The 57,671-nt window shown below is 36.4% G+C and carries 57 protein-coding genes (2 of these 57 running past the window's edge); 35 read left to right on the forward strand and 22 right to left on the reverse strand.

Features of this window, described 5'->3' with window-relative positions; genetic code table 11:
- A protein-coding gene (locus tag SJY44_RS11725) for a hypothetical protein (protein WP_396589858.1) crosses the window boundary here: on the forward strand, positions 1 to 171 show its 3' portion. Its footprint begins 480 nt before the window's first position; the window shows 171 of its 651 coding nt (coding positions 481-651); its start codon lies off the left edge, out of view; it ends in the stop codon at positions 169 to 171.
- Positions 152 to 1,228 (forward strand): alpha/beta fold hydrolase, encoded by a 1,077-nt coding sequence (locus SJY44_RS11730; protein WP_396589859.1) that lies wholly within the window; start codon positions 152 to 154, stop codon positions 1,226 to 1,228. Before SJY44_RS11725 ends, SJY44_RS11730 begins: the two co-directional genes overlap by 20 nt.
- 32 nt (positions 1,229 to 1,260) lie before the next feature.
- Here the strand turns inward: SJY44_RS11730 and SJY44_RS11735 are convergent, their stop codons facing one another.
- Positions 1,261 to 1,959 (reverse strand): LytTR family DNA-binding domain-containing protein, encoded by a 699-nt coding sequence (locus tag SJY44_RS11735; RefSeq protein WP_299167441.1) that lies wholly within the window; start codon positions 1,957 to 1,959, stop codon positions 1,261 to 1,263.
- Positions 1,949 to 3,016 carry a histidine kinase gene (locus SJY44_RS11740; RefSeq protein ID WP_299167443.1) on the reverse strand — a complete coding sequence of 356 codons (1,068 nt, stop codon included), beginning with the start codon at positions 3,014 to 3,016 and terminating at the stop codon, positions 1,949 to 1,951. The genes SJY44_RS11735 and SJY44_RS11740 overlap by 11 nt, the downstream gene beginning before the upstream one ends.
- 230 nt (positions 3,017 to 3,246) lie before the next feature.
- Here SJY44_RS11740 and SJY44_RS11745 point away from each other — a divergent pair, with 230 nt between their 5' ends.
- The 14 genes from SJY44_RS11745 to SJY44_RS11810 all read left to right on the forward strand — a co-directional run bounded on the left by SJY44_RS11745 (position 3,247) and on the right by SJY44_RS11810 (position 17,116).
- Positions 3,247 to 5,661, forward strand: a complete 2,415-nt coding sequence (locus SJY44_RS11745; RefSeq protein ID WP_396589860.1) for a TonB-dependent receptor domain-containing protein — start codon at positions 3,247 to 3,249, stop codon at positions 5,659 to 5,661.
- A 188-nt stretch (positions 5,662 to 5,849) separates the two neighbouring features.
- Positions 5,850 to 6,284 (forward strand): DUF4242 domain-containing protein, encoded by a 435-nt coding sequence (locus SJY44_RS11750; protein ID WP_396589861.1) that lies wholly within the window; start codon positions 5,850 to 5,852, stop codon positions 6,282 to 6,284.
- 89 nt (positions 6,285 to 6,373) lie between these two features.
- Positions 6,374 to 7,465: a nickel-binding protein gene (locus tag SJY44_RS11755; protein WP_396589862.1), complete on the forward strand. Its 1,092-nt coding sequence runs from the start codon at positions 6,374 to 6,376 to the stop codon at positions 7,463 to 7,465.
- Between the two features lie 316 nt (positions 7,466 to 7,781).
- A complete protein-coding gene (locus SJY44_RS11760) occupies positions 7,782 to 8,141 on the forward strand; it encodes a hypothetical protein (protein ID WP_298926433.1) in 360 nt (119 codons plus the stop codon).
- An 11-nt stretch (positions 8,142 to 8,152) separates the two neighbouring features.
- A complete protein-coding gene (locus tag SJY44_RS11765) occupies positions 8,153 to 9,760 on the forward strand; it encodes an FAD-binding protein (RefSeq protein ID WP_396589863.1) in 1,608 nt (535 codons plus the stop codon).
- A gap of 28 nt (positions 9,761 to 9,788) precedes the next feature.
- Positions 9,789 to 9,983: a hypothetical protein gene (locus SJY44_RS11770; RefSeq protein ID WP_163422314.1), complete on the forward strand. Its 195-nt coding sequence runs from the start codon at positions 9,789 to 9,791 to the stop codon at positions 9,981 to 9,983.
- 4 nt (positions 9,984 to 9,987) lie between these two features.
- Positions 9,988 to 10,290 (forward strand): hypothetical protein, encoded by a 303-nt coding sequence (locus tag SJY44_RS11775; RefSeq protein ID WP_163422313.1) that lies wholly within the window; start codon positions 9,988 to 9,990, stop codon positions 10,288 to 10,290.
- Positions 10,291 to 10,337: 47 nt separating this feature from the next.
- Complete coding sequence (locus tag SJY44_RS11780; RefSeq protein WP_163422312.1) at positions 10,338 to 10,757, forward strand: hypothetical protein; 420 nt, start codon at positions 10,338 to 10,340, stop codon at positions 10,755 to 10,757.
- A gap of 26 nt (positions 10,758 to 10,783) precedes the next feature.
- Positions 10,784 to 12,475: a patatin-like phospholipase family protein gene (locus SJY44_RS11785; protein ID WP_396589864.1), complete on the forward strand. Its 1,692-nt coding sequence runs from the start codon at positions 10,784 to 10,786 to the stop codon at positions 12,473 to 12,475.
- Positions 12,476 to 12,530: 55 nt separating this feature from the next.
- Positions 12,531 to 12,935, forward strand: a complete 405-nt coding sequence (locus SJY44_RS11790) for a D-Ala-D-Ala carboxypeptidase family metallohydrolase (RefSeq protein WP_298926449.1) — start codon at positions 12,531 to 12,533, stop codon at positions 12,933 to 12,935.
- Positions 12,936 to 12,946: 11 nt separating this feature from the next.
- The gene (locus SJY44_RS11795; RefSeq protein ID WP_298926452.1) at positions 12,947 to 13,369 is read left to right on the forward strand and encodes a hypothetical protein; all 423 of its coding nucleotides are present in this window, start codon (positions 12,947 to 12,949) and stop codon (positions 13,367 to 13,369) included.
- A gap of 46 nt (positions 13,370 to 13,415) precedes the next feature.
- Positions 13,416 to 14,333: a hypothetical protein gene (locus SJY44_RS11800; protein WP_396589865.1), complete on the forward strand. Its 918-nt coding sequence runs from the start codon at positions 13,416 to 13,418 to the stop codon at positions 14,331 to 14,333.
- 132 nt (positions 14,334 to 14,465) lie between these two features.
- A complete protein-coding gene (locus tag SJY44_RS11805; protein WP_299167465.1) occupies positions 14,466 to 15,797 on the forward strand; it encodes a DEAD/DEAH box helicase in 1,332 nt (443 codons plus the stop codon).
- A gap of 5 nt (positions 15,798 to 15,802) precedes the next feature.
- Positions 15,803 to 17,116 (forward strand): DEAD/DEAH box helicase, encoded by a 1,314-nt coding sequence (locus tag SJY44_RS11810; protein WP_396589866.1) that lies wholly within the window; start codon positions 15,803 to 15,805, stop codon positions 17,114 to 17,116.
- Positions 17,117 to 17,118: 2 nt separating this feature from the next.
- On the opposite strand, the gene SJY44_RS11815 is transcribed toward SJY44_RS11810, so the two are convergent.
- A complete protein-coding gene (locus SJY44_RS11815; protein ID WP_298926464.1) occupies positions 17,119 to 17,742 on the reverse strand; it encodes a DEAD/DEAH box helicase in 624 nt (207 codons plus the stop codon).
- A 76-nt stretch (positions 17,743 to 17,818) separates the two neighbouring features.
- On the reverse strand, positions 17,819 to 18,166 hold the full coding sequence (locus SJY44_RS11820) for a helix-turn-helix domain-containing protein (protein ID WP_299167471.1): 348 nt from the start codon (positions 18,164 to 18,166) through the stop codon (positions 17,819 to 17,821).
- 105 nt (positions 18,167 to 18,271) lie between these two features.
- Between SJY44_RS11820 and SJY44_RS11825 the strand changes: the two genes are divergently transcribed.
- On the forward strand, positions 18,272 to 19,339 hold the full coding sequence (locus SJY44_RS11825; protein ID WP_396589867.1) for an alkene reductase: 1,068 nt from the start codon (positions 18,272 to 18,274) through the stop codon (positions 19,337 to 19,339).
- A 21-nt stretch (positions 19,340 to 19,360) separates the two neighbouring features.
- Positions 19,361 to 19,816, forward strand: a complete 456-nt coding sequence (locus SJY44_RS11830) for a RidA family protein (protein ID WP_396589868.1) — start codon at positions 19,361 to 19,363, stop codon at positions 19,814 to 19,816.
- Here the strand turns inward: SJY44_RS11830 and SJY44_RS11835 are convergent, their stop codons facing one another.
- Positions 19,817 to 20,701 carry a TolB family protein gene (locus SJY44_RS11835; RefSeq protein ID WP_396589869.1) on the reverse strand — a complete coding sequence of 295 codons (885 nt, stop codon included), beginning with the start codon at positions 20,699 to 20,701 and terminating at the stop codon, positions 19,817 to 19,819.
- A 194-nt stretch (positions 20,702 to 20,895) separates the two neighbouring features.
- A complete protein-coding gene (locus tag SJY44_RS11840) occupies positions 20,896 to 21,264 on the reverse strand; it encodes a helix-turn-helix domain-containing protein (protein WP_298926479.1) in 369 nt (122 codons plus the stop codon).
- A gap of 237 nt (positions 21,265 to 21,501) precedes the next feature.
- On the opposite strand from SJY44_RS11840, the gene SJY44_RS11845 reads away from it, so the two are divergent.
- The 3 genes from SJY44_RS11845 (at position 21,502) to SJY44_RS11855 (ending at position 24,925) form a co-directional block, all read left to right on the forward strand.
- Positions 21,502 to 22,176 carry an NAD(P)H-dependent oxidoreductase gene (locus SJY44_RS11845; RefSeq protein ID WP_396589870.1) on the forward strand — a complete coding sequence of 225 codons (675 nt, stop codon included), beginning with the start codon at positions 21,502 to 21,504 and terminating at the stop codon, positions 22,174 to 22,176.
- Positions 22,177 to 22,443: 267 nt separating this feature from the next.
- Positions 22,444 to 23,064 carry a hypothetical protein gene (locus SJY44_RS11850; protein WP_396589871.1) on the forward strand — a complete coding sequence of 207 codons (621 nt, stop codon included), beginning with the start codon at positions 22,444 to 22,446 and terminating at the stop codon, positions 23,062 to 23,064.
- Between the two features lie 256 nt (positions 23,065 to 23,320).
- Positions 23,321 to 24,925 carry a hypothetical protein gene (locus SJY44_RS11855; protein WP_396589872.1) on the forward strand — a complete coding sequence of 535 codons (1,605 nt, stop codon included), beginning with the start codon at positions 23,321 to 23,323 and terminating at the stop codon, positions 24,923 to 24,925.
- 77 nt (positions 24,926 to 25,002) lie between these two features.
- On the opposite strand, the gene SJY44_RS11860 is transcribed toward SJY44_RS11855, so the two are convergent.
- Both SJY44_RS11860 and SJY44_RS11865 read right to left on the reverse strand, forming a co-directional pair.
- The gene (locus tag SJY44_RS11860; RefSeq protein WP_396589873.1) at positions 25,003 to 25,701 is read right to left on the reverse strand and encodes a LytR/AlgR family response regulator transcription factor; all 699 of its coding nucleotides are present in this window, start codon (positions 25,699 to 25,701) and stop codon (positions 25,003 to 25,005) included.
- 4 nt (positions 25,702 to 25,705) lie between these two features.
- Positions 25,706 to 27,391 carry a histidine kinase gene (locus SJY44_RS11865; protein ID WP_396589874.1) on the reverse strand — a complete coding sequence of 562 codons (1,686 nt, stop codon included), beginning with the start codon at positions 27,389 to 27,391 and terminating at the stop codon, positions 25,706 to 25,708.
- Positions 27,392 to 27,572: 181 nt separating this feature from the next.
- On the opposite strand from SJY44_RS11865, the gene SJY44_RS11870 reads away from it, so the two are divergent.
- The 4 genes from SJY44_RS11870 (at position 27,573) to SJY44_RS11885 (ending at position 33,859) form a co-directional block, all read left to right on the forward strand.
- Complete coding sequence (locus tag SJY44_RS11870; RefSeq protein ID WP_396589875.1) at positions 27,573 to 28,757, forward strand: serine hydrolase domain-containing protein; 1,185 nt, start codon at positions 27,573 to 27,575, stop codon at positions 28,755 to 28,757.
- Between the two features lie 23 nt (positions 28,758 to 28,780).
- On the forward strand, positions 28,781 to 30,499 hold the full coding sequence (locus tag SJY44_RS11875) for a hypothetical protein (protein ID WP_396589876.1): 1,719 nt from the start codon (positions 28,781 to 28,783) through the stop codon (positions 30,497 to 30,499).
- A 22-nt stretch (positions 30,500 to 30,521) separates the two neighbouring features.
- A complete protein-coding gene (locus SJY44_RS11880) occupies positions 30,522 to 32,201 on the forward strand; it encodes an alpha/beta hydrolase-fold protein (RefSeq protein WP_396589877.1) in 1,680 nt (559 codons plus the stop codon).
- A 146-nt stretch (positions 32,202 to 32,347) separates the two neighbouring features.
- Complete coding sequence (locus tag SJY44_RS11885; protein WP_396589878.1) at positions 32,348 to 33,859, forward strand: PQQ-dependent sugar dehydrogenase; 1,512 nt, start codon at positions 32,348 to 32,350, stop codon at positions 33,857 to 33,859.
- Positions 33,860 to 33,971: 112 nt separating this feature from the next.
- Here the strand turns inward: SJY44_RS11885 and SJY44_RS11890 are convergent, their stop codons facing one another.
- From SJY44_RS11890 to SJY44_RS11905, 4 genes are all read right to left on the reverse strand, one after another.
- Positions 33,972 to 34,727 carry a GNAT family N-acetyltransferase gene (locus SJY44_RS11890; RefSeq protein WP_396589879.1) on the reverse strand — a complete coding sequence of 252 codons (756 nt, stop codon included), beginning with the start codon at positions 34,725 to 34,727 and terminating at the stop codon, positions 33,972 to 33,974.
- A 25-nt stretch (positions 34,728 to 34,752) separates the two neighbouring features.
- Positions 34,753 to 35,304 (reverse strand): hypothetical protein, encoded by a 552-nt coding sequence (locus tag SJY44_RS11895; protein ID WP_396589880.1) that lies wholly within the window; start codon positions 35,302 to 35,304, stop codon positions 34,753 to 34,755.
- A 105-nt stretch (positions 35,305 to 35,409) separates the two neighbouring features.
- Complete coding sequence (locus SJY44_RS11900; protein WP_396589881.1) at positions 35,410 to 35,916, reverse strand: hypothetical protein; 507 nt, start codon at positions 35,914 to 35,916, stop codon at positions 35,410 to 35,412.
- An 11-nt stretch (positions 35,917 to 35,927) separates the two neighbouring features.
- Positions 35,928 to 36,881 (reverse strand): TolB family protein, encoded by a 954-nt coding sequence (locus tag SJY44_RS11905; protein WP_396589882.1) that lies wholly within the window; start codon positions 36,879 to 36,881, stop codon positions 35,928 to 35,930.
- A 187-nt stretch (positions 36,882 to 37,068) separates the two neighbouring features.
- Between SJY44_RS11905 and SJY44_RS11910 the strand changes: the two genes are divergently transcribed.
- Positions 37,069 to 37,587, forward strand: coding sequence for a DinB family protein (locus tag SJY44_RS11910; RefSeq protein ID WP_396589883.1), 519 nt, complete (start codon positions 37,069 to 37,071; stop codon positions 37,585 to 37,587).
- 6 nt (positions 37,588 to 37,593) lie between these two features.
- Here SJY44_RS11910 and SJY44_RS11915 read toward each other — a convergent pair whose 3' ends face one another.
- Positions 37,594 to 38,073 carry a hypothetical protein gene (locus tag SJY44_RS11915; RefSeq protein ID WP_396589884.1) on the reverse strand — a complete coding sequence of 160 codons (480 nt, stop codon included), beginning with the start codon at positions 38,071 to 38,073 and terminating at the stop codon, positions 37,594 to 37,596.
- A 60-nt stretch (positions 38,074 to 38,133) separates the two neighbouring features.
- On the opposite strand from SJY44_RS11915, the gene SJY44_RS11920 reads away from it, so the two are divergent.
- The 5 genes from SJY44_RS11920 (at position 38,134) to SJY44_RS11940 (ending at position 44,022) form a co-directional block, all read left to right on the forward strand.
- The gene (locus SJY44_RS11920; RefSeq protein ID WP_396589885.1) at positions 38,134 to 39,240 is read left to right on the forward strand and encodes a sensor histidine kinase; all 1,107 of its coding nucleotides are present in this window, start codon (positions 38,134 to 38,136) and stop codon (positions 39,238 to 39,240) included.
- The gene (locus tag SJY44_RS11925; protein WP_396589886.1) at positions 39,241 to 40,011 is read left to right on the forward strand and encodes a LytR/AlgR family response regulator transcription factor; all 771 of its coding nucleotides are present in this window, start codon (positions 39,241 to 39,243) and stop codon (positions 40,009 to 40,011) included.
- Positions 40,012 to 40,128: 117 nt separating this feature from the next.
- The gene (locus SJY44_RS11930) at positions 40,129 to 41,151 is read left to right on the forward strand and encodes a TolB family protein (protein ID WP_396589887.1); all 1,023 of its coding nucleotides are present in this window, start codon (positions 40,129 to 40,131) and stop codon (positions 41,149 to 41,151) included.
- Between the two features lie 752 nt (positions 41,152 to 41,903).
- Positions 41,904 to 42,461, forward strand: a complete 558-nt coding sequence (locus SJY44_RS11935) for a trypco2 family protein (protein WP_396589888.1) — start codon at positions 41,904 to 41,906, stop codon at positions 42,459 to 42,461.
- Positions 42,462 to 42,543: 82 nt separating this feature from the next.
- Complete coding sequence (locus tag SJY44_RS11940; RefSeq protein ID WP_396589889.1) at positions 42,544 to 44,022, forward strand: hypothetical protein; 1,479 nt, start codon at positions 42,544 to 42,546, stop codon at positions 44,020 to 44,022.
- On the opposite strand, the gene SJY44_RS11945 is transcribed toward SJY44_RS11940, so the two are convergent.
- Entirely contained in the window at positions 44,012 to 44,326 is a 315-nt protein-coding gene (locus SJY44_RS11945) for a hypothetical protein (RefSeq protein WP_396589890.1), read from the reverse strand. The two genes, SJY44_RS11940 and SJY44_RS11945, sit on opposite strands and share 11 nt — an antisense overlap.
- 230 nt (positions 44,327 to 44,556) lie before the next feature.
- On the opposite strand from SJY44_RS11945, the gene SJY44_RS11950 reads away from it, so the two are divergent.
- A complete protein-coding gene (locus SJY44_RS11950; RefSeq protein ID WP_396589891.1) occupies positions 44,557 to 46,884 on the forward strand; it encodes a hypothetical protein in 2,328 nt (775 codons plus the stop codon).
- A gap of 811 nt (positions 46,885 to 47,695) precedes the next feature.
- Here SJY44_RS11950 and SJY44_RS11955 read toward each other — a convergent pair.
- Positions 47,696 to 48,088 (reverse strand): DUF983 domain-containing protein, encoded by a 393-nt coding sequence (locus SJY44_RS11955; protein ID WP_396589892.1) that lies wholly within the window; start codon positions 48,086 to 48,088, stop codon positions 47,696 to 47,698.
- Positions 48,089 to 48,240: 152 nt separating this feature from the next.
- Here SJY44_RS11955 and SJY44_RS11960 point away from each other — a divergent pair, with 152 nt between their 5' ends.
- Complete coding sequence (locus SJY44_RS11960; RefSeq protein ID WP_396589893.1) at positions 48,241 to 49,116, forward strand: helix-turn-helix domain-containing protein; 876 nt, start codon at positions 48,241 to 48,243, stop codon at positions 49,114 to 49,116.
- Between the two features lie 19 nt (positions 49,117 to 49,135).
- Here the strand turns inward: SJY44_RS11960 and SJY44_RS11965 are convergent, their stop codons facing one another.
- From SJY44_RS11965 to SJY44_RS11985, 5 genes are all read right to left on the reverse strand, one after another.
- Entirely contained in the window at positions 49,136 to 49,942 is an 807-nt protein-coding gene (locus SJY44_RS11965) for a universal stress protein (RefSeq protein ID WP_396589894.1), read from the reverse strand.
- 235 nt (positions 49,943 to 50,177) lie between these two features.
- Complete coding sequence (locus SJY44_RS11970; protein WP_396589895.1) at positions 50,178 to 51,548, reverse strand: aldehyde dehydrogenase; 1,371 nt, start codon at positions 51,546 to 51,548, stop codon at positions 50,178 to 50,180.
- Positions 51,549 to 51,740: 192 nt separating this feature from the next.
- Positions 51,741 to 52,535: a hypothetical protein gene (locus SJY44_RS11975; RefSeq protein ID WP_396589896.1), complete on the reverse strand. Its 795-nt coding sequence runs from the start codon at positions 52,533 to 52,535 to the stop codon at positions 51,741 to 51,743.
- A gap of 122 nt (positions 52,536 to 52,657) precedes the next feature.
- On the reverse strand, positions 52,658 to 53,851 hold the full coding sequence (locus SJY44_RS11980) for a Gfo/Idh/MocA family protein (RefSeq protein ID WP_396589897.1): 1,194 nt from the start codon (positions 53,849 to 53,851) through the stop codon (positions 52,658 to 52,660).
- 16 nt (positions 53,852 to 53,867) lie between these two features.
- Positions 53,868 to 55,166, reverse strand: a complete 1,299-nt coding sequence (locus SJY44_RS11985) for a dienelactone hydrolase (protein WP_298926580.1) — start codon at positions 55,164 to 55,166, stop codon at positions 53,868 to 53,870.
- A gap of 153 nt (positions 55,167 to 55,319) precedes the next feature.
- Here SJY44_RS11985 and SJY44_RS11990 point away from each other — a divergent pair, with 153 nt between their 5' ends.
- Together SJY44_RS11990 and SJY44_RS11995 are read left to right on the forward strand one after the other, a co-directional pair.
- Positions 55,320 to 55,802: a hypothetical protein gene (locus tag SJY44_RS11990; protein ID WP_396589898.1), complete on the forward strand. Its 483-nt coding sequence runs from the start codon at positions 55,320 to 55,322 to the stop codon at positions 55,800 to 55,802.
- A 57-nt stretch (positions 55,803 to 55,859) separates the two neighbouring features.
- Positions 55,860 to 56,489 (forward strand): hypothetical protein, encoded by a 630-nt coding sequence (locus tag SJY44_RS11995; protein WP_298926587.1) that lies wholly within the window; start codon positions 55,860 to 55,862, stop codon positions 56,487 to 56,489.
- 7 nt (positions 56,490 to 56,496) lie between these two features.
- On the opposite strand, the gene SJY44_RS12000 is transcribed toward SJY44_RS11995, so the two are convergent.
- Both SJY44_RS12000 and SJY44_RS12005 read right to left on the reverse strand, forming a co-directional pair.
- A complete protein-coding gene (locus SJY44_RS12000) occupies positions 56,497 to 57,150 on the reverse strand; it encodes a class I SAM-dependent methyltransferase (RefSeq protein ID WP_396589899.1) in 654 nt (217 codons plus the stop codon).
- 8 nt (positions 57,151 to 57,158) lie between these two features.
- On the reverse strand, positions 57,159 to 57,671 hold the final stretch of the coding sequence (locus tag SJY44_RS12005; protein ID WP_396589900.1) for a glycosyl hydrolase. The gene runs 2,739 nt beyond the window's last position; the window shows 513 of its 3,252 coding nt (coding positions 2,740-3,252); its start codon lies beyond the right edge, outside the window; the stop codon is at positions 57,159 to 57,161.

The raw sequence follows: 57,671 nt of genomic DNA on the forward strand, positions 1-57,671 counted from the left end.
TTCGGTTTTGGAAAATCACGAAAGGGCAAGAAACTAACCGGTAGGTATCTCAACTTTACCTATATGCTCCGAACTCCTTACAATGCCAATTCTCTGCCTTCATTCGCTATTGAATATGGTTATCGTTTTAACTTCAAAAAGAAAAAGAAAAATGCAAAAGATGGTTTATAATCAAGGAAAAAGGGTGTTGTTTTTACTTTCATTTTTCATTGTTCTCTCTTGCGCGAAAGAGGATATTGATGATTTGAGTGATACACTATATGTGCGCCACAAGGGTGCGGATATGCCCGCGCATATTTATGGTGACGCTTCAGAAAAAGTATTTCTTATCATTCTGCATGGAGGCCCTGGAGGAGATGGATTGACCTATCGTTCTGGAACCATTAAAAGTGAGATTGAAAAAACTTGTGCTGTTGTTTATTTTGATCAACGCGGTTCAGGGATGTCGCAAGGGAGATATTCAAAAGATGAAATTAGTGTGGATATAATGGCTGAAGATGTTCTGGCGTTGGTGAAAGTAATACGACATAAATATGGAGATGATTCCCAGTTCTTTTTGATGGGACATAGCTGGGGAGGAACTCTTGGAACAGCTGTTATGCTAAAAGATCAAGATGCTTTTAGAGGATGGATAGAAGTTGATGGTGCTCATGATGCGAAAGGAATATACTTTGAATACCCTGATAATTTCAGAAGGGTAGCTAATGAGCAGATTGCCGCAAATAGAAGCGTTTTTTTTTGGGAAGGTGTGAAAGATAAAATTGACGGGTTGGATACGACCACCTATACGGATGGTGACTTTTATTCCATGAATCGTGAGGCTTATAAAGCTGAAGAAAAATTGGCCAATGATAGGATTATCAATAAAATTAAAAGCAGTATTCAAGGGGAGCTGGCCGTCACAGCTTTTTTTAAAAATAATTTTTTAACCGTTGGGTGGAGCGGTTCACGAACACAATCTATTTTAGTTGAAGATCAAGGTATTTTTGAAAACTTGTCATATGCGAATAGACTCAATGAAATTACGATACCTTCTTTAATACTCTGGGGCAGGTATGATATGGTGGTACCGACCAAGTTTGCACAAGATGCCTTTGAAGGTCTTGGTTCCACCTCAAAAGAATTGGTCATTTTTGAAGACTCAGGACACTCACCAATGCTCGTTGAACCTGATTTGTTTGCTGAAGAAGTAATTGATTTTATCAATGAACATAAGGATTCAAACTAGTTCAATAGTACAAGTGAAAGAATCGCTCTAATTCATTTGAAAAACTGCATATTATGCTTGTAGCCATTACCAATAGGAATTTCTATTCTACCGATCTCTACATCGTTTTTGGTATATGCTGTGATTTTTTCACTATTTACGATATAGGAACGGTGTAAGCGAATAAAACGACTGTCAACACGTTTTTCAAAATTGGAAATACTTTCTTTTATGACAAGTGTTTCCTTTTCCAGATGAATTTTTATATAGTCCTTTAAGCTTTCCGTATAGAGGATATCATTTAGAACCACCTTGATTTGTTTTTTGGCCTTATTAACAAATATGTATTCACTTTTGTGATTGTCAATGGTTGGTTCCGTACTATTTTCAACTGTGTTTTGTTGCTTCAAAAACTTTTGAATGGATGAGAAAAAACGTTCAAAAAATATTGGTTTCAATAGATAATCCACTGCGTTTAACTCAAAACCATCCAGCGCATAATCCCTATAGGCAGTGGTGAAAATCACTTTTGGTTTATATACTAGGTTTTTAAAAAAATCAGTCCCTTTTAGAGCTGGCATTTCAATATCTAAAAACAGTAAATCTACTTTTTTAGAACTTAGAATGGAACTCGCATGTATAGCACTCGAACAGGAATCCAATAATTCAAAATTGGGAATTTTCTCCAGATAAGTTTCAAGGAGTTCCCTGGCCAAAGGCTCATCATCAATTATCAGACATTTATACATCATACATGTCCAATTTTAAATTGGCAGTAAAAGAATTCGACTTGTTTTCAATAATTAAATCATAAGCTTTGGGATATAACAATTCCAGTTGTTTTTTAATATTTTGAAGACCAATAGATTCCTTTTCCACCAAAGACTTAGTATTAATTGGTTTACTGTTTTGAACTTTAAAAACAAGTTGCTCCCTTATTTTTGATATGTTGATATTGATGTTAGCCTGATTCACCTCATTAGCGACACCATGTTTAAAAGCATTTTCTACAAATGTGAGCAACAATAAGGGCGCTACTTTTTCTTGACCAGTAACGTTTTTACTAAATGATATTTTAACCCTATTGGCATACCGTATCTTTTCCAGGGACAAATAGTTTTCAATAAGTGCTATTTCCTTATCCAGTGACACATATTCATCATTGCACCTGTAGAGGATATAATCCAAAATTTCTGATAGTTTTTGAATGACCTTAGGAGCGTTGTCTGATTTTTTTAATGTTAGCGCATACAGATTATTTAATGTATTGAACAAAAAATGGGGATTTAATTGATTTTTCAGGGCTAAAAGTTCTGCGGTTTTCTTTTGTTCATTAAGCCTTAACAAACGCTGTTTCTCTGTATACAATTTCAATACTGATAACAAAAAAGTTGGATATAAAAGATACAGGGATTTTGATATGAACTCACTAACATTTGTTGATCTACCCCAAAAGGAGGCATCTTCAAATCGTTTTAAATAGTTAACATAGGTGGCAGGGAAAGTAGGTTCAAAATAGGCCATACTAATCAACGTACAAATAAGATAAAAAGCCAATAATGTAATGACAATTAAAAGTACAAAGGCCAATGTTTTTCCCTTATTTAAAAGGTTTGGAATCAAATACTCTAGAATTACATATGCCATTGCAATCTGAATTGATGCTCGAACACCGTAAGTGATAATTAACTCGTTGGTTGTGGTATAGTACCAGCTAGAGGCAGAAGCGGAAAAAGCAAAAATCAACAGCCCAAACACAAGGTATTTGAACTTTGAAACTTCCAAAAAGTTTTGAACCTGATGTAACATAACATGTTCTATTGAATATAAAGGTACAAATCTAAAAAGGCCATTTCCAAAAAAGCCTTTCAACTACAGGTAAGTGATGCCAAAGAAGGGCTAACTGTAGACAAAAGCATTAAACATTAGCTATCAATCATTTGGCGCCGTTAGCAGTTTCTCTAGCCATCTTTTTTAGAGCGTGCACGACCTCCTTATAGTTTAGTCTTCAAATTGAAATTTTTATTCAAATGAATTGTATGCAAAAACCAATGGTTACAAAGGAGCAAAATTCACTTAATCAAAGAAAAATAATGATGAACCAGTTTATATTGATAGTTTGTAGTTTCTTCATTTCTATATCCTTTTATGGACAAAAGGGAACTATAACGGGAACAGTATTGGACAAAGATTCGCAAGAACCAATTCCCTATGCCAATGTAGTTGTAAAATCCAATAATGAAATTACTACTGGAGGTATTACTAATGAACAGGGAGGTTTTTCAATAAATGAAATATCCTATGGTAGTTATGATATTGAAGTTCAATTCATAGGGTATAAAACCTTAGTCCTCCCTATTTCAGTTAATAAGTCAATCAGAAAAGTCAATTTGGGAAGTCTGTTTATTGAAGAGGACGCCGTAGCTCTTGAGGCAGTAGAAGTATCTGCGGAGCGTTCTACAATCGAACAGAAAATTGATAGAAAAGTCATCAATGTAGGTAAAGATTTAACCACGGTTGGGGCCTCAGCTAGTGATATTATGGGAAACATTCCTTCAGTAAGCATTAATCAAGATGGGGATATTTCGCTTCGCGGTAATGAAAACGTTCGTGTTCTAATAGATGGTAAGCCTACCAACATTAGTGCCCGAGAGCTCTTACAACAGATACCATCAACATCAATTAAAACTATTGAATTAATTACAAACCCCACTGCCAAATATAACCCTGAAGGTATGAGCGGGATCATCAACATCACCTTAAAAAAGAATACCAATTTAGGGTTTAATGGATCTATAAATTCCGGGTTCACCTATGGGGAACGTGCTAGATATAACAATTCACTTAGTTTAAACTATAGGGCTGGAAAAACTAATTTTTACGGGAGTTATGGTAATAGACTGGGTAAAAGTACAACCGATGGAAGTGTAACCAGAACGGTGGAAAACACCAATCAGCTTACAAAGAGTTATACAGAAAATAACTCACATCTATTCAAATTAGGGTTGGATTACTTCATCAATGATAAGAATACGTTATCTATCTATACCAATCAAAACCTATTTGAAACTATAATAGACGGCAGTATAGCACTTAGTTTTTTTGATAATCCTTCTACAAATTTTATACGAATGGATATCACAAATAATGATAATGTCAATACGACCTATAATGCTGATTTTAAACACACTTTTGCCAAAGAAGGGCATACTATCGAACTGGAAATGGATTACAATGCCCTGGAAAGTGATAAGATGTATAGTTTTAGTTTTACCGGGAATAGCCCTATAACCAATTATGAGGAATTTATTGAAGACACTAGGACCAATACCACAATAAATTTGGATTATGTAAATCCTCTTTCACCAAATGCCACTTTAGAAGTGGGTCTGGAAACCCGCTTGCGCCGCACGGACAATTCCTATGATACGGGCAACCCAAATTTTAATAACTCCATCTTTTCATATGATAGAAACATCTATTCTTTGTATACCACTTTTAGTCAAAAATTAAATAAGTGGCAATATAACCTAGGATTACGATTAGAGGATTATAGTGTTGATTCCCAATTTAATGAAGTTGGGGAAGCTGAATTTAACTTTACAGATAACCTGTTCAATATATATCCGTCAGGGTTTTTAAAGTATGCTCCAGATGAAGAACAGAAAAACACTTACCAATTAAGTTTTAGTAGACGTATAGATCGTCCCTCCTTGAATCAAATCAATCCTATACGACAGATAAATACACCACAAATCATAATTACTGGGAATCCCACGCTTGTTCCCCAATTTACCAACTCCATAGAGTTAAATTATAGTAGAAAACTGAACAAAGGTAGTTTTACGGTAGGTGGTTTTTATCGAAGAATCAATGATGAAATTAACAGAAGGGGCTTTTTTGATGAAACTGATCCAAATCTATTGATCGTTGATTACGACAATTTCGACAGCAACAATGCATACGGGTTTGAGTTTTCGTCCAACTATCGTCCAACCAATTGGTGGAGCATCAATGGTAGTTTTGACGTCTACTCAAGAACGCAAAAAGGTTTTATTGAAAATGAAAGCGTACAGGTAAGCAATACCTTATTGAACGCCAAATTGAACAATAGCTTTAAAGCTACGAAAGACCTTACTTTTCAACTATTTACATTTTTCAGTGGCAAGCAAAAAATATTACAATATGAGCTTAAAGAAAATTTCTTCATGAATGCTGGTGCGCGCTACAATATTGCAAAGGGCAAGGGAACTCTTAGCCTTAACTTCAATGATATTTTTAAAACACAGCGTTTTGCCTTTGAAACCTACAGAACAATAATCCAAGAAGGAGAGTTTAAAAGAGATACACGTTCTATTTATATAGGGCTTGCATATCGTTTTGGTAGCGGTAAAAACAAAGGTCTAAAACGTAAAAAACGTGAGAAAAACGTAAAAGCAGATAAGTTTTTGTAGTTGGTGTTCTTTGCCCTAGCTATCCTTTTAAGAAAAGTATATAAGTCACTACTGGTATATGGAAAGCAAGGAAGTTGAGATACTTATACAAGACCTTGAACCAAAAGTAGAGTTATTTGAACCAAATGAATACATTCTTGATTTAACGTTACGGTAGTTTTGAAGGATTAATATTTAAAATGTATATCATGAATTCTTCAAAGAAAAATCAAAAACCCAGAACAACAGATAAAAGAATTATCTGTAAAACAATTCAAATGGCCTTAATCCTAATGGTGGTTATGACAAATTATGCTTTGGGGCAACAACAAAAAGAAAATCAAGAAATAGCTAAAACCGAAACTACTATGAAAACATTTGTGATTGAACGAATCATTCCCGGTGCAGGAAACCTGACCGCAGAACAATTAAAAGGTATATCACAGACATCATGTACCGTATTAGAAGAAATGGGACCAAAAATTAAATGGCAACATAGTTACGTAACAGGGGATAAGGTGTATTGTGTGTATAATGCCAAAAATAAAGAATTAGTTGAAGAGCATGCACAAAAGGGAGGTTTCCCTGCAAATTCAATAAATGAAGTTGCAACAGTAATAAGTCCCGCTACAGCTAATGAATAGTAACCTCAGAGAGGCTGTTCTAACCAATTATGGCCTCTCTAAATTATTATTAATATCTTAAAAGAAAATTACCAACCATGCCTATTTATATGGATTTTCATGACGTGCCAAAAGGTATTACTGCAAAACACGTTGCTGAGATGCATCAGGCAGATTTAAAAATTGAGCATAAGTATAATTGCCGAGGCTTAACTTATTGGTGCGACGAAAGAAGGCAAACCGCATTTTGTTTAATTGAAGCGCCAAACAAAAAAGCTATTATAGAATTGCACAAGCAGGCGCATGGCGATGTTCCACAACGAATTATAGAAGTAAACGATACAATAGTAGAGTCCTTTCTGGGCCGAATAGTTGATCCAGAAAAATCACAAAATACAAAACTGAACATCATTAATGACCCCGCATTTCGCACTTTAATGGTAGTCAAGTTGAGAAAAAACGCATTAAGAAAATCAGGTATAAATACTCTCAATGCAGCACTCCGCGGCTATAGGAAATCTATTGTCAATTTGGCCAGTACTCACGAAGGGCGGGTGGTTAAGCAAGAAACAGGTTATTTTCTAATGTCTTTTGCTTGTGTAACAAATGCTGTTTCATGTGCTATAAGCATTCAAGAATTGCATAACGTTGTTATTACGCCAGACATAGATTTTAAGATTGGAATAAGTGCGGGTATTCCGGTCACTAAAAAAGAAAACATATTTGAAGACACCATACAAATGGCCGAATATTTATGTGATATTGTCAAAGGAAATTTGACAATATCATCTGAGGTACGCGATTTATACGAAAGCGAAAACCAGAATACAATTCATAGCAATTTATCAATTAATGCATTGGGTAAGACCGATGCCGATTTTATCATTCGACTAATGGAATATACAGAAACAACATGGGTGGATTCAAATACCAGTGCAATGGATTTTGTTCAAAGCCTAGGCTATAGTAAGTCCAAACTGTATAGAACAATGATGAACTTAATTGGGAAGTCCCCAAACAATTATTTAAAAGATTATAGATTAAAAAAGGCACTCCTACTCATGGATGAACAGACTTCAAACATTTCCGAAATTGCCTATAAAACTGGATTTACTAGTCCTACCTACTTTTCAAAATGCTTTCAAGAAGTTTACGGTATGCTACCGTCAAATTATATTAAGCAAATTGTAGTTAAATCATAAGAGTTTAGTTCAAAGAATAGACTGTCCAAACAAGGATTCATTACTTTGCCTTCTTGATTTTTTATATAAAAATTTGTTTATCAGGAGGTTATTGAACTATTTTATTTCAAAAAAAACCAATATTGTAAGAAAAAGTATGTAAAACTGCAGGAAACCCCCAGTTTTTTTAAGGATTACCTTTAATGGATTCTAAAGTTGAATTACTACATTTAATACTCCAAAATTCCCCCATAATTTACTTTCCCCCGAAATACCTTGAGTAGGGTATTTACAATAGTTCTCCCATATATAGTTTTAATCTTATTAAACAAACTCTATGAAAACTAAGAACTATTTAATTCTCGGCCTATTCATGCTGTTCATCGTCATGCTTCTCATGCAATCCTGCTATTCGGTGCGTTTAAGAAGTGTTGAAGGAACCTACGAACCCGCTGCACCACTTGTGCGGAATGATTACTACCGTAATATGGAAGTTATTGAAATTGACACCGTGATTACCCTTGGTGCTATTGACAAAGATTTTACTTATCTCATTAAAAAGTCGGATAGATGCCCAAGCGGTAAACTACATACTGTGGAGTATAGAAATACTTTGGGAGCAGTTCTATTGAGTGGGATTACTTTCGGTCGCAAGCGAAAAGTAAAAATCAAATATGTATGCATGAAATCTAATTAAAACAATGAGTCATGGCTAGAACAACAAAACTTTCACTAAGCGAATGGGACACATTGCATAATAATGGTCCATGGAAACTAAAGACCCTTTATAAGACAAAACTGGAAGCATCCAGTTTAATGCCTTCAGATATTGATAGATACAACGACGCAGCGCAGGAAATCCAGCGGTTATTAACAGAAACTAAAAACAAAAATGAAGGTTTTAGGGCGTATGGTTCGGCGTGGTCCATGTCAAATATAGCCCATCAAAAAGACCGAATGCACTTTAATGCCCACATGAACACCTATTTCTCCTTTAAAGATCAAGACTTACATGCGTTATCCCGGTATGCAGCTGAGAATTTGTTTTTATTTCAATGCGGGAACATTATTAAGGAGATATCCGAAAAGTTGGAAGGTCATGGTAAATCCCTTAAGACCACTGGGGCAAGTAATGGACAGACCATTGCTGGATGTATTTCCACAGGAGTTCACGGGTCGGCGGTCAATGTGGGTTCTGTTCAAGATTATGTTGTTGGACTTAATCTCATTATAGGACCAAACCCAGGTGATATTGTGTATTTGGAAAGACACACAAAGCCAGCGCTCAATGATGTTTTTGCTCAAAAACTACGTTCAAGAGTTATTCGCAATGATGGATTGTTCAACGCAGCACTGGTTGGTCTGGGTTCCTTTGGTTTTATCCACGGGGTGGTAATTGAGGCTCAAAACCTTTTTCTTCTTAAGCGTTATGTAAAAAAAATCAAGAAAGAAACCGCTTTAGAATTGGCAGAAAAACTCAATTTTAAAAATTTTAAAGGAATACCTGAAGAGATAAAGAGTAGTGGTGAAGCCAACATCCCATATCATTATAAGGTATTTATCAATCAATATAGGGAGGATAAGGATAAAGATTATGTGGTGGAATTCATGTATAAAAAACCATTTAAATTGAATTATCCAGATCCCTTTCCGGTCATTAAAAAATCGATTTACCGCGACCTTGTTAATGTGGCTGTCGAAATCGGCTCAAGAGTACCTTCGACCATCCCTTTGTTTATCAATGCACTTAAAAAATCTATTCTTCCAAAAGTGGATGAAATCTCCATAGGAACCTTAGCAGAAACCTTTTGGGATGCACCTTATCAGGGTCCAGCTTTTGCGATCTCTTTTGGTGTAGATCATACCGATTCCAAGGAAACGTTAAAAATACTTTCCAAGGTAAGTATAGATGAAGGCCCTATGCCTGGAATTTTTGCAATGCGCTTTATAAAAAAATCGGATGCCACATTATCTTTTGCCCGTTTCCCAATCACCTGTATGATAGAAATTGATGGGGTACTTTGGAACGAAAAGAAAAAGTTGGGAACTCTAAAGGATTTATCACGAAAAATGATTGAAGCTCTACAACTGCATGGCATAGCATTCACCTTGCATTGGGGTAAAAATGCGGATTGGAACTTTCCAGGATTGGTGGACCATATGTATGGACAAGATGCTGTAAACTGGCGAAAGTACCGTTGCGCGCTACTTTCAGAAGATATGCAAAAACTCTTTTTGAACGATTTTCTAAAAGAGACCATGCTAAGCAAGAAGGAAACCGTCTTGGATCCAGACCTTATAAAATCACTTTTATAAAACTCATTTAAAACTTTAAATCATACAAATGAAAAGTAAAAAACCATTGGTGGAAATAGAATACGAGCTTAGGTTGACAAAAAAAATCTTGGAAAAAATCTTGGAGCTCAACAAGGACAAAGAACTTATCTCACCCAGCAACGAAGAGATGGATAAGATAGAGGAAGAGTTGCGTAGCGATTTACGGTTGGAATTCCCCAAGTATAAAATTCAAAAAAAGTAAAAAAATGGAAGCAAATATTTTGAACGAATTGGGCAATCGCATCCAAAACATTGTGATCAAGCCCAAAGTACAGGACAAAAGGGAAAAGAACCGTGGCATCTTGGCCATGGTATTTGTCATTCTTTTCTTCTGTGTCATTTTTGTGACCTTCGTAATTGGTTTTAACACCGCGAATTTTGGCACGGATGATTATAAAGATCTATTAACCACAGTTTCGTCCATTCTTTCTGGGCCTTTAGGGTTTATCATAGGATTCTACTTTAAAGAAAAGCAATCTCAAGAGCAGAATGTCCAGGAAGATGAATAGACCAGACAAGAAGTCATCATTTAAGTGTAAACAATAAATAGTTTGTAATGCAAATAAAAGATATTATAGTTACCGTAAGAGAGGCGCTTATAGTGCTCCTGTTTGTATTGTTATTGACAACCCCATCATGGGTCAAAAACCGTTTAGAAACTGCAGGATTTCAGAAAATTGATATGGGCTTTGCCGAATGGGAGTCCAGAATAGAAGCGTCAAAAAAGGAAGTGGAAGATGTTAAAAGTACGACCGAAGCTGCCCAATTAAGATTAAACCAAGTTGCGAACAGGTTGGAAAGTCTGGCCACAAGCCCTTCATACTCCAATCCGGCCGTAATAAAGCGACAGGTGAGTGAATTAAAAATGGAGGTTGATGCATCTGCAATTAATTTAAAGCGTTCTAATGAAGAGCTGGAAAAAAGCTTGGAAAACCATAAAATATTACTGAGAGAAGTACAAACTAGGCAACATTAGCATTAAAATAAAGGTTTACAATAAACATGGAAGAAGACCAAAAAGTAAAAATTGATCCTTTTAAGGGAATAGGGCTTTGTTTTAGTGGAGGAGGATATAGAGCAACCTTTTATTCATTGGGAATTGTGTCGTATCTAAACGAAGTTCAATTTGAAGACAAACCCTTATTGGAAGAAGTCCAAGCAATGAGTTCTGTAAGTGGAGGGACCTTATTGGCTGTAGCATACGCCAAAATGGCACAAGAACTAAAAACCGATTTCAAAACATTCTTTAAAACGTTCTATGACACTTTTACCCCTGAAAATGATACACTGCTAGAGACCGCTATCAACAAATTAGAAGATGATACAGTTTGGAAAGCAAATGAACATAAAACGAGGTCATTGATCAATGCTTTTGCCCTTGTCTATGCAGAAATGGATGTGTTCAAAGGAGATTTTTCGCTTTTTGAGACCCCTACATCAAAGCACCTAAAACAAGTATGTTTTAATGCTACGGATTTTTCATTTGGGCTTACATATAGGTTTCAAAATGATGGGGATTTTGGTAGCGCCCCATTGGATAACGCATTTGTTAAAGCTTTGCGACCCAAGATCAAGCTAGGTGATGTTATTGCTTCTTCCTCCTGTTTTCCATTAGGGTTTGAACCACTCTTGTTTCCTGATGATTATTTCAAAGACCAAAAAGATGAAAATTATCAAAAATTGAAAAGCTTAAAGCGTTTTGAGAATGGTGTGGGTATAATGGATGGGGGCATTGCGGATAACCAAGGAATTGGCAGCATGATGCTAATCAATGGTAGAATGAAAGGAGCTCTGAATCTTATTATTGTAAACGATGTAGGCAGTTTTAAGATGAAACCTTGGCAACAAGACGACAGTTACACTAAAAAAGGACCTTCAATTAAGCAATTTTTGGCCAAGGCCTTATCGTATTTTAAAATTAAGGCATTGTATATTATTTTGATTTTGATAGGACTTGCATTGATTATCCTTAACTCCATGCATGTTTTTAATACCTGCAATGAATGTGCTTTGCCAGTATTCTATATTATAGGTAGTATATTGATGGGTATAAGTCTAACGCTAACCTTTTTGGGAGGCCTTGCAACGATTGCCACAAAATTGGTGAAAGCAAAAATCGCTTCCCTTTTCAGAAAAAACGTCCCTGAAGTATTGTTGGACGATATAATCACCTTTAAAAAACTGGACATCGGCCTTGTACAGCAGATGCTTACAAATAGATTGACTTCCACAGTAAAAATGGTCAATGATGTTTTTTTGAAACAACTACGTCGCTTAAACTACGATTTGTTCTATTCCAAAAGCTCGCTAATACATAAGCGAATCACCACAACGGTATATAAACTTAATGGACAGGAAACCGCTTACTCAGGCGGTACTCCAAAATACAATGAACTAATTAAACCCGCTCCAAGTTCACTTTTAAAAGACGTGTGCCTAACAGCTTCAGAGACCCCAACAACACTTTGGTGGGACAAGGAGGATATTTTGAAAAACCGTATGGATACCCTTATTGCCTGCGGACAATTTATATTATGTTATGAGTTGATGGAATACATTATTGAACTTAGGAATTCTAAGCACGATTTAGATCTTGATTTTGATGCTTTGGATGAGGTGGACAACCAATTGAAAAAACATTGGATTGCCTTTAATAAGGACCCATTTTTTTTAGTTAAAGCAATGAAGAAATGAGTATTTTATAGTTAAGCATACTTCATAAAGTTGAAAATAATTAAAAGTAGGAACAATGCAACTTACCAAGAACTTTTATAAGATTGAATTTGAAAGTCGTGATGGGGCCAAGATGCCGGATCATGTACTCCAGAATATAAAGGAACTGGCCGATAACCTTCAAAAGGTAAGGGATATATTGGCAGAAGCCATAAACATAAACAGTGGCTATAGAAGCGAAGCACATAACAAGATTGTTGGTGGGGTGAAGAACTCGCAGCATTTGTTAGGAAAAGCCGCTGATGTTTCCATGAAGAACTATACTTCTAAAGAACTTGCGGTTATTTTTGAAGATTTAATTTTAAATGGCGTTATAAAGGAAGGTGGACTGGGGCTTTATAATGGTTTTGTCCATTATGATATTAGAGGCACACGTGCCCGTTGGAATCTTTCAACCAAGTATAAGGACTTCTATAAGTAAACAAAAACAATATGGCAGAAATTGATATAAGCTTCAAATTAGAAGAAGAGAAAGCAAAGGTTTTTTTAAAAGTATTGAGCAATGTGGGACAGAACACCACGAATGCTACTGTTAGACAGGTTATGAAGCATTTGCATCAAAACATTAAGAAAGATGTATGGGCAGAAGATTATACAGAATCATTGCTCATCGCCAAACTTACTAAAGAGACAGGCGTAATAGGAATACATAAAAATTCTAGCCTAAAAAACTATGTAAGACTCAGTAATCATGCAATGATTCATTATGTGCCTAATTGGTGCAACATGGTTTTAAAAAAAGTTGCTGTCGCAGGGAATTTAGGCAAGCCTCCTAAAAAGATAACCCCTCAACAGACCGTAAAAACCAAAAAAGTATCAGACCTTATTAAATTGATTGTCAATGCACTTCCATAGGTTTCAACTTCAGATTTTATTAGTGTTCGCATTTTTATTTTCGAATATGGGTCAAGCACAAGACCTTAAGTTTCAGGTAGGTCAATCTATTGATAATGAAACTACGAAAAACAAGGCGGCAACTATCATCGCTAGTTTTCCTAGGGACTCTGTTAGCAATTCCCATAGCATTCAAGGGTTTCTAGAACTTGGGTTAAATTTTCCGGATAATACCATAAAAAGCTATTCGATAAGTGCTTTCGTAGAAAAGCACAGTAATACATTAATAAGTAAAAGGCAGGATGTAACCCAATTTGGGGGGCAACTTACTTTTCATTTATGGGAAAAATCCCAATTCTTTTTATTAAAAAAATATAAAGTTAGATTTCTAGGAACTGCCAGATATTCTCATGACCATATTGCGGAAACAGATGGCGGTCAGTATCTTTTGCATTTTAACCTTGCTCCAAAACTAGGGGGAGGAAACTTTGGAGATGCTTTTCTCAATATTGAAAACATTTACCCCGGTGATGAATATAAAAATTATCAGAACGACCCAAATAATGAAAATCCTGATCCAAAGAAAAGATTCCCTTCTGATTTTATTCAATTTTCTAGTTCACATACCTTCGGTGTTGAATACATTTCTAATGAAGAATTGCTTTTAGGAAATCTTGCTTATACAGTCAATATATATCCATTAAGTGGATTGTTATACCGTACATTCGAGCAATATCGTATGTTACAATTCTCTTTTGGAATTGATAATCGATTTAATATTAATTCTCAAAATACAGAACTCTTTATAGGTAGCTTGTTGACAGCATCTGCAGGAGTTAATTTTTTAATTAACGCAGAAAAAGGGTATCAACTTGGCTTGGCGTATTCTTATCAGGAAGGAGGTCATGCTTTGCAAGGTCTCTCTGACCAAGTATTCTCACAGTTGGTATTAACTGCCAGGCTGGTACTGGATAATTCAAAATAAGCAATACAGATTTTAATTAAGAGCGGTTAGAAACTGCCGCCTTTTAAATTGTAATTCTTTTAAAAAGGAATTCCTACTATTATTTACACGCTTCTCGGATTTCGTGTGCCTATCTTTGCTCAAATTTATTTTATGTCAAAAGAGTTTTCCGACTTAGGAATTAACGAACAACTACAACAGACTTTAGTTGAATTAAACATTTCTATTCCCACAGATATTCAAAAGAAAACAATTCCAATACTATTAAATCAAAAAGAGGATGTAGTTGCTTTGGCAAAAACGGGAACGGGTAAGACCGCAGCATTCGGCTTGCCCTTAATACAATTGATTGATTCAAAAAATACCGAAGTACAAGCAGTAATATTAGCTCCCACGCGAGAATTAGGGCAACAAATCTATACCAACCTAGTTTCTTTTACCACACATAGCCCATCAATTTCTATTGCGGCTGTCTGTGGTGGTATTCCCATTAAACCTCAAATAGAACGCTTAAAAACAACAACACATATTGTTGTGGCTACTCCAGGGCGACTAATTGATTTGGTGCAGCGTAAGGCCGTCAACGTTCAAAATTTAAAGTATTTGGTCTTAGATGAAGCTGACGAAATGGTAAGCGCATTAAAGAAAGATCTGGATGTTATTGCAAAGGAAATTCCCAAATCTAGAAGAACACTTTTGTTTACGGCGACCATGCCAGGCACGGTAAAACAGTTGGTGCAGAACTATATGTCCAAACAGGTGGTGCACCTAGAAGCAGATATGGCAAAGGTTGGCCATCAAGGTATAGATCATCAATACGTGGTGGTAGAACCCATAGAGAAGTTGGAAGTATTGCTTCACTTTCTAAATACTAAAGAAGGGGAGCGCGGTATTATTTTCTGTAAAACCAAGGCTGCCGTTAATAAATTGGCAAAGAAACTGGCCATTAACAAATTCTCATCTGGTGCTATTCATGGGAGTTTGACCCAAGGGATACGCGACCGAATCATGGGACAATTTAGAGAAGGGTATATTGATATTCTAGTGGCTACGGATTTAGCAGCGCGTGGTATTGATGTTAAAGAAACTTCATACGTTGTTAATTACCATCTACCAGATACATATGAAGCCTATGTACACAGAAGTGGTAGAACGGCTAGGGCGGGGGCAAAGGGACTCTCTTTAAGCATTATACAACAAGAAGAAGTCATAGATATTCCTGATTTGGAAGAAGAGTTAGGTATTGTTTTTAGTGAATTCAAAAAGCAAAATGCTGAAAGCAGGGAAGAAACCAATTTGGTTTTGTGGGCTAAAAAAATATTTAAGACCAAGCCCAACCGTACCATTTCTAATGAGGCCAAGGAAAAAATAAAAACCATATTTCATCATTTGACGAAAGAAGAACTGATAGAAAAAGTACTGGCAGATTCTTTAACACAGAACACTAGTGTAAATTCAAAAACTGAGACTTCTAAAAAGAAGTAAAATCTATGGCCAATAGCATTCGAGAACAACAAGATATTTTGGAAAAAATAAAAATATATGCACTGAATCCAATGCAGGAAGAAGCTATTGCTGTCATTGAAAAAACTACGAATACCGTTTTGCTGTCTCCGACGGGTACAGGCAAGACTTTGGCTTTTCTATTGCCTCTTATGAAAGCATTGGATCCAGAATGCGCTCAAGTGCAGGCGTTGATTCTAGTGCCTTCTCGGGAGCTGGCCATACAAATAGAACAAGTAGTTCGCAATATGGGTTCAGGTTTTAAGGTAAATGCGGTATATGGTGGCAGACCCATAGCTAAAGATAAAATTGAATTAAAACATGTTCCAGCCATTTTAATAGGAACGCCGGGCAGAATTGTAGATCATTTTAGCAATGACCGTTTTTCAAAAACAAGTATTAAAACACTCATATTGGATGAGTTTGATAAGTCGTTGGAAACAGGTTTTGAGAATGAGATGAGGGCAATCATAAATCAATTGCCCCATTTGAACAAACGCATTTTAACCTCGGCAACGCAGGGTGTTAAGATTCCTGGTTTTGTGCGATTGGAAACTCCTACGACCATCAATTATTTAAAAGACAGAAAAGTATCCAAACTAGCCATTAAAACAGTGATTGCTGCTGATAAGAATAAGTTACAGACCCTAGTGGACCTGTTGCTTCATATTGGCAATGAACCCGGAATCATTTTTTGCAATTTCAAGGATAGTATTGACCGTGTGAGTGCTTATTTGGATAAAAACCGTATTAATTACGCCTGTTTTTCTGGCGGCATGGAGCAAAGAGACAGAGAACGTTCTTTGATCAAGTTTAGAAACGGCACATGCCAAGTACTGATCGCTACCGATTTGGCGGCAAGGGGTATAGACATTCCAGAAATGAAATATATCGTTCATTATGAGCTTCCTAGGACTGTAGAAGAGTTTACCCACAGAAATGGTAGAACAGCGCGGGTAAATGCAAAAGGAACGGCATATGTCTTGCAATGGAAAAAGGAGCACTTGCCTCAGTTTATTAAAAGAGATAAACCAGCAGATATTTCTAAAAAAGCACCTCATAAACCTCAATTTTGGGAAACCCTGTTTATTTCAGGGGGAAGAAAAGATAAAATCTCAAAAGGAGATATCGCTGGCTTATTTTTTAAACAAGGTGCTATCAACAAGGACCAATTGGGCATTATTGAGCTAAAGCTAGATTGTGCATTTGTTGCCGTTCCACTATCCAAGGCGCATGAATTGGTTGAAAAATTGAATAATACGCGATTAAAAAAGAAAAAAGTTCGTGTAACGGTAGTATAAGATTACTCTTTCGCTTCTATTTTAACATACCGAGCACCTTCCATAAAAAATTCCTTCAAGCGTTTTAATTTTGGATGCAGGTTTTCTGAATACATAACATACTGGCATTTTCTTATGCTTTCTGCAGTTGTGGTCAAAGCTGTATATTCACTTTTATGCGTTAAAAAATCGGCATCCTCTATGCTGCATATTTTTAATTCTGAAATGCTTACCCCATTGTTTAAAAATAATTTTTGAAGTGTCTTAGGAGTGGTAATAAGAATATCAATGCCCATATAAATTTCTGACTTTTGGACATCTATATGTAATTCTTCATAGCTGGCATAGATCCTTAGTGAACTGTACTTGGCGTAGTTAAAAAAAGCATCATACAATTCCAAAACTTTACTTTTGTTTTCAGCAATTACAAGAGCTCTTGGCGCGTTTCCCAAAGCCTCACACTTTAACTTATGCAAGGTTGTGAGTATTAAGGCAGTAGTCTTTCCGCTATCTTTTGGAGCAGTGCAGAAAACATTGGCGCCACTTTTTATAATAGGTATGCTTTTTTTTTGAAAAGCAGTAGGGCTTTCTATGGAAAAACGTTCTAAAGCTTCAAGCAAATGGGAGTGTAATTTTTTAAATGGCATACCTTTTATATAATGAAATTGTACTGGGGAACCTTATTGTTTTGATAATGCAAATATACTATCAAAGAATAGGAAGTCAGTTTGTCTTTTCAGCTGTCATATCGAGCTCAATGTCTTTGCTCCATGCACATAACTGATTTAGTATAGGCAACAGTCTTTCCCCTTTTTCTGTTAAGGAATATTCCACTCTAGGCGGAATTTCGGCATAAGATTCCCTAATCACAATTCCCCTGAGTTCCATTTCCTTTAATTGGTTGGCAAGAACTTTTCTGCTTATTTTATCTATTCTGATAGCCAGTTCTCCAAATCTCAGTTTTCGATTCGCCAACATGTATACGATTATTGAGGTCCACTTGTTTCCAATAATATTCATGGAATGTGTAATGGGACATTCGTTGGGGTTCTCTATTAATTTTCTTGCCATATTAGTTACCTTTTGGTTACTACTTTCTTGCGACAAATTTATAATAATATCTTTTATAAACCAATAATAGTTACTTTTGGAAACTAATAAGATAAATAAATTTAAATGAGTGTATTTGAATCACAGATTTTAGGTGAAATAAGCCTAAATAATAAGATAGTAATGGCTCCCTTGACCAGGTCCAGAGCCATTGACAATGTCCCAAACGAATTAATGGCAAAATATTACCGACAAAGAGCAAGTGCTGGACTAATTATTACCGAGGGAACTTCTCCATCCCCTAACGGTATAGGATATCCTCGCATTCCAGGTGCTTATTCCAATGCACAAATAGAGGGTTGGAAAAAAATAGCCGATGCAGTACATTCTGAAGGAGGTAAAATATTTGTGCAATTGATGCATACCGGTAGAATTACGGCTAAGGCAAATATGCCGGAAGGTAGCATTACACTGGCACCATCGGCCATTCAGGCTGCAGGTGAAATGTTTACAGAGAATGGATTAGTTGCCCATGAAGTGCCCAAGGCCATGACACTTCAAGAAATACAAACCACACAAGATGAGTATGTATTGGCCGCAAAACGTCTTGTAAATGAAGCGGGTGCAGATGGCATAGAGCTGCATGCGGCTAATGGGTATTTGCTGAACCAGTTTATAAACCCCAAATCCAACCAAAGAGAAGACGAATATGGAGGCAGTATAGAGAACAGAAGTAGATTTGTGTTGGAAACCGCTGAAAAAGTGGTAAAAGAAATAGGGGAGGACAAAGTTGGTATTCGTCTTTCACCTTATGGCGCTTTCAATGATATGCAGTCAGATTACGAGGCACTGGAAGATACCTTTGTTTACCTATCCCAAGAGTTATCAAAAATTAACCTGGCCTATATTCATGTTGTAGATCAAAGAGTAGCATTTGGAGCTCCTGATTTTACTATAAACATTAAAAAAATTATTAAAGAGAACTTTAAAGGAATTATAATCTCTGGTGGTGATGTTAATACTTTGGAAAAGGCGGAAGCCGTTTTGGAAAGTGGGTTGGATTTGGTCTATGTAGGCAGGCCTTTTATATCAAATCCCAATCTAGTAGAAAAACTGCAAAAAGAATTGGAATTGGTGGCTCCTGATTTTGATACATTCTATACCCCAGGTGAAAAAGGATATACCGATTATTAATTGAAAACAAAAGAATAGGATATGAATGCGATTGAAAATCTATCTAAACTTAAATTGGAATTGCCCGAGGCATCAACTCCGGGTGGTTCCTATGTTTCGGTAAACATTAGGGGAAACATAGCCTATATTGCTATCCAATTCCCAATAAAGAATGGCGATTTTTTTTACCAAGGAAGATTAGGAAAAGAATTATCAACGGAAGAGGGTTATAAAGCCATGGAAATGTGTGCTTTAAATGTTTTGGCGCAAATCGATAAAAAGGTTGGCTTTGAGAAGGTGGTGGGCTTAAATCATATGGATGTTTATTTTCAAGCAGGTGAAAATTGGGACGAGGCACCAAAGGTGGTAGATGGTGCCTCTGATTTGTTTTTAAAGGTTTTGGGAGAGCAGGGGAGGCACTCACGAGCTATTTTTGGAGTACAAAAATTGCCCTTCAATTTTAGTGTAGGACTAACTACATCCTTTACCATACAATAATCATTTTTGAAAAGCTTTGGTACTTACCCAATAAATATCCTGATTACTAGTATAAAGAAAATATTTTCCATCATTGGTAACCCATGGACATAATTCGTGCTTTTCGGTATTTATGGGATTTTTTAGACTCTTTGCATTGGACCATTCCCCATTTTCTTGTTTATGGCTTATGTACAGATCACCTCTGCCCAATCCTTCAGGTCTTACCGAACAGAAAATGATATAGGATTTATCTGGTGCTATAAAAACATCAGCTTCATAGGCATTTGTATTTATGGCGCCACTAAGTCTTTTGGATTTCTGGAATATTCCGTTTTTTTCTTCAGACGAATAAATGTCATAATCACGTTGATTCCCTTCTTTAGCATTTTTGTTTGAAGAATAATACATGGTACCATCGGAAGCAAAAGAAATATAATATTCGTTTTTGGATGAGTTGATCATGTTTCCTGCATTTATTGGTTCAGACCAATCGTTGGCACGTTTTTCTGAGTACCATATATCGTAATCATCTGTCTTTTCTCCATTCTTAGGTCTATCGGAAATGTAATATAGTCTCTTTTCATCTGGAGAAAGCATAGGGTCATTATAACCATATGTTGCATCTCCTATAATGATTTTGGGAGTGGTCCAAGAACCATTATCCAATTTTGAGTATCGTATTTCTGCCTTTCCATTTACTTCTACAGCAAAGAAAAACTCAGAGCCATTCGCGGAAAAAATAGAACCAAACTCGGATCTGTTCTCTTTGGAAACTACTCCTGGAGCAAATATTCTTGGTGTATTGGTTGGCAACTCTCCGCCAAGATGGTAAAGATATGTTTGAGCGCTCAAAGCGCTGCAACAAAAGTAAAAGAAGGATACTATCAGTGTGATTCTTTTCATTTTATGGGTTTTTAGATTGACATTCAATGACTACTTAATATTAAGTAGTCATAAAATTGCGAAATGTTACGCTTGCTTTACATTTTTCCTATAAAAAACTCTGCAAAAAAAGATAATGGAATATTTTTTCTGAAAGTGCCCTGTATTGTGGGAAAAAATGTATGAAATGAAACCCTAGAACGGATATTAATTACTTATTCAATAATTACCCCTTTTTCATCGGCCACAGTCTTTCCCCAATTGGCAATGGACGTGAGTACGGGCACTAAGCTTTCACCGAAAGGCGTTAAAGCATATTCTACTTTTAAAGGTGGTTTTTTAGTATAAACTTTACGGGTTATTAATCCATCTTGTTCCAACTGTTTTAATTGTAAACTTAATGTACGCTCTGTGATTGTAGAAATTAATTTATAGAGTTCGTTATAGCGTTTTTTACCATCAATAAGATAAATTAATATCACACTCTTCCATTTGCCGCCAATGAATTCCATTGCAATACTTGTTGTACATGAAAACAATTTATCATTATACTTTATAAGTCGTTTTTTATGCTCTATTCCCATAGCGACAATTTTGTTTTTAACAAAGATATTGCACTATAATTAGTTATACAACTATACTTTTTATAGGTTAATAAAATTATTATAAGATATTAATAATCAATAATATAAATGATTTTTCATGTAAAAACATCTTACTATCATTTTTGACCGTTATTGCGAGAAACATAAACTAACTATACTTTTGTCGCTATACTTTTGATAGTATTGTTCTCTATTAAATATTAAGAATATATAACTATGAATACACCCAACATTGCAAAAGAAGATATTTTAAACGCGTTTCAATATAGACATGCAACCAAAGAATTTGATAACACTAAGAAAATAGCTGATGAGGATATAAATTTCATACTTAAAACGGCTAATCTATCGCCTAGTTCTTTTGGTTTTGAACCTTGGCATTTTATAGTAGTTCAGGATGCGGAATTGAGAGAATTACTAAAACCTGTAGCATGGGGAGCCCCTTTAAAATTGGATACTGCAAGTCACTTTGTTTTAGGGCTAAGTATGAAAGCACCGATGACCAAATGGGATTCGGATTATATTATGTCCATGATGAAAGATGTAAAACAATTTCCTGAAGATGTAATTGAAATGTACTCTAAATTTTATAGAGAATTTCAAGAACATGATTTTAGTTTGGACAACGATAAAAAGCTATTCGATTGGGCTTCAAAACAAACCTATATCGCTTTGGGAAATATGATGACTTCAGCAGCTTTAACGGGTATTGACAGTTGTCCTATTGAAGGGTTTCATGAAGAAAAAGCAGAAGCATTGTTAAAAGAAAAATTTGATGTTGATACCAATAAATATGGTCTATCGTTTATGGTAGCATTTGGATACAGGAAAGAAGAGCCAGCAAGAGCAAAATCAAGAAGAGATTTTGAGGATATTATTACTTGGAAATAATTAGTATAAATGAGGAAAATCTACAGGACATTACTCACGCAATGCTTTAAACGATATAATGTAAAACCACTTTTCATTAAAGATTTGAAGTGTTTAACTATACATTCGGGTGAAACTCTATTCTAATAGTGGGAACACCACAATAAAAGCCATTGGGAGGTTATGAAATAACCTATATTTTTGGATTAAGTTGGCATTTTAGCGAAAATTAAACAAGTTTTAGGAATATGGTACGCTATTTGGTTTTATTAACTCCTAAACTTTTTTATGGAATCTATTGGTTTTTTTTACAGAGGTAAGGGGTTTAGCTTAATGCTGTTCGTACTAATTCTTTGCTGCTCTTTTCAAATTTGCAGGGCCCAAGCTTTTGAACCAGGGTATGTAGTTCTCAATAGTAATGATACGCTCTATGGATCTGTTAAAGACCGGAATGATGGAGCTCTTTTCAAAAAGATTAGATTCAAGGATGAACGTGGCAAGGTCAGGCGTTATAACGCAGAACATCTTTTGGGATATAAAAAAGGTATTCATATCTATGAATCTCTTTGGTATGCTGAGGAAAGCCAGTTTTTCAGGCTTGATTATTATAGCAGGACTGGATATGGCAAAAAAACTTTCTTAAAAGTATTGGCCAAAGGACCTCTAAGTTGTTATGCAAGGGAATATATACAGGATGACAATGATTTCCTTGATCAGTTTGAACTTTTTTTACGAAACGATGATACCACTATGCAAAGAGCTACCCAAGGCATTTTTGGTCTTAAAAAGAAACGTTTGACGAGCTATTTTTGGGATTGCCCTTCTTTGATAGAAAAAATAAGAAATCTTTCTATTACCAAGCCATTGGATGTGGTAACATACTATAATACATTTTGCAGGAATCTTTAATTTCTGTATTCAAAGTATCTTTCATAAACCTCAAATCGTCCTAATAAATTAAACATTTATTAATTGTTGAATCAAAGGAAACGATAGGAGTGTAGCGTAGTATGTGCAATGTACTTCCCAAAATAGTTTTATAATGATTACTTTAAATTTCCTTTGTCCTTCATAAAATGTATGTATTTCATCTAAATCAGCAGCAGTATTATACGATATAATACTGTGATACGTTTGATAGTTCCTTCACCTTTCAAATAGCTATATGATTCCCAAATCTTATAATTATCGTAAAATAGGTAATAATTGCAACTGGTTCCTGTTATTTACCATAATAACGTTTTTTAACGCTTGTAGCAAAGACAATACTTCAACAATAGAAGGGGAAGAAGAGTCGATTGAAGAAGAAAATACAGAGAGTCCAACTATTGACGAAAAATTCAATGTAGACATCAACCAAGATGGAACCCTGAATATTTTACTTTTAGGTCCTAGTGAATCTATTAATTCTAGTGTAGCAGCTTTTTCTCTAGAGCCCGTTGCAGAACAATTAACTTCTATATTAACTGCAGATACGAAAGTAACCACAGCAGTAAATGTGGAATATGAAGATACATATAGGGCTAAATCACTAACCGTAGGTTTAGGCAGCGATACTAACAACCTGTTCGAATATACCCATTACGCACATTCCCTTCTTCAATATTATTATTGGCCAGAAGGACAGACAGAACGTATGTCTAATTTAAAAGGTGATAATGAAAAAGACTGGGACTATGTAGTGATTGCAGCCGATCCATACATCATTTCTAAAACACCAGGGTTTTATTCACTAGGTGTAAACAAAATTGCCACTAAGGTATCTGAGGGAGGGGCTCAACCGCTTTTGTTAGTGCTGTGGCCAAAAGACGAACAAAATACAGCATCAATCTCCGATTTTGAAGAATTCAGTTATCGTTCCGCAGAAGGCTCCCAAGTAGAAATTGAAGTAGCGCCAGCGGGGTTAGCTTGGCAAGATCTTTCATCGGAACTGAAAGACGAGCAGACCACGCATCCCTCACCAAATGGGGCGTATCTGACAGCAGCTTCTATATATTCTCAATTATATGATCAAAATCCATCAACTTCGGATTACACATATAATGATATTTTGGCCGATGCTGTTTTTCAAAGTGTTAAGCATGCAAAAACCGAGACACATTTTTCAGGCGAGTTCAATTATAATTCTCCTTTTCAAGGTGGTAATGTCAATGATCCAATAATACGATACAATCATACGGGCACTAGCTCCGAAAATGGTATCATTGGTGGTTTGAATTGGGTCATTTCAAAGGAAGGTGGAACAGAATTACAGAGAGATGGTGCCCCAACTGTTCATTTTAACTTAGGAAGGGCAAATACTAATTTTGAAGCTAACAAACGGTATAAAATAGATGCTAGTAAGTTTGAATACTCAATAGGTTTTCCTATGCAAGATGGTTCCAGCACGGGAGATACTTCCATGTTGTATGGAATCGACAAGAGAGGCTCTCAGTCAGAAAACGGAACGGATTTAGGTGTGGCACTTTATATGATTCGTGAAAACGAATTACCAACCGCCAGAGCAGTACCCATAAGAGCATTATACGCTCAAATGCTAGAGTTGAATATAGCAGACTCCGCTTATCGTGATAACTGGCATATGAGTCGTGATTTAGATAGAGCTTCGGGCTCATATATCTATACCTTGTTAACAGGGAAATGTAATCTAGGTGTGGAGCCAACGGACATATCTTCTGCAGCTTGGCGTTCATGGCGAGCTCATAAACTTGGCTACGAAACTGCTTGGAACCTCATGTTTCTTGAAGGAAAAGTGCCCGAATGCAATTAGGAATGTTCTTCTAATTAGGTGTTCCGTAACCAATCTTAATTGAAAATTTTATTCTTGAAGATTGGATCAAAGCTACTTTAAAGCCACTTTGCCTTAATGTCTTTGTATTTAGTTCTTCCGATGGGGATGCGTTCGCCATTCTTCAACTCAGCCATATATTTACTTCCAGATGAAACATTAATTTCCTTGATCTCCGACATCTTCACTAAATATGATTTATGTATCCTTTCGAAAGAATAGGATAGGAGTTGTTCCAGTTTTTCGAGGGATTTATCATGCAATTCTTTTCTTCCATCCGTTAAGAAGAGTTCGGTGTAGACGCCAGCACCTTTTATATAAATAATATCCTCAATAGGCACTAATTGCATCCTGCCCTTTTTTTTTATCGCCAAAAATCTGATTTTGCTGTTTTCTGCCTTTTCTTTCGCGGTTGCTCTATTAAAGGCTTGTAGCAACCTATCTTGGTTAAAAGGTTTGGGAACAAAATCTAAAACGCCATGTTCAAAGGCGGTTATTGCTTGATCCTTATAAGCCGAAATAATAATAGTATGAAAAGACCCAGAAACTGCCTTGGTAAGAAGATCAAAGCCATTGTCGCCATTAAGGTTTAGATCCAGGAGAACAAGGTCCAATTCACTGTTTTCAATATGACGTAATGCTTCATGTAGTGTATTTATATGTTTTAGGGATTGTAGCGTACTTCCAAAAATGTCACGAGTCATTCGTTCAATTCTTTTGGCGATTCTTAATTCATCTTCAACAATTAAAACGTTCATCTTCTTACCTGTATATTTTTATGACATTTTTCCAACCATGATGTGCGGGTTCTGAAGTAAGTTCCCATTGGTCATGATAACTTTCCGTAAGGCGGGCTTTAATGTATTTCAGTCCCGTACCTTCTTGTCTTTGAGCTGAAGCTTGCTTTACAATCTCGGCGTAGGTTAAAAATGTGTAGCAATCATAATCAGCACTTGACTCAAAATGTAGTTTAAATTTGATGCTATTATCTTTCAGAGGTAGACTATGCGTAATTCCGTTTTCCAACAAAGTATGAAGAATTCCTGGAGGTATTTTTTGCTCAGGATTGATGCCTTCTTCCTCCCAAGAATAGTTCACTTCTTTTCGATATTCCATGATTTCCAAATGCGCACGACAAAGCGCTATTTCTTGACTAATCGGTATTAAGGTTTGGTTTTCTATCTGATTCAGCAAATCAAATTCCTTGGCCAGGGCCTCTATAAACAAAACACCTTTTTTTGGGGTCTCTTCTATCCAATCTATCAATGAAGTGAGCGTGTTCATCAGAAAATGGGGTTGAATATTCTTTTTAAGTAATTCTAAGCGCAGTCTCGTAGATTGGACCAATGAATTTTCATAGGCCAACCGTTGTTCTTTGATTCGTAGGGATAGCAAATACAACATGTTAAGCAGAATTAGACTAAAACCTGTGAAAAGACTAATATTTAATGAAACATAATGGCGAATGAATATACAAAGGAGTAAGGTAAGCAACACCAGAAGCGCACCTTTTGCTCTTTTATAAACCCCAAAAACTGCTATGCATAGGGAAAACAGCAACAAGCTCAGCGTCATATTTAATATGGTGAGATCAAATAAGTGGTGCTCAATAGAGAATATAAACAAAAGAATAGCGGTGTAAATACCTAAGAAGAGTTTCCATTTGGGGTAGGGGAACTGCATGGAAAAATAGAGTGGAATTAAAAACGAAATACCGAACATTAGGCTCGTGATTACTTCTAAACGCACGACATGCAAGCTATAATGAATCGGCACAGTCGTTTTCACAAAATGGGTCATTGTTAAGCCAAAAAAGAGCAAACAACTGATGCTAAAAATAAGCGCAGGGTATTCTTTTTTATTACCGATGAATAGAAAAAGAAAATAGATGGCAGTAATGAGAAAAGCCCCTGCAAACACATGCATATAGGAGTTTTGAATGAGTCTATCTGTTAATAAATCATCATAATAATCAATCTTCAGACCGTAATTGCCAATATGATCCGGATAATAATAATTGCTCAAACGCAAGGCCATTACATGTTCACCTGCATTGGTCAAATGGGTAGGTATTGTAAAAGTGGTCCACAATTTACCTTCCGGGGGTAAATCTGCTTCCTGACCAGGATTTCCATTTTTACCTATTAAGACGCCATCCCAAAATACTTCATACTCACCATAGACTTCCAATCGAAGACCATAAGGTTTTAATGTTTCTGGAGCTTTTAGAATATCGATTTTCGTTCTAGACCAGAAAATCTGACCATCTGGCACTAATGTCATGCGTTTTTCCCATTGTCTAGCATTCAAGTTTTTGGTCGCCCATTCAGGTTGATCTCCTATTTGAAATACCGTCCTGTATCGCGTAAAAATAGACTCTTGGTTTTGGGAACAAGAGGTTACCAATAATACGGGACATATGAGAAGAAAGTATAGTAGATGTCTCAAGCTTGTCTTGATGCGGTTAAAGGCGCAAGATAATCATTACAATCCGCCTCTTCGAGCAGTTCACTAGCGTATGGAGCAGTTGGGAAAATTTAGATTGGATGGATGGGAATCAAAAGCCAGATTTGTAATACAGAGGAACCTATTTATCTGATGTTATTTTAGACAACAAACAGAATAAACAATGAAAAACATAGCAGGATTACCACTTTTCTTATTCCTAATTGTAGCAACCCACAGTTTTGCCCAACATACCGATAGTGAGGCACCAAAGGCAACTGCCGACGAAGCTGCGCTACCATTCAGGGATATTCCGAATCTCGAAGAACCCTATACAAATGCTGCTCCAATAGAAAGAAATGATGGAATAAGAGTGGGCAAATTAAAACTTTCCGATCATGATAAAAATTCAATTTTAAAGGTCTCTCAAGAGATTTTTGATGGCAAATACGGTAATTACGATGCGTTGCTCATTTCGCATAAGAACAAATTGGTATATGAATCTTATTACAAAAAAGGTCGTATCGATTTGCCACATGGACAAGCATCTGCGGTAAAGGGCTACACCAGTTTGATCTTAGGTAGGGCAATTCAGCTGGGTTATCTAACTATGGAAGATCTAAACAAACCTTTAATTAGTTTTCTAAAAGATACGAACCCTAAGAAATTTACAAAGGGAGTAGAAAAAATCACACTTCATAAAGCATTGACAATGCATGGAGGACTAACCATTGATAGAGAAAAATGGAAGGAAATTGAGAATGATTCCGTTAAATTGAAAGGGCAGGGGCTGGTTCAAACACTACTTGAATACAGCAAACCCATTACTGATGAGTCTCAGGTCTTTTTGTATGGTAATTTCAATCCCATGATGGTGATGACGGTTATAGACGCCGTTGTACCGGGAACAGTTGAGGACTTTATTAAAAATGAGTTACTTGATAAGCTTGGTATTACCGATTATAAATGGTCAAAACACGCAAGTGGCTTACCACAAGCAGGATGGCGTGCCAGTATCATGTCTCGTGACATGATTAAATTGGGGCATTTGGTGCAAAACAAAGGTAAATTGAATGGGAAACAGTTTATTTCTGTCGCATATCTCGAAAAAGCCACAAGTGGCTTGGAAAGACCTGCAATAGATTGGATGCCTAAAAATTATCTTTACGGGTATTTTTGGTACTACACACCTGTAAAAGTCGGTAATAGAAGCTATGATGCGACTCTTGCTTGGGGAGGCGGAGGACAACGTGTTCTGGTAGTAGAAGAACTTGGTTTAACCATTGTCATCAATGGTCATGACCGAGACGATGATAAAATCATGACTCCAATTTTTGAAACGATCATACCGGCATTTGCCAAGAAGTAGCCACTATTATCAAAAACTAAGAAATGAGAAAAGCGTATTTCATTTGGATGTTTATAGGGGCACTATTTTTAAATGCCTGCGATACTAAAAAACAGCATGCAAAAAACAATGAATCCACGTCCGAAGAAACTTCCTATTTTGGACAAGAGCCACCGGGAATGACTCCCCAGCTGTTTGCTCCTGGGCTTGTTTCGGTAAACGGACGTTATGAGTATGCCGTTTCCTTTTCTCCAGATTTCAAGGAACTATATTTCTCAGGGGAAAAAGAAGATAGCCCTCAAGAGGTGCATTTTTCAGAGCTCAAGGAGGGTACATGGACGACTCCCAAAAAAATAACATTTACCAAGGGTAAGAAGAAGAGTGAATTTGAGGCCTTTGTAAATCCCCAGGGCAACAAATTGTTCTTTGCAGCTTATGATTCCATTTTTTCAGATGAGAAAATATGGATTGCCCAACGTTTGGGTCAGTCTTGGAGCGAAGCCGAACCACTTGATTCACCCATAAATGAAGATCTTGTCTTTTATCCGAACGTAGCGAAGAATGGCGATCTTTTTTATACTAGTATCTCAAAGGGAAAGATGTATTATGCCCCCAATAAAAATGGCAGCTATCCTGAAGTGCATGAACTTGGCATTGAATACGGGACTCACGGATTTATTTCCCCATCTCAGGATTTTATTCTGGTGGATGCCAAAAAAGAAAATGATAAAACCAAAGACAGGGATATTCACGTTTGTTTTAAAAGGCCCAATGGGAGTTGGACCCAACCCATTAATCTGGGTACTTCCGTAAATTCCGATTATACAGAAACCTGCCCAAGTCTGACTCCGGACGGGAAATATTTGTTTTTTAGCCGGTATAATGAAGAAGGGGAGTTGTCGAACATTTATTGGGTAGATGCTAAAGTCATTGATGCTGTTAAACCTGCAAGCTTGGTTTTGGAAGGTCCCTATCTTGGTCAAAAACCACCAGGCTTATTACCCGAATTATTTGCTCCAGGAATTGTTTCTACAAAAGATTGGCAAACGTTTGGTGTCTTCACACCCGATCTAAAAGAATTTTATTTTATCAGAGAAGTTGGAGAAACTGATAAGGATAAAAAAATGGAGTTTGTTGTTATTCAAAACAAGAATAATCAGTGGCACACGTCAGTAGTTTCACCAAGAGTGGGTGAACCTTTTATCTCTCCCGACGGGAAGACCATGCATTTAGGTACTAGATATAAGGAGCGTACAGAAACTGGGGATTGGTCAGAGATAAAAAGCCTTGGCGTTCCATTTAAAGACTACCCAATCATGCTACTTACAACTTCGGCGAAAGGAACCTATGTTTTTGATTCAATGGGTGAAGGCCTCCTTCGTTATTCAAGATTAGTTGATGGAAAACGTGAGGAACCAAAACCGTTTGGTAAAGAGGTTAATACGGGAAAGTATAATGCCCATCCGTTCATTTCGCCAGATGAATCTTATCTTCTTTGGGATGGAAGAAGAGATAGCGGTTATGGTAAGGCTGATATTTATGTAAGCTTTCGACAGTTGGATGGTTCTTGGGGTGAGGCCATTAACCTGGGAGACAAAATCAACACCGAAACTTCAGAATTTGGTGCGATTGTTACTCCAGATGGAAAATATCTAATTTTCAATAGAGATGTGGGTAAAATAAAACCAACAGATAAATACGAAGATGTAGATATATTCTGGGTAAATGCTCAAATTATTGAAAACCTTAGACCAAAGCAATAATTCATATCAAAAGGTAGAAAATATGAAAACTTTTAAATTATTACTATTGATTTACCTCGTATCGATAAACACGGTATTTGCTCAAGAAAAGAACTCAGTAAAATTAGAACCGTCTTATTTAGAGTTACCACGAATACAGGTAATTCCATTAAAGGATACGCAGGCCAATAGACAATACGAACTTTATATTAAGCTACCAGAGGCGTATTCAGAAAACAATGATAAATCGTATCCTGTAATTTATACAACCGATGCAATGTGGAACATGGAGATGTTATCCGGTTCAACAGAATACATGTTGGAAGAGATTATTCTAGTTGGAATCTCTTGGCAGAAAGACATTGATGAAGGTCTAAAAAAAGAAGTAGGAGAACATGTTAGTCGGTTCCGAGATTACAGTTTTCGTAAATCAAATAAACCTGAAATTCAAACAAAATTTCAATTTGGACAAGGCAATAATCATCTGGGTTTTATTCGTAATGATATTATTCCCTATATGGACAATACGTATCGTACTGACCCAAATAGTCGTACCTATTTCGGTTATTCAATGGGTGGTGAATTTGGTGCTTATGTACTATTGTCTCAACCGGATACCTTTAATAATTACATTATTGGTAGTCCATCAATCAAAAATGAAGTTGAATATCTATCTGAACTTAATACGAAATTCGGACCTTATGAAACCTCAAATAGAAGCTCGAGTCTTAATGCCAATGTTTTCATTTCATATGGTTCATTAGAAGAAACGATGATGGAGCCTATTGAGGCTTTTATTAAATTATTAAATGATAGAAGAGATGACGGTTTAACCGTACTAAAAGAAGTGATTGATGGAAATCACGGAACTGCATTCCCTATGACCGTGATGCGAAGCATTAGCTGGTTGGCACAATTGAATGAAACTGTAGTTAAAAGTCCATATTTAGGGCAAAAAGTACCTGGTTTGGTACCAAAACCTTTTGCTCCTGGGACAGTTACAAGCGAAAACTGGGAATATGGCGGGGTTTTTACACCCGACTTAAAAGAGTTTTACTTTATAAGAGAAGTTCCGGGTAGTGAAAAACAGGAATTCGTGGTATTTGAGTACAAAAATGAGCAATGGGAGCAGTCCGTTATCTCAAGCAGGGTAGGGCAGCCTTTTATTTCGCCTGATGGCAAAACAATGCATTTGGGCAAACGATATAAGAAACGAACCGAGACAGGCTGGTCAGAGATAGAGCGTCTTGGGTCTCCCTTCGAGGAAATACAGATCATGCGCATGACGTCCTCATCAAAAGGGACCTATGTTTTTGATGAGATAGGTATGCCCAACGGAGATGGGGTCCTTCGTTATTCAAGACTTATAGAAGGGAAACGCGAAGCCCCCCGACCATTTGGAAAAACAATCAATACAGGAAGAATGAATGCGCACCCTTTCATTGCTCCTGATGAATCTTACCTAATTTTTGATGGAGAACGTGAAGGTGGTTTTGGAGATTCTGACCTCTATATCAGTTTTCGACAAGAAGATGGTTCTTGGGGCACTGCCATAAATTTAGGTGAAGCCATTAATACCGAAGCATGGGAAGCCGCAGCGACGGTGACACCCGATGGCAAATATTTGTTCTTTAACAGGAATATAGGTTCGAATGATTACGAAAATGTAGATATCTTTTGGGTAGATGCAAAGGTGATTGAAGATCTTAGACCCAAGCCATAAAACTCGGATGAAGTCCCATAGGTACATGGCAGTAATCTACTGATAACCAGTATCATTTTGACTTCCCAACGCAATACTTTATTTTAATTGTCAACGTTACATATATATATGTAACGTTGATACACAAAGTGCTAAAATGGACAATTATGGCCCCAATCACCCCAAATCCGTTTTTTGAGATAATTTTCAAATTAAAGTATGCGCACCAATGGTTAAAAACATCCACGAAATTGGTGTTGTTCTCGTTTTTGTCAGTACTGCTAAGCTGCAATAATTCGCTGGAACCCGTGTCGCCCGAAGATGTAATTGATCCAGTCAATGAAATTGTGGATTCAGGAGATGCTGCCCTCAATTATAGAAACAACTGTGGAGGTTGCCATGGACAAGACCTGGGCTCATTTGTGGAACGCGAGTGGACCTACGGCAGTGCTCAGGACGATGTCATAAACTCAATAACCGATGGATACGCGAGCAATGGTATGCCAGCATACGGGTCTGCTTTAAGTGCTAAAGCAATCGAAGATTTGACCACCTTTATACTTACCGAAATCGATGGAAAAACCAAGGCGATGTTGGAGGAGGAGAACCCTGATTTATCAGGCTTAATCTCATCCGATGACCTTACATTTCGATTGGAAACCTTAACCGATGAGATTCCCGGCATTCCTTGGGGGATAGCACAATTGCCCACTGGTGAAATTTTAGTGACCGAGCGTGGGGGAGGACTATTTTTGGTTAATAATGACAAGCAACTGACAGCAATTACCGGTGCCCCAGCTGTAGTTTCACAAGGACAAGGGGGACTGTTGGATGTAATCGTACATCCAGATTTTGAAAATAATGCATTTGTGTATCTATCCTATTCTCGGGCCAACCCCAATAATGCATCCGAGCGGACCACCGCAGTGGCAAGGGGTAGGTTAGAGGGTAACAGTTTGGTTCAAGTGGAGAACATATTTACGGCACTTCCATATCTTGGTAGTACCCACCACTATGGCTCAAGACTAGAATTTGATAACGATGGCTACCTATATGTTTCCGTTGGTGATCGTGGATTCAGAGAGGTTTACCCCCAGGAATTGGACAATGCTATCGGAAAAATACACCGTATCCATGACGATGGTCAAATCCCTACCGATAATCCTTTTTATAATACTTCGGGAGCTGTCAATTCAATTTTCACCTACGGCACACGTAATCCCCAAGGCATGAGCTTGCATCCGGAAACCGGAGCAGTTTGGGAAGGCGAACATGGGCCTCAGGGCGGTGATGAAATCAATATCTTGGAAGCAGGGAACAATAATGGTTGGCCGGTTATTTCATACGGTATCAATTATGATGGCACCATATTTACAGACCTTACTGCATTAGCTGGTATGGAACAACCCATATACTACTGGACCCCTTCCATTGCTCCTTGCGGAATGACATTTGTATCTGGCAATTTTTATGGAAATTGGAGAAACGACCTGTTCGTCAGCTCGCTCAAATTCGAATACCTTCATCGTTTAAAGATGAATGGCAACGAGGTTATTGGCCATGAAACGCTGGTGGATGGTATAGGCAGGGTACGTGACGCACATATGGGTATAGACGGGTATCTATACATTGTGGTAGAGGGCCCCGGTAGACTTATACGCTTGGTACCTGAACAATAGCGCCTAGCTCTAATTGCGGTTAGATGGTTGAACTAGTTTGGCCTTTTTTTGATGCTCGAAATCTGAAAGGGTGTCCATGGGAATAAAGTGGAACGTAAAAATGGTCTAATTCTTAAATGCTGAGTTCCTTTTTCAAAATGGTTTGGAATCGTGTAGCGCTTAAATAGTGGTCATCCAGTAATTTGCCATTATGCAATAGATTGAAAACCCCAAAGCCAGAAGGTGCCATCTTAGCCTCATTTACGGTTTTTATCTTGGACACTTTTAGATCTACTCCATGGTCCATTGCAACGTTAAGTATGGCGGTTACCGACTTTTCGCTCCACGGACACTGGTCTGCATAAAGCAAATGCCAACCTTTATACTTTCCTTGTTGGTTTGTCCAGTTGTAAAACTTTGGTTTTTTGCTGTTGTTGTTCCATGTTTTCGATAGTAGTTCAAATCGATCCTTTGCTTCAATTTGCTGAAAGCCGTTTTTCTCAAAAAGTGTCTTATTGGCCAGCCAACCACCGTTACTGGTTATGACACATAAACCATCAAGCCCTAATGTTCTTGCTTCATTTTCTGCATCTTGAATGAGCATTGAACCAAACCCTTTACTTCGTTCTTTTTTTGAGTATATGTAGGTGCAATGGATAAACATATAGTTATCGGCATCTACTGGGCGCCATGCATTTTTTGCAGGAACATACTCAATAAAACCAATCATTTTACCTTCATCGTTCTTGAGTATCTTTATTCGTAAACCTTCAGCATAACGTTTTTCATACCACTGGGCCTTGTCTTTAAATCCCTGTCTTTTTCGGTCTTTGATACAGAAGAAGGTCTCTTTTGTTGCATTTTCAGGGGTTACCGCTATTATTTTCATGGTTTTCTTTTTTGGACATTGAAGATTAAAAATGCCAGCCTAGTTTAAGTGAGATTTCAGGGATTAGGAGCGGTGTTTCATAGATGCTGTTGTCTACCAGTACTTCTTTATCACCTGCAATACGGAGATGTGCAGCTGCCCAGGGGTTTAGATAAAAGTTCTTGTAAAATTTCCAAACATAACCGCCGCCCAGTGTGAAAATGGTATTGTTGTATTCTGCTGTTTCCAATTTGGCGTCGGTTTGTATGCTTGCGTCCCAATACTCCAATCCGGGTCCAATCCACCAGCCTTCAAAGTCAGGTTTGAAAAAGTAATCCACAATGGCCGCATAGACCTTCATTTCATTATTGGTAAAACCATCTTCAAGGATAAAATCTGGTGTTTCAATCTTTGTAATTACCGCCCTGTATCTAAAATGCTCGTGGCCCACCCAGGCAGAAGCATAGTATCCCTCAAATATGTATGGCACCGCATCCAATTCAAACCCTACAACGGTTTTCTTTACTTCGTCTTCGGCGTTTTGCCCGTATGTCGCTACTAATAGTAAAAAAGAAAAAAGGAATGTTAGCGATTTCATGATTTTCAAGTTTTATAACCCCTAAAAGTATTCTTGAAAACTATGACCTACAATGATATATATCAGCATGTTATCTGACTTTCATTTTATTGGAATCTAGACGTATTACTCTTTTTCAGTAACAATCATTAGAACCTTTTTGTTTGCAAGTCGCTTAAGTGACTCCAGATCATTGATATTTGGATTTCTCGGCATGCTAATAACACCTGTAAAGTGATTATTGTAAATAGAAGCAATTTGAAAGGCATCTTCGCTATTGGCAGAAAACCCCAGAATGAAAAGTTCGTTCAAAGAATAAGTTTTCTCTAAATAATCCAACAAAACTTTGATTGCTGTCCTGTTCTCCATGTGTACAAGACTTTCAACCAATATCCACCCATGTTTTTCAGAATTGGAGCCAAAATATCTACATCCCAAATTTAGACTTCCCCCATCCAATCCCGGTCCCAACAATATTGGGTAAGTATTATCAGGCGAAAACTTCTCCGGTTCAGTAACTCTGACCAATAGTTTTTTCTGTCCCAAGGGCAGTTCAACTACTTTTTGCTGGGCATGAACAAATAAAAAACCCAGGCATAGCAAAAGACTTAAAAAATGTTTGCTTATGGTCATGAGAAGTTTTTTTAATTTTCTGTTAGTTTTATGATTTCGCCTGAAGAAATTTCCAATAAATGTATCTCCGCCCCTTCTTCAAAACTGGTGTTGTATGCTACATGTTTTAAGTCTTTGTCAATGGTGGTAAACATAATCCCTTTATAGGGGACTATGCCCAACTCCTTTAAATCATTTCCCTCCAAATCCTCTAAAATGAGAGTAGTTGAATCTTCATTTTCTACCGATTTTATTGCATGACCCCCTGTTATGAATTCACCTTCCAGCTTTGGAATGTCAAGGGTACTCTTTGTTTTTAGATCGAACAATTGTTTTGTTACAACATAATTTTCCAAATCGTCTATTCTATTGACATAAAGTTTGCCACTTTCGGTCATATGTGGCCTATTTGTTCTTCCGTTTTCGGTAAGCCGTTCTACTTTACCTCCTTTGGCGTAATATGCATCTGGAGTAAATCCCTCTTTTGGCCAATGAAAGAAAAAATATCCCTCACCGGATAAATCCCATGAAGTAAACATATGAAAACCATTTTCGGTCACTTTTGCAAGTTCTTCAAGGCTATTTCCATCGGTGGTTACTGCCATAATCTTTGCACCATCGTTCACAAAATTTGTGTAAGCAATTTTTTTTCCATCTCGTGACCATTTAGGCTCGGTGTGAAAACCAATTGAGTCTAAAGTGGAAACCTCACGTAGATTACCGCCATCCAAATCTGAAATAAAGATCCTGGCCATATTTTGAGCCCCGTCAACATAGGAATAGTAAGCAATTTCTGAGTCTATCGGGTTAAAGCTAGGCCCTAAATCTGGTGTCCCCGTTTTCTCTTCCTTCTTTTTTACCAATGTGGAATCCACTATTGAACCATCTTGCTCTTCAACTTGATCAGAACTTGTTTTTTGCTTGCATGATATGGTCATCAAAGAAATTACAAGTATTATGGTCAATTTGTTTTTGATTTTATTCATTGTCAACATTTTTTGGGCAATCTATACAGTAAAATAGTTTTATGGTAGCGGATTGTGATAAACAGGCCATATTGTGATTAATTGGAGGGGTATTCTGATTTTCACCCCAAAAAAGAACATTGGTCACATTGTCCTATTAAAGATGCTTTTACGGTCCTACTTTGGGATGAATTAAAATTTATATTCCATGAAAAAAACAATGGTCAAAGAGTGCTTTACACTATTATTGGTGCTTTCATTCTGTTATTCCAAAGCACAAGTCAAAAAAGAAAATATATTGACTGCCTGGGACGGCATGACGAAAATGGTAGTGGAAACTGCCAAAGCAATGCCCGAAACACATTATAGTTTTAAACCAACAACTGAGCTACGGGATTTTGCTGAACAAATGGCACATACTTCTGGGGCCAATTATCTTTTTGCATCGGTGGTTAAATTGGAGACACCGGACCCTAATCCTATAACAGATACCAAGGAAAAAAAGGAGGTAATTGCCCAAATGGAAAATTCTTTTGCTTTCATCCGATCAGGAATTCAAAAACTTCGTGTAGAAGACCTTGCCGAGGAAATCGAATTTTTTGGCAACAAAATGTCAAGGCTACAATCTATTTTAATAATGACCTCCCATCTTCAACGAGAGCATGGTAAGACTACAATTTATGTAAGATTAAAGGGTGTTGCACCGGGACCATCCGGTGGTTGGTAGCCAATTTTAGGTTTCTTCCTTGTAGCCGGCTGAGACCACTTCACGCTGGATAATATATTCAGAGCCATTATAGCAAAGTTTGGAATTTCCGACTGGAATGGTTTCTTTCGGTTTCACCGTATAAAGTCGATGGATTTCTTTGGCGGGATTTCCAGGAAAATTGAAAGTCACTTTGACCGCTGTTTTTATGGTCATTTCGCCCTCGGTACTTTGCAATGCAACTCCATTGCCACAACCATTGGGATCTAGGTTGATCAAACTAACTTTTTTTGATGCATCTTGGCCAAAAACTTCTCCATGATAATCGATGCCATATTCATTTTCCTCATGTAACAGATAAAAAATTTCCTGATAGGATAGTTCGCTGATGTCCTTAGGTTTTACCTCCGTTTTGGCATCGTCATTTATGGTTTCCCTTTTTCCATTTTTACAGGAAAGGAACAAAAGAAAAACAAGCAAACCGAATGTGTAAACGTATCTCATCATCTTAGAAAATAAAAACATGAATTAATTCATTTTTATACCTTAGAAAGGTAAATTGATAGTATGCTGAAGCAACTCTTCCAAAGTTATAAAAATTTGCCCATTGCTTTTGGTAAAATGGGAGTTGCCGTTTTTATTGTGTGCTGTTTTTTTATTGCAAAAGAATATACCAGCCACTTGGTCAATGATTACAATTTTCCCTTTAGTTGGTTGTTCATCAGTTTAAAAATATCAGTCAATTATACATTGTGGCTGGTTCTGGCACCATGGATAGGAAGCATTACAAAAAAAATAACTTCCAAGAGAAAAACAATACTTGGTTGGATGGGCATAATAGCTTGCATTGTGATTATTTCGGCGCTTCACAGGGCCTTGTCCACAAAAGTTTACGATTTGATCTATTTTATGGATACGGGATATATGAAGAATTTTTTTGGGCCCAACGGAATCGTTGCCTTAGCAGTGGGTAGCTTTTCGAGCTTGATCGAGCAATTGGTCATCATTGCCTTATTTTTAGGGGCAGACTACCAAAAACAATACCTTAAAAATCAACAAGCTCTAATAAATGCCCAAATCAATACGCTACAGATGCAGTTGCATCCGCATTTTCTTTTCAACACCCTTCACTCCATTTCCTCCATGATCGATATAGACACTCAAAAAGCCCAAAAAATGTTGACCAAAATAGGGACCTTGCTCAGGAGCCTGCTGGAAAACGAAATGGAGCAGATGACCACTATAAAGAATGAGATAGAATTCATCAAACATTACTTGGATTTGGAACAAATCCGATACATTGATAAAATGCAAATTGAATATATAGTCCCCAAAGAACTCCTAGGCGCAGAAATTCCCAATATGATATTGCAGCCTTTGATAGAGAATGCTATTAAATATGGAGTGGTGACTGCCACGAAATATGGAAAAATCACCATTGAAATTGAAAAGGTATTTGAGGAGACTCAAGGGGTGGAATATGTAATGATGCAAGTATCAAATACCTTGGAAGAAAGCAGTCAATCAGTGATGGAAAAGGGAACCGGTTTAGGGCTTAAAAATATTAGAAAGCGACTTGAAGGGATTTATGGGAATCTCTTCAAATTTGAATTTGGTCTTACACATTCCGAATTATATATAGCCAAAATTTCCCTTCCCTTTAAGACGATTTAAATGAAACTGCGTTGTATTATAATCGATGATGAGTACCTGGCAAGACAACGTGTGCTCAAATTACTGGAAAAGCACCGTAATGTTTTGGTTGTGGCAGAGTGCAGAAATGGGAAAGAAGCTATTGAAAGCATTAAACTAAAAGAACCCGATTTTATTTTCCTCGATGTCCAAATGCCAGATTTAAATGGTTTTTCCGTGTTGAAAAGACTTGATAAGGTTCCTTATGTTATTTTTACTACTGCCTATGATTCCTTTGCGCTCAAAGCCTTTGAGGTCAATGCGGTGGATTACCTATTAAAACCGTTTGACCAAGAACGGATGGATACTTCTCTTGAGAGAATGATATCACTTAAGAAAGCTGACAAAACCTACGAATTGCGTAATATATTGGACAATCTTTTCAAGGAACTTAAGCAAGATGGAGGTGTAAACCACCGAACCGACTTCACAATCAAAAAAAATGGAAGATTGTTGCATGTTGATACTGAGGATATCATATTTATGAAGTCAGAAGGCAATTATTTGGAACTCCACACAGATTCGGCAAAGCACCTTTATAGGGCTACCATGAACGCCATAGAAAATGAACTATCTGCCAAAGAATTTGTACGAGTTCATAGATCTTTGATGCTTAACAAGAGATATATCCAGGGTTGTTTTTATTTGAGCAATTCCTACTACAAAATCAAGCTTAAAACTGGTTTGGAATTTACTTCAGGGAGGTCTTATAAAACCAATATTATATCTTATCTGGAGGAAATTGGTGGGTGATTCCCAACCCTTGAGCGTTATTTTATAAACAAACTTTCTCAAATTTCACAGTTTATCACAAAATGTGTTTCCATTTGCAATTGCTCAATTAATTTGTGGCAAAATGAATTCTGATTTATGAATTTTTCCAAAAACGCATTGAGCATTACTAAACCATTATATAGGGATATAATTCAGTTGTTTCCCTTGATAATCGTTCTGCTATTTAGCTTTTCATCTTCTGGACAACATCAAGAACGTGAACGCATCTATTTTGATTCAGAAATAGGGAATAAAAATGTAGCCTCTTTTGAAATATTCTCAGTTTACCCAGATGGAAATGGATTGAAGCAGCATACTTTTGATGCTGTTCCCAGAAGAGCCAATAGCTCACCTAAATTTTCTCCTGACGGAAAACATGTGATTTTTGGCACCTATAAGTACGGAGGATATAAAATAGCCATTGCCAATAGTGATTTTACCCAGCAACGCAAATTCACCATAGGTCCTCATTATACTTATGTTGGCTCTTGGTCTCCTGATAGCAAAAAAGTAACCTATAATAAAGTGGACACAAAAAGGGCTCCATATTTTCAAGGTGATTTTGAGATTTTTGTTATGGATTTGGAGCGATCAACAGATGAAAATATCTCAAACACCAAAGGGTCCGACTTTGGTCCCCAATGGTCCAGTGATGGAAAAAAAATCTTATTTGGCTCTGACAGGTCGGGAAATTCTGACCTCTATATAATGGATGGGGATGGGAAAAATATCAAAAATATTACCAATACCCCTAAGATTGATGAGTTTGGTTTCTCCTGGTCCCAGAAAGGAGACAAAATTGCCTTTCATGTAATACATCGGGATGCCAAAAGTAAATATATAGATTTATATACCATGAATGCGGATGGAACCCAAAGAAAAAATCTCACCAACAATCAATCTGCAAAGCGAAATCCTTTTGTTCCATATTATGATGGCGCTCCACCCATATTTTATGGATCTTCTTGGTCAAAAGATGGAAAAAGAATCGCCTTTTCGTCGAAAAGGAATTCTAGTAATTTCCAAATATTCATCATTGAGTCAAATGGAGAGAGGCTTGAACAATTAACCCATAATACGGTCAACAATGTATTTCCGTCATGGTATACTGAAAGATGAGAGTCAAGTAAGTACCGTAGTTTGGTAAGCGAAGTGGATTGTAGCAATACATTATGTAAAATAGAAACTAAAGAAAAGTTTCTAGGAACACAGCGGGTAGCAAGTGCTTGGAAATTTTATTTTACTCACAAGCGCTTATTTAATTGTACATTTTATTTTATCAGTTACAGAGGGATATTTTACATAATAGAATTATGACTTACGTTTTTGATTCAACCTTAACGGTATAATGGCAGCCGCATCATCTTTCTTGATTATTGCTTCAGCCACTGGCTAAACCAATAATACAAAATGTATCATAATGTACCGCGTTATGTAACTTGAGCTTTGGGTACGTCATAAAAAGGTAAGGTCTTGTAGACCTTTTCTTTTTTGAGCGAGATGGTGCGCTGGCAAAGTTGTTACAATCTTCCTTGATTTTTTTCTTTTTAAAAACTTCTTCCAAAAAGGTAATGGAATACTATTTTACCGAACCCGCAGAGTGGGGGAGGTGAAAGTGTATGAAATGGCATAAAAACTGCTATTGTTAATAAAAGCACACTAAAATCCCTCCAAATTGCAGAAAAACCCCAGAAATTCTAAGGTTTTCCTGCAATGAGTTTCCATACTCATTTTCTATATTTAAGTACTCCAAAGTATTGACTTCCTACAACTTACTTCCCCCATTTCTATAGAATTCCTACAACTGGGTATTTAATAAATTAAATTTTATAACAACTTAGAACATACTAATTAATTAAAATCTATGACTTATGAGAAATCTAATTTTAGTGTTGGCATTATTAGCAATTACTTCTTTAAAATCACAACAGCTTGAACTCAAAAAAGTCGTTAAAGAAATTCAGGTCGCTTTAAGCGAAGCGGAAAGAGAGATTGACTCCAAAAATTTACCTGATTTCAAAAGCGCAACTGTACAATTCGAAGGAGTAGAAACAAGAGAATATGGAGGGTCTGTTAAACTATTTATCTTCACTTTTGGAAAGAAGAAAACTCGAGAAAGTAGTTCGAAGGTAACTGTTAAGTTGAAAAACAATCCAGATGGAGCGGCAACAAGTGCGGAAAAAGCGTCATTAGGAGATAAGCTTAAAAAAATGATTGTGGAGTCAGCTTATTCGGCTACTGCAACAAGCGATGGTTCATTTAAACTTGTAGCGGATGAATTAACTGTAGAACTCAAATTCACTATAGAAAAGTCCAAAGAGGGTTCAGGAGAACTAGAGATTAGTCCGGTTACTATTTCAGGAAATGGTAAATTAAAGAACAAATATGTTCATACAGTTACAATCTTATACTCTAATTCAAGTGACTAAACATTTCCATCTATTTTCTTGTCTCATACTTTTTTTTGCTAACTCTTTAAGTGCGCAATTTTCTTGTCAGATAAAGGAAGAGTTGGCTCAAACGAAGCCGCAAATAAAGTCAAAGTATAAATATTCTGTCGGGACAATTGGAATTGCTTCGGCTTATGTGATTTCATCTAATGGGCTCTTAGTAACTGCCTACCACAATTTGATTGACTCAAACGGTAAACTGAAAACCAATTTAAAAATCAAGTTTCCAGAAATTCCTGGCAAACCAGAATTTCAATTTGATTTCGTAGGAGGAGAATTCAATCCCCCAAGTAAAAGAAATAAAGTTCGAGTGGATTTGGCTCTTTTGAAAATCAAAGAATCCCAAAAATGGACTGAAGCAATGAAACTCATAACACCGTTTGACATTCACTTCAGAACAATGTCCAGAAATGAATATATTCATTTTTATTTTACAAAAGAGAATGAGTCTACAATTGCGGTAAGGGGAAGGGAAATAGCAAGATCTGTCAGCTCTTCGAGCTTTTTATCTGAAGATACCGTAATTGGTGGGGCTAGTGGAAGTCCATTAGTAAACTTATTTGGTAGAGTGGTTGGGACTTGTTATCATGGGGAAAGCCAACAGGGGTCTTTTTATAATAGCAATAGTAGATTGTTTGATTTGTTGCGGAAGGTTCAGATACCAGAGAAGATTAACAAATTATTTATAAAAATCATCAATGGTCAAATTGATGATGCTAAATTATTATCCTATATGGATATGCATCCAGAATCAGGAAGGCACAGCAACAAATTAAGCGATTTAGATCTATATTTTCTGGCACGTAAAATTAGTGAGTCATCCAAAAACTTCGAAAAAGGTTATGAATACATAGGTTGTTCCTTATTGGAGACTTTAGTTAGTAAAGGTTTTGGCATAAAAAAGTTATCAAAAATTTTTCCCAAAAGATTTGCCTCTCTGGTGGCGAGAGATTTATACCGCAAAACTTATGAAGTTCCGAGGAGTCAAAGAGAGACTTTTCTTTTGGCTTCCAAATCCTTTTACGAGAAGGCTTTTGAGTACAACACAAGTTTAGGATTCAAACAGTTTGACGCTGAGCTATCCTCAGAATTTGGTTCAGGAAACTCAAGTTTCTATGAAAACTTAAAATATCCTAATTTGGCGGACAATCCTAAATATGTGGAGGAAGTATCAACTCTTATGATAGACTACGGAAAAGTACTAAATGATTTATCATACATAAATGAAAAGAGTTACTCTGAAAACAATCGATTGCTATACTTGCTAAAGGGAGTAGAATTAACAAATAATGAAATTAAGCAATCCAAAACTCTTGAATCTATTGGAGATATATTAGCTCGCGAGGGAAATCTTAACATCGCAGCTGAATTGTATAGTGAAGCTTGGGTAAGGGGTAATCAATCTGATTTATTGGCCAAAAATTATGCTTTTATAGCTGCAAAAGGTGATATTTCTAAACCACTTGGTGCCATATCAGAACCTTCGTCAATTGATTCAGTAATACAAAGTGTTATTAAGGCATTTCGCATTAGGTTTTAGAATTCGTTCTATGAAATATTACTTTAAATTCTAACTGGTCAAAGAAGATAGCAAAGTCATAAACAGCTACCTCCATTATTATTGATGTAAATTTCCATAACTGCCTCTTTGAGTTCCATGAGAATATGACAGCAATTTTGCCGCTCCAAATCTGAAAAGGTGTCCATGGGATAAAGTGGAACATAAAAACAGTCTTGTCCAAGCTTTGGGTAAAGGAAAGAAGATCGCCTTCGTGGCATTCTTGAATATAAGAGAGTAGGGGAGTGAGGTCATTAGTGTTTAGCTCATTATTTTCTTGACTCATGTGTAAGAAATTAATATCAAATATTACGATTATCTGAATAAATAATATTGAACTCTAAATTATATGTTTTTTGAAAACAAATTAAACCCTTTTAGCGATATATGAAATTCGTAACGTTAAAATGTTTAATTAGAAAAGAAACTATTTTTAAAAAATGATTTATTTATTTTTAACAATACTATTACTTGGTCAATCACAGGGGCCATTAAAACTGCTAATAAAGTCAAATAATGAGTTATACCAAGAATTATGTAAATTGGATTGATGGATTAACTAAAGATCAATTTGATGATTTCATTAAGGCTTTCATAATGGATTACTGGAAAATAGAAACAGTCTCTATTACTGATGGAACAAATGACGGAGGAATAGATGTTAAAATAATTGAAGATAAAAAAAGCAAAAAAATACCTATTCAAATAACTGTTGATAAAAACCTTTACGGAAAACTAGGTAAAGACTTAACAAAAGTATCAAAGTTGATTGATGAACATGATTATTCAAATTCTTTTTTTTTCTATTATTCTAAAGGAGCCTCAGAGGATAAAGTAATTGATTTAGTCGACCTCGCAAGAGAGGATTTTTCTATAGACTTAAAATTATTTGATAATAAGTTAATCGCCACATATTTAGATAAACCAAATTTTTATCGTTCTAGAGAATCTTTAAGACAGGTTTTTGGAGATTTTTTTAATGATGAGGAGTCTTATTTTGATGAAAATCAAAAAATGTATTTTGATTATTTATCGTATGCTGATGATTCGCAGGAGCTTAAGGAAAGGTTTATAACTTCCTTTATATTGAATGAATTTTACAAAAGTTCAGATAATGAAACTACTATTGGTAGCATCGTAGAAAAAGTTAAGAAAGAGTTTGGAGCACAAACATCCGAAAATTATTGTGCAAGGTTGATAAACCTACTTTCTACTAATAAAAAAATAGAGAAATGTACAAACGGTAATTTTAAACTAACGGATAGTGAAAGAAGGTTAATTAAAGAGATACGAGAAAATTCAAAATTATCAGAAAGAGAGTTTTCTTCAAAGCTTCAAAATTTAATAAATAAGAAAGACTCAGAACTTGAGATAAGACTTGTAATAGAAAAATTAAATGCAATTTTCGAAAGTCAACATGAGATAGATATTAGTGAAATATCTTCTTTAACAAGCGAGGAAGGCACGAACAAAGAAATAAAAGAGTTTTATGACTACGTTAAGGGTTGCTTTGGAGAAAGTTTAAATTACAAACAGTTTTTGGAGGATGTTTTTAATTTATGTATTGAGAATAATTTCTTGGCAAAAATATCTGCTGGGAAGCTATTTAAAAATCTAATGGACAATCCTGAATTTAGTGAATATTCAAGAAGAACCAATAAAGAAGTATTTATTGACACTCCAGTACTGATTTATTTACTGCTAGTCTTAAAAGAGAAAGATTATAAATATGATAATTATAAGTTCAAAATTGCTAAAGAATTATTTGATTTAATATCATCAGATGATGAATCAGCTTGTTATAATACAACACAGCATTATATAAAAGAATTAGGTGATTATTTCAAAAATGCGGCTAGGTTAATACCAATCCAAGAATCTGGTCTTTTTGATTCCTTAGGTGGGTCAAAAAATGAGATACTAAATTTTTACATGTCTTTGAAAAAGGATAAAATATTTACAAATAGTTTTAAAGAATTTATAGAATCATTCGGTGTTAATGTTTCAAGAATTGAAAGCGATGAACAAAATAATTATTTGGATCAATATCTAATACGGCTATTTAAGGACAATGGTATTTCAATAGATGATGTTCCCGCATATAACACAGACTTTTATAATAAATATGATTATGGAAGAATAGAGAAAACAATTGCTGAAATATATTCAAGATCGGGCATATCTCGTAAGCCAAGGTCTTTAAAGTTCGACTCTCTACTGTTTATGCATATTTATAGTATTAAAGAAGATTTGGTTGACCCTACAGTAATAACCTGGGATAAAAGTTTTAATTTATTCAGGAAGGAATTTCAACCTAAAAACCCCAATTTCAGATACTGGCATTTATTTACACCTGGAAAATTTTTAGACCATATTTCTCTATTAAAATTCAAAATAAATGGTGGTGCAATATCTAATGAGATTTTATCGATGATTGAAACTGATTATGAGGTCATAAAAAGAGTTAGAAAATTATCTGATGTATTAACTTCCATTATCGATTTAAAATCATCCAGCGGTATTAATTTGACAAAAGGACTTGCTGACATAAGAGAAACTTACGTTTATGAAATAAATAAGGAGCATGATGAAAAAGTTGATTCTACAGAAATACAACCTGTAGATGAAGCTGTTTCCAATCTAGTAGACTATTATAGTTCATCAATAGGTAAATATAACTTTGATGATTTTGTTGAATCATTACGGGACCAATCTGTTATAAATCAGTTACTTGTAATGCTTGAAGATGAAATGAATTACTTCATAAAGTATAATAAGCTTTCCACAAAATATAAGAAACGATTTGATAAAATAATAAAAGTTTCAAAGAGTTCGGAACTATAATGAGTTATATCCTTAATCAACAAAACTAAATTGATTGCAAAAGAAAGGAGAAAACAACAGGAGGTTTCGTTTCTATTTGACATAATGTTATAAATCCTTTCAAAAAAGCTGATTCGGAGGAGGATGTGGGCAAGTGCTTAGAAATTTACGCTCCAGCGAAATTTTAAGCTTTTGTGCCAGACTAACGAGAAGTTCCTGAAATTTTTCTTTTCCATATTTCCAATAAAACCAAAGGTTTCAATAAAAACGAAAAGCTGAGCTTTTAATGGCGCTGGCCAAGTGGCTGAGAATTGCGTATAAAAATACGAGCGAATAAAATTTATCTAGTAGATGAATTTTATGAGACTGCGAGATGATGAAGATGGCAGCATTTACTTTTTATGAAAGCAATGTGCTGTTGGCCGAGCGGCAATTTGACATAATGACAAATTATGAGTACAGCTAAAAGGTTTGTCGTCAGGGTTGACGAATTTCGAAGTTTAGAATAAAATTTATTCTGTGTGGAAAATCTCCGGCAGCGTAAATTAAAAAGCTTGATGACCCCGTTGGTAATTCTCTTAAAAGCCACAAATGCGAGGGATATTTTACATAATAGAATTATGACTTACGTTTTTCAATAAACCTTTACGGTATAATGGCAGCCGCATCATCTTTCTTGATTATTGCTTCAGCCACTGGCTAAACCAATAACACAAAATGTATCATAATTTATATTATGTAAAATAGAATATGTATGAAATAAATTTGCTACTCCTTTTCTACTCTTGTATCCATTTAAAGACAATCTTACTTTCCTTTATCAAAACAGACGTTACGTCTTTGGTTGTGACTTTAATTTTTCAAAGGTCATAAAGAAATTGATCCAGATATTTCTAGAAGTTCTTAGGATCAATGGCAAGGCCATAAACATGATCACCACAATTAAACCATATGTAGTAATCAAACTTAAATCAAAAACCAAATAAGACAGTACAAATGCTAAGCTGGCAAAAGCAAGTCCAACGGGATAGCTCACATACATGGCCCCATAAAAAAAAGAAGGTTCAATTTTATACTTTGTATTGCAATGGCCACAGCGTTCTTCCATCTTTAAAGTACTCGACAGCTTATATGGGTTCTGCTCAGTATACATGCTTTCATTTTGACAAACAGGACATGTCCCGGTAAGAATGCTATATATTTTGGTTCCTTTTAAAAATTTCATAATTCACTCTTTATTGTACTGTAGATGATTGTTTTATATGATAAAATCAACTCCTCTCCTTTCTCATTTGCTTCGCAAAGGTACTAAGTCATTCAGACAGCATACCAACACAATTAACTCCATTTTTTGTACTTTTAGGACATTATTATTCCATGCAGCATATTCCAATACTAAATATTGAGCAGTTTGAACAGGAGGAATCACTATCAGATTTTTACAGCAACGATTTGCAGCAACATTTAAAAAAGAATGCGCAAATTATTCATAAGCCCCATAAACATGACTTTTTTCTCTGTGTACTATTCCGTAAAGGTTCTGGTGTACATGAGATAGATTTTAATACCTATCCGATACAACCTGGAAGCGTATTTTTCTTGAAACCTGGTCAAACACATTCTTGGAAGTTTGATAGTACTCCAGAAGGCTATATTTTCTTTCATACCCCCGACTTTTACGAGTTGTATTTTCTAAATAGAAAACTCACCCAATTTCCGTTCTACTATTCCCTTAAAAATCCGCCAGACCTTACTTTAACGTTAGAGGAACTTGATAATATTGCCATGCGGTTCAAAGAAATCAATATAGAGTACCATCAAAGTTCAACCTATAAAAAACAAAAGCTTATCAGCCTTGTAAACCTTGCCTATATTGATTTAACCAGGCTCTACGCAAGTTATGAACCCATTAAAAAGGTTTTGTCCTCTACCTATTTACAGACATTGGAAACTTTGGAAAGCATTATTGAAGAAGACTATAAAACGGGGAAATCTGCTAAATTTTATGCAGATAAATTACATATTACCCCTAAGCATTTGAATAGAATCACCAAAACTACCTTAAACAAAACTACCACAGAATTAATTACAGAAAGGGTTTTGCTAGAGGCCAAACGGCTTATTGTACACTCGGATAATTCCCTAACTAAAGTAGCGGAAAGATTGGGCTACGAAGATTATGCCTACTTCTCTAGAGTTTTTAAAGTAAAGACAGGCAAAACACCGTTAGAATTTAAAAAGAGCTACCAATAAAATGCTTCCTAAAAAAGCGCTATTGCATGATCAATACGGGGATATCAAGTTTTTTGGCAATTTGTCTTGCAGAATCTGGCTGAAACGATAATCCTTTGGTTTGTTTTTTGGTGATGCAAAACAACTGTGTATTGGTTTTTAGCACATAAGAGGCTAAACCGTCCAAAGCGTTAGTTCCTTCGGAAAATACATAAGAAACCGTTTCTTTTGTACTTGCTTCTTGCTCAACTGGTTTATCTTGAGGACTACGAACGCTAAAAAGTTTTAGCGGTTTTGTTGTTTGTTTGTTTAAATCGTTGATGACGCCAAGCTTGCTTTCTTCGACTTTATTTCCATAAATGCCCAAAGAAATATCTTTAAAGGAATGTAGTTTATGGTCCTCACCCACTATTAATACATTCACATTACAATCGCTTAGTACAAATTCAGTAATGCCATTACCAAGGAAGTTGGCCAACTTAGACTTTCGCTTTCCTAGAACCACTATATCTATCTGTGAATCAGATAAATGGTCTTTAATAGAACCTTTTATATTGCCATATGCAATTCGAGAAGTTATTGGAAAATCTTCTTTTTTGCTTATTTCTTTGATGTGCTCTTGTAATTGAGCTTTAGTGGTTCTATTATCCTCATGTATGGTCCGCATTGCAGACAATTGGTTTTCATATTTAACAACCTCAGTTGGAGCTTTTACATACAATACCTCTACCCTTCCGTCAATTGCTTTGGCCAGTTGTACCGCATTGGTCAGAGCAATTTCCGAGGCTTGGGATAAATCCATTAACACCAAAAGTTTGTATTTGCCATTGTTGTTTTTAGTACTCATGTTTCTGTTGTTTTATGCACGTTTGTAGGAATAATTTAAAGATAATACTATTGCTATCATAATATAATAGTTTAACTTTTGATTAATAAAAGTATAACACTGAGCACTTCTGCCCTTTTCATTCAAAACTGTTTGTTGATGGTGCTTGAAAATGAAACGGTAGGCCATTTTCTTTAGAATTCTGGGATTAGCAATATGTTTGATGGCAATTATCTAACGGGAGTGTAAATTTTTTTTAGAAAAGATGCTTTATTTTCTTAACCCATTTTATGGGAATGTTATACGGAGCGTAGCGTATGGGGATATCTATCCAGTTAGGTTTTCGTATAATGGCTTTTTTATGGGAGAATAGGTCAAAGGAATGTTTGCCATGATATCCTCCAATTCCTGACTGACCTACCCCGCCAAAGGGCAATCTTTTGTTGGTTATTTGCATTACAGTATCATTAATTACCCCACCACCAAAACCATACTTGTCAATAATTCTTTTTTGGAACTTTTTATTGGTAGAAAATACATACAATGCCAAAGGATTTTCATGTTGTGTTACGTACTTATGAATATCTTCTTCTGAATCATAAGAAATGATGGGCAGTATGGGCCCAAAAATCTCATCTTTCATCAAATCGTTTTTAAAACCAGGTTCATCTACCAATGTTGGCTCAATAAACCGTTCGGCATCCTTACAAGTTCCACCGAAGAGTATGTTTTCTCCTTCCAGCAATCCCTTTAATTTGTTGTAATGGCTGTCAGTGGTTATCCTAGCAAAATCATTGGATTCTTCAATAGGATCGCCATAAAATTTTCTGATATTAAGTTTCAGGGCCTCTACAAGTCTATCTTTTACCGTCTTTTCAACCAAAATATAATCAGGAGCAATACATGTCTGTCCAGCATTTAAAAACTTGCCCCAAACAATACGCTTTGCTGCCAACGTAATGGACGCGGTTGCATCAACGATACAAGGGTTTTTCCCACTTAATTCCAAAGTAACTGGAGTAAGATGTTCCGCCGCACTTTTGTAAACAATCTTTCCCACTCGAGAACTTCCAGTGAAGAAAATATAGTTCCATTTTTTTGTCAGGAGTTCTTGTGATACGGGTATTCCGCCTTCAACAACGCTAACATATTCTTTGGGAAATACCTTTTCAATTATTTTTGCAATAACCTTAGAAGTTTCGGGAGTCAATTCCGAAGGTTTAAGCACAACAGTGTTGCCCGCTGCCAAAGCTCCTATCAACGGGGACATGGTCAATAGGAATGGATAGTTCCAAGGCGCTATGACCAATACATTGCCATACGGTTCTGAATATATCCAATCTGAAGAGGGGAAATTTGTCCAAGTAGCACCAACCTTTACCGGTTTGCTCCAAAACTCTAGATGATCAATGATGTATTTTAATTCTGAAAGCACCATTTGTGTTTCTGTGGCAAGTACTTCGAATTTTGGTTTTTTGAAATCTATATATAAGGCATCGCAAATAGCGTCTTCATTGGCGACCAATTCTTTTCGTAATCGTTTTAAATATTGTTTACGATAAGTAACGATCTTTGTTTGTTGCGATGCAAAAAAATCTCTTTGACTTTGTACTAAATCTTCAATCATATGCAATCCTTATTGACTTTACCCTGCCCTCTTAAAAAGGAAAGAGAACTAGGATAAAGTTCAGGAATCTAAAGTTACACTAGATAAAAGAATATTGCTAATTCCTCTATTGTTTTTGAAGTTACTATACCTGTTCAACAAAAAAAGCACCGACTATTCGGTGCTTTTTTATATTGTATGTTGTTTTAATCCTTATAAGGTAACCTCTTCCATGTTTCCATTGGGCAAGGTGATAGTAGCCAGGTTATCGCAAGTGCCATCGCCAAAATCAACAGTAATGATAAAACCGTTTTTAGCCACACTCATACTACCGCTGGTTAAATTAGCACAAGTAAGATTACCAGTTAAATCGTTTACAGTCTCTATAACATAAGTATTTCCATCTGCTTGTACCTGCCAATTTCCAGATAGACTAAATGTGCTTGTTTCTAAAGTTTCGCCAAAAGTAAAACTGAAGGTTTTGGTGCCACTTTCAGAAATAATACTTTCATCTTCCATTTCAATGGACATTTCACTGGTGACTGTAAATGAAATGGTGTTCTGTTCAAGACTACTTGTCAAAATGTAATTTCTGGTTCCATTGACCTTAAGGTTGCCAATGTAAAAATCAACATAAGAAGCTGTAAAGGCAGCAGTTTCATTGCCAACTTGATACGTGACAGTTAAACTACCATTAATGTTTTCCGTACCGTTAAGAACACAATTGTTGAACGTAACAACAAAACCTGTTTGTGAATATTCGGTTGAATAACAATCATTGGCCTTATTGGAAGATTTTCCTGCAACTGCGTTATTTGCAAAAAGTTCAGCCAAAACACTATCTACAGCACCGGCAGCTTCATCGGTTTCTAAAATATTTTGTAATTCCGTTTGCGTCAATTCTACATCATTTGCTGAAGACACACCGTCTTCGCTACAGCCTTGTAAGAAGAGAAGGGCGAAAGCAGCAATTGATAATGCATGGATTATTCTAGTTAGTCCATTCATGATACTAAAGTTATGGGGTTATGCTCCACTAACGGAAAGAGGACTTTTTTAGTGTACCTTTCTCTATTTTATCGATGAACGGCTTCCTTGGAAAACAATCGAAAGAGCCCCCATATTTAACCTTAAATCACTTCAACAATATCTGTTTGATTAGCATTGAACTGCATTCGTTTTCCAGACCAATATGAAGCAGCAGCCAAATGGGAAGGTTTAACCGCATTTAACCCTACATCAATGGGCGCTGTGAGCTGTGCTCCTGTTTTAATGGCATCAAAAAAGTTTTTGACATGTGCATAAGTTAGATTTTCATCATTTTGAAAAATAACTGGATCGCCTTTGTGCGGGGTATAGATGTATCCAGCCCTAAAGAGTTCCAATTGACCTTCTGTACCATGAAAAAGGACAGAGTCGTGCTGGTTTTTTACAGGCATAACGCTGCATTCAAAAGTAAAATTCCATCCTCCTTTATATTGAATAATGGTATTTACGGTATCTGGATTGGTCCTATCGTCTTTAAGATGATAGATCCCTCCTGTTGTAACTGCATTTATAGGGTCTGTATCATCCATCATCCATTGCGCCACATCACCCCAATGGGTCAAAAGATCAGATAGGATGCCTGTTCCATATTCCTTGTAATGGCGCCAACCATCATATCTAGGCCAGTAGTAATCCATTTTTTGTGAAGGTCCAAGAAAGGTATCCCATTTAAAGTTTTCTGGCATTGGTTGCTGTTGCAACTGGCGCCTTTGCCAACCAAAATTGCTCCAAACGGCCCTAACAAAAACCATATCTCCCAGTTTTTTAGAACCTCCAAAGAATTCTTCTTTTACTCTTTGATACATCTGTCCGCTGCGCTGTTGCGTTCCTGTTTGGCACACTACCCCACTATTGGCTACGGCTTCTTTTAGCATAGGACCTTCGTTATAGTGTAAGGTTACCGGTTTTTCCAGGAGTAGGTGTTTTCCAGCTGCTAAAATTCGGATAGCGTAATTCTTGTGTAAATGGTCGGGTGTGGCCAACAGTACGGCATCAACATTATCATTGTTTAATACTTCCTCCAAATCATAGGTCATTGGAATTTTGCCCAACTCCAAATACTCCGTTGTTCTTTTTACTTGTTCATCCCAGACATCGCAAAACATTATCGGTCTTATCTGATTGGTCTTCAACATCTCTCCCAACACCCATCTACCACGTCTCCCCGCTCCTACTACTGCAAGACCTATTTTATCATTGGACCCAAGAATATTTCCATAAGATGCTGCAGTTAATGCTGCCGCTCCAGTTCCTATTATAAAGTCTCTTCTCTTCATCTTGTTTAGTTAGAAATTAGTCAGTAGCAGGAGTTGCATGGAGTAACTCCATACCAATAGAGGTTCTTGGTTTAAAACCTTTCCAATTTCCCGTAGTTGCATCAGGTTCAACATTTAAATATTCTTTATAATCAGCATCTTTCAAATTAACACCTAAAAATGCTGTGATAAAGTGTTGGTTAACATTATTAATACGTCTCATGTCCCATACAGAATCAGCATATCTTAAATACTCATCTATATGCAATCCGGGTTTCATAGTGGCAGGTGCAGGAGGGTTTGGTGCCACATTATGTCTTGCATTTATATACGTCAATAAATAACGATCACTATTTACCGCGCCTTCATAAATGGCCTTAATACCTTTTTCATATCCTGAAATATCATCTTGACTACCTGCTACAAAAAGCGTAGGTGTTTTTAAACCTGCCAACCCGTTTGCATCCCACACACCATTGGCCATGCCCCAAGGCGCTAAAGCAACAAACGCTTTAATTCTTGGGTCGATGGAATTCTTATAGGTTTCGTTGTCCATACCTCTTTTGTCCAAAGCATCGCTGCCGCCAGTCATCGATTTAAAAAAGTCTAAAGCGCCAGCACTGTAGCCAGCTCCACAAGTGTTAAGACCTCCATATCCTCCCATGGAATACCCAATGAGTCCAGTTTTATCCGTATTCACCAAACCTGCTAAAAAACTGTTGCTATCTGAGGATGAAAGTTTGTCAATTTCGTTTAGTACAAATAACTGGTCCAATGACCTATTTGCTAACGTACTGGTGAAATTGGCAGCATCTTTATAGGTAGAATCTGTATGGTCAATAGAAACGACCACGTAGCCTTTTGAGGCTAAGTTCTCTCCTAAATACGTGAACAAAAACCGCGAACCTACATATCCATGAGACAAAATAACTAGGGGATATTTTCCATCGTCTTTAATGGCTACTGCATCCCTCAAAGCTCTTCCTTTAAAGGTAAATGGAGTAACCGGGCGACCTTCTGCTCCATTTCTTCCCAACACCTGAGTATACGTTTCAATTTCTTTAACTCCTTCTGGCACTAGGGCTGGATACCACACTTCTATGGTAATTGGACGATCATACATTTCTCCTTTCCCCTCTTTTATACTTAAAACATCCAGTTGATTTTTGTTGACCAAATTTATCGTTTGCACTCCAACTCCATAGTTACCTCTAGCGGTGAGTTCGGGAGCATCCGGTAAGGCATCTCCAATAAGAAACTCATCTTGCGAGTACGAATTATGACTGATTATTAAAAAGAGTATTGTAAAAAAAGAAAAATAGGTGCTCTTGGCCATTTTAAGGGTTATTTTATATTCTCTTAAATGTAGTGAAATTATGTGCGAAATTTAAATACCGTAGCAGTTCTTGCTCATACTCCATGTGTCATACCAAAGAATATTAAATAAATTGTTTTTTCTTTACAGAAAAACTGAAAAAGAAATTGTGTTATGAAAAATTTAAAAAAAGTATTCTTCCTTTTAGCATTTACAGTTTTAATAGCTTCTTGTAACATTGATGATGGTGTAGAAGGGATTCCACCACCAAATTTTGATGTACTAGGTCTCTGGGATTTAGTTGAAGTTAATGTTAACCCTGCTCAGGATTTGAATATGGATGGAACAGCCTCTACAAATTTGATGGATGAGTTGGATTGTTTATCTGGAACTTTATTAATTGATGGAGATTTGGTTTGGACTTTTGAGCAATCCAATTTAGACATAACACCCATAACCAGTGGTCAGTTTAACGTAAGTTGCGCAGATACCAATTCCGCTACAGGAACCTGGTTTTCAGATGAGAATGAAGTTACTTTTGATGGAGATGATGCTTTGACTGCACTTAAAATCTCTGGAGATCAACTGGTCAATGAAGTGGGCGAAGACCTTCCTGGAATACAAAGTTTTGCCTATGTACGCAGGGTGGTAAATTAAGTATTTGTATATTCTAGGTTCGTTAACCTCATTTTTGATACCTGAATGACATAGATTATGTTCAGACTTTTATTTATTTTCTTTTGTCTTTGCTTGTATTTTCCTCAGCTATACGCGCAGGCAAATTCCGTTAAGGTTGTTGAAAAAGAATCAAACAATAGGATTACTTTTTTTGCAGTGAATGAGACGTTCCAAGATTATGATGTTCTTTTTGAAGTCAAGGGTACAAACTTTAGGCAAAGTGCGGCTAAACCAAGATTGATAAGAGTTCCGGCAACGTCAAAGGTGCATTTGAAAACCATCATTCTTTTTAGGGACAAAAAGCCTGTCTACACTAAAAAACTGATTGTAAATGATAGCTTATCCAAAAGGGCCCTTAAAAAAGAGTTTGAAATATTAGACATTCCGCCACCTAAGATCAAGCCCAAAAAACAGATTACCATTTATACTACCAATAATTGTAATACTTGTGATAGTATTGTTACAAAACTAACCGATGAAAACTATCTGTTCAGGAATGTTTTGCTCAATGAGAACCCTGAAGTTAAAAAACAAGTCGGTAGTTTCTTGGCTAAATCCCCAGAACAGATGGACACCATAACAAGTCCAATAATTAGTTTGGGCGGAAAACTTTATAGCTGGATTAAATCCTATGCAGAATTACAGGAAGAACTAAATAGAGAATAAATAATTCTTATTCAGGTTTTTGAGCTAAGAGCACCCACATTTGTTTATCCTCTTCCCTTTCCCATTTGCCGTGGTTTTTTATTTCGGAAATAATGGTGAAACCAGCTTGCACCAATTCTTTACGAACATAATTAGCGCCCAATGAATGGGCACTAACTTGTTCTTCTCTTGATTTGTTTTTTACTCTTTTCTTTAGTTTTTCCATGAGCATCACCTTTCCGCCGGGTTTTAAGGCATTTTTCACATGTTGAAGTATTTGTTCATGGGAATCCATTTCATGATAGGTGTCCATGATAAAAACTACGTCCAATTGGTTCTTTGGAAGTTTTGGATTGTCATAATCTCCTAGAACCGTTTCTATATTGGTTAGTTTTCTCTTTTTTGCATTGCTTTGAAGTGTTTCCAAACGGTCACTTCTAACATCTACCGCATAAACCTTTCCTCTACCCAATACTTTTTTTGCCAAATGGATTGATAAATACCCTTCATGACACCCAATATCTGCAACCTTATCTCCTTCTTGCACACCAGACATTTCCAGTAACACTGAGGTTTTCATCCAATCATCCCGTTCTAGCCAATCTTGTTCCGTATATTGGGAATGCAGCCCAAAAACAGCAGTAAGACCCATGAACAGAACGAGATGAATGTTTTTTTTCATTACTTTAATTAATCTTCAATAAGTCCTTGGCCCTCAATCCACGGTGCTCCTGCTGCTTTCAATTCTGTTTCAAGTGAAGGAAGCGTATTCTTTACAAGTACGCTTAACTCCTTTTTAATTGATTTTAATTGATTATCAGCTCTTTTTAATGCGATTTTGTGGTTTCCAGTTGGTCCATACGTGTTCCTTAGTGCCACTAGTCCAATAAAGCTACCGTCACCTGGAGATGGTGGATTCTTCTCCCCTACTTCATTTTTGGCAGGACTGCCTTTCATTTGCTTGCTAAGTGATTGCAGGAGTGTTTTTGCATTGTAAATTTTAGAAGAAAGTGCCGCTGTTGGACTTTCAGCTTCATCCATAGCGCGTTTCATGGCATTTACATTGGCTATAGCCTTCTCCAATATGGAATTCGTTGCCGTTAAATCTTGCTGGAAGTTTTGGTACATACCTCTAAACGCATCTATTTCTGCAGTTGGTTTGGCTGGCAAAGCTCCTTTGGATAAAGGTTTAACTTCAAAAGA

The sequence above is a fragment of the Allomuricauda sp. R78024 genome, from assembly GCF_044596045.1.
Taxonomy (GTDB): Bacteria; Bacteroidota; Bacteroidia; order Flavobacteriales; family Flavobacteriaceae; genus Flagellimonas.

Bases quoted from the DNA above. Each gene is read 5' to 3' on its own strand.
- SJY44_RS11730 (WP_396589859.1), top strand. From the start codon at position 152: ATGCAAAAGATGGTTTATAATCAAGGAAAAAGGGTGTTGTTTTTACTT.
- SJY44_RS11735 (WP_299167441.1), bottom strand. From the start codon at position 1,959: ATGATGTATAAATGTCTGATAATTGATGATGAGCCTTTGGCCAGGGAA.
- SJY44_RS11740 (WP_299167443.1), bottom strand. From the start codon at position 3,016: ATGTTACATCAGGTTCAAAACTTTTTGGAAGTTTCAAAGTTCAAATAC.
- SJY44_RS11745 (WP_396589860.1), top strand. From the start codon at position 3,247: ATGCAAAAACCAATGGTTACAAAGGAGCAAAATTCACTTAATCAAAGA.
- SJY44_RS11750 (WP_396589861.1), top strand. From the start codon at position 5,850: ATGAATTCTTCAAAGAAAAATCAAAAACCCAGAACAACAGATAAAAGA.
- SJY44_RS11755 (WP_396589862.1), top strand. From the start codon at position 6,374: ATGGATTTTCATGACGTGCCAAAAGGTATTACTGCAAAACACGTTGCT.
- SJY44_RS11760 (WP_298926433.1), top strand. From the start codon at position 7,782: ATGAAAACTAAGAACTATTTAATTCTCGGCCTATTCATGCTGTTCATC.
- SJY44_RS11765 (WP_396589863.1), top strand. From the start codon at position 8,153: ATGGCTAGAACAACAAAACTTTCACTAAGCGAATGGGACACATTGCAT.
- SJY44_RS11770 (WP_163422314.1), top strand. From the start codon at position 9,789: ATGAAAAGTAAAAAACCATTGGTGGAAATAGAATACGAGCTTAGGTTG.
- SJY44_RS11775 (WP_163422313.1), top strand. From the start codon at position 9,988: ATGGAAGCAAATATTTTGAACGAATTGGGCAATCGCATCCAAAACATT.
- SJY44_RS11780 (WP_163422312.1), top strand. From the start codon at position 10,338: ATGCAAATAAAAGATATTATAGTTACCGTAAGAGAGGCGCTTATAGTG.
- SJY44_RS11785 (WP_396589864.1), top strand. From the start codon at position 10,784: ATGGAAGAAGACCAAAAAGTAAAAATTGATCCTTTTAAGGGAATAGGG.
- SJY44_RS11790 (WP_298926449.1), top strand. From the start codon at position 12,531: ATGCAACTTACCAAGAACTTTTATAAGATTGAATTTGAAAGTCGTGAT.
- SJY44_RS11795 (WP_298926452.1), top strand. From the start codon at position 12,947: ATGGCAGAAATTGATATAAGCTTCAAATTAGAAGAAGAGAAAGCAAAG.
- SJY44_RS11800 (WP_396589865.1), top strand. From the start codon at position 13,416: ATGGGTCAAGCACAAGACCTTAAGTTTCAGGTAGGTCAATCTATTGAT.
- SJY44_RS11805 (WP_299167465.1), top strand. From the start codon at position 14,466: ATGTCAAAAGAGTTTTCCGACTTAGGAATTAACGAACAACTACAACAG.
- SJY44_RS11810 (WP_396589866.1), top strand. From the start codon at position 15,803: ATGGCCAATAGCATTCGAGAACAACAAGATATTTTGGAAAAAATAAAA.
- SJY44_RS11815 (WP_298926464.1), bottom strand. From the start codon at position 17,742: ATGCCATTTAAAAAATTACACTCCCATTTGCTTGAAGCTTTAGAACGT.
- SJY44_RS11820 (WP_299167471.1), bottom strand. From the start codon at position 18,166: ATGGCAAGAAAATTAATAGAGAACCCCAACGAATGTCCCATTACACAT.
- SJY44_RS11825 (WP_396589867.1), top strand. From the start codon at position 18,272: ATGAGTGTATTTGAATCACAGATTTTAGGTGAAATAAGCCTAAATAAT.
- SJY44_RS11830 (WP_396589868.1), top strand. From the start codon at position 19,361: ATGAATGCGATTGAAAATCTATCTAAACTTAAATTGGAATTGCCCGAG.
- SJY44_RS11835 (WP_396589869.1), bottom strand. From the start codon at position 20,701: ATGAAAAGAATCACACTGATAGTATCCTTCTTTTACTTTTGTTGCAGC.
- SJY44_RS11840 (WP_298926479.1), bottom strand. From the start codon at position 21,264: ATGGGAATAGAGCATAAAAAACGACTTATAAAGTATAATGATAAATTG.
- SJY44_RS11845 (WP_396589870.1), top strand. From the start codon at position 21,502: ATGAATACACCCAACATTGCAAAAGAAGATATTTTAAACGCGTTTCAA.
- SJY44_RS11850 (WP_396589871.1), top strand. From the start codon at position 22,444: ATGGAATCTATTGGTTTTTTTTACAGAGGTAAGGGGTTTAGCTTAATG.
- SJY44_RS11855 (WP_396589872.1), top strand. From the start codon at position 23,321: ATGATTCCCAAATCTTATAATTATCGTAAAATAGGTAATAATTGCAAC.
- SJY44_RS11860 (WP_396589873.1), bottom strand. From the start codon at position 25,701: ATGAACGTTTTAATTGTTGAAGATGAATTAAGAATCGCCAAAAGAATT.
- SJY44_RS11870 (WP_396589875.1), top strand. From the start codon at position 27,573: ATGAAAAACATAGCAGGATTACCACTTTTCTTATTCCTAATTGTAGCA.
- SJY44_RS11875 (WP_396589876.1), top strand. From the start codon at position 28,781: ATGAGAAAAGCGTATTTCATTTGGATGTTTATAGGGGCACTATTTTTA.
- SJY44_RS11880 (WP_396589877.1), top strand. From the start codon at position 30,522: ATGAAAACTTTTAAATTATTACTATTGATTTACCTCGTATCGATAAAC.
- SJY44_RS11885 (WP_396589878.1), top strand. From the start codon at position 32,348: ATGGCCCCAATCACCCCAAATCCGTTTTTTGAGATAATTTTCAAATTA.
- SJY44_RS11890 (WP_396589879.1), bottom strand. From the start codon at position 34,727: ATGAAAATAATAGCGGTAACCCCTGAAAATGCAACAAAAGAGACCTTC.
- SJY44_RS11895 (WP_396589880.1), bottom strand. From the start codon at position 35,304: ATGAAATCGCTAACATTCCTTTTTTCTTTTTTACTATTAGTAGCGACA.
- SJY44_RS11900 (WP_396589881.1), bottom strand. From the start codon at position 35,916: ATGACCATAAGCAAACATTTTTTAAGTCTTTTGCTATGCCTGGGTTTT.
- SJY44_RS11905 (WP_396589882.1), bottom strand. From the start codon at position 36,881: ATGAATAAAATCAAAAACAAATTGACCATAATACTTGTAATTTCTTTG.
- SJY44_RS11910 (WP_396589883.1), top strand. From the start codon at position 37,069: ATGAAAAAAACAATGGTCAAAGAGTGCTTTACACTATTATTGGTGCTT.
- SJY44_RS11915 (WP_396589884.1), bottom strand. From the start codon at position 38,073: ATGATGAGATACGTTTACACATTCGGTTTGCTTGTTTTTCTTTTGTTC.
- SJY44_RS11920 (WP_396589885.1), top strand. From the start codon at position 38,134: ATGCTGAAGCAACTCTTCCAAAGTTATAAAAATTTGCCCATTGCTTTT.
- SJY44_RS11925 (WP_396589886.1), top strand. From the start codon at position 39,241: ATGAAACTGCGTTGTATTATAATCGATGATGAGTACCTGGCAAGACAA.
- SJY44_RS11930 (WP_396589887.1), top strand. From the start codon at position 40,129: ATGAATTTTTCCAAAAACGCATTGAGCATTACTAAACCATTATATAGG.
- SJY44_RS11935 (WP_396589888.1), top strand. From the start codon at position 41,904: ATGAGAAATCTAATTTTAGTGTTGGCATTATTAGCAATTACTTCTTTA.
- SJY44_RS11945 (WP_396589890.1), bottom strand. From the start codon at position 44,326: ATGAGTCAAGAAAATAATGAGCTAAACACTAATGACCTCACTCCCCTA.
- SJY44_RS11950 (WP_396589891.1), top strand. From the start codon at position 44,557: ATGAGTTATACCAAGAATTATGTAAATTGGATTGATGGATTAACTAAA.
- SJY44_RS11955 (WP_396589892.1), bottom strand. From the start codon at position 48,088: ATGAAATTTTTAAAAGGAACCAAAATATATAGCATTCTTACCGGGACA.
- SJY44_RS11960 (WP_396589893.1), top strand. From the start codon at position 48,241: ATGCAGCATATTCCAATACTAAATATTGAGCAGTTTGAACAGGAGGAA.
- SJY44_RS11965 (WP_396589894.1), bottom strand. From the start codon at position 49,942: ATGAGTACTAAAAACAACAATGGCAAATACAAACTTTTGGTGTTAATG.
- SJY44_RS11970 (WP_396589895.1), bottom strand. From the start codon at position 51,548: ATGATTGAAGATTTAGTACAAAGTCAAAGAGATTTTTTTGCATCGCAA.
- SJY44_RS11975 (WP_396589896.1), bottom strand. From the start codon at position 52,535: ATGAATGGACTAACTAGAATAATCCATGCATTATCAATTGCTGCTTTC.
- SJY44_RS11980 (WP_396589897.1), bottom strand. From the start codon at position 53,851: ATGAAGAGAAGAGACTTTATAATAGGAACTGGAGCGGCAGCATTAACT.
- SJY44_RS11985 (WP_298926580.1), bottom strand. From the start codon at position 55,166: ATGGCCAAGAGCACCTATTTTTCTTTTTTTACAATACTCTTTTTAATA.
- SJY44_RS11990 (WP_396589898.1), top strand. From the start codon at position 55,320: ATGAAAAATTTAAAAAAAGTATTCTTCCTTTTAGCATTTACAGTTTTA.
- SJY44_RS11995 (WP_298926587.1), top strand. From the start codon at position 55,860: ATGTTCAGACTTTTATTTATTTTCTTTTGTCTTTGCTTGTATTTTCCT.
- SJY44_RS12000 (WP_396589899.1), bottom strand. From the start codon at position 57,150: ATGAAAAAAAACATTCATCTCGTTCTGTTCATGGGTCTTACTGCTGTT.